39 protein-coding genes and 2 tRNA genes (1 of these 41 cut by a window edge) are annotated in these 43,636 nt (G+C 63.4%); 23 read left to right on the forward strand and 18 right to left on the reverse strand.

The features are described 5' to 3' along the window. The 3 genes in view from B597_RS28190 to B597_RS28200 are tightly spaced (at most 16 nt apart) and all read left to right on the forward strand, a layout consistent with a single transcriptional unit that may run on beyond the window. A protein-coding gene (locus B597_RS28190; RefSeq protein WP_003294615.1) for a sensor histidine kinase crosses the window boundary here: on the forward strand, positions 1-327 show its 3' portion. 1,689 nt of this gene lie to the left of the window's left edge; the window shows 327 of its 2,016 coding nt (coding positions 1,690-2,016); its start codon lies beyond the left edge, outside the window; the stop codon is at positions 325-327. Positions 328-343: 16 nt separating this feature from the next. Next, a complete protein-coding gene (locus B597_RS28195) occupies positions 344-934 on the forward strand; it encodes a cob(I)yrinic acid a,c-diamide adenosyltransferase (RefSeq protein ID WP_003294614.1) in 591 nt (196 codons plus the stop codon). After that, positions 927-1,955: an ion transporter gene (locus B597_RS28200; RefSeq protein WP_003294612.1), complete on the forward strand. Its 1,029-nt coding sequence runs from the start codon at positions 927-929 to the stop codon at positions 1,953-1,955. Before B597_RS28195 ends, B597_RS28200 begins: the two co-directional genes overlap by 8 nt. Positions 1,956-2,086: 131 nt before the next feature. Here B597_RS28200 and B597_RS28205 read toward each other — a convergent pair whose 3' ends face one another. The 7 genes from B597_RS28205 to secA form a co-directional block, all read right to left on the reverse strand. Further along, the gene (locus tag B597_RS28205; protein WP_003294610.1) at positions 2,087-2,866 is read right to left on the reverse strand and encodes an alpha/beta hydrolase family protein; all 780 of its coding nucleotides are present in this window, start codon (positions 2,864-2,866) and stop codon (positions 2,087-2,089) included. Next, complete coding sequence (locus tag B597_RS28210; protein WP_003294608.1) at positions 2,853-3,980, reverse strand: DUF3182 family protein; 1,128 nt, start codon at positions 3,978-3,980, stop codon at positions 2,853-2,855. Before B597_RS28210 ends, B597_RS28205 begins: the two co-directional genes overlap by 14 nt. 218 nt (positions 3,981-4,198) lie before the next feature. Then, the gene (ahpF, locus tag B597_RS28215; protein ID WP_024161723.1) at positions 4,199-5,761 is read right to left on the reverse strand and encodes an alkyl hydroperoxide reductase subunit F; all 1,563 of its coding nucleotides are present in this window, start codon (positions 5,759-5,761) and stop codon (positions 4,199-4,201) included. A gap of 121 nt (positions 5,762-5,882) precedes the next feature. After that, on the reverse strand, positions 5,883-6,446 hold the full coding sequence (gene ahpC, locus B597_RS28220; protein WP_003294604.1) for an alkyl hydroperoxide reductase subunit C: 564 nt from the start codon (positions 6,444-6,446) through the stop codon (positions 5,883-5,885). A 195-nt stretch (positions 6,447-6,641) separates the two neighbouring features. Continuing rightward, positions 6,642-7,583 (reverse strand): Nudix family hydrolase, encoded by a 942-nt coding sequence (locus B597_RS28225; RefSeq protein WP_003294603.1) that lies wholly within the window; start codon positions 7,581-7,583, stop codon positions 6,642-6,644. Positions 7,584-7,921: 338 nt separating this feature from the next. Beyond that, a complete protein-coding gene (gene argJ / locus B597_RS28235) occupies positions 7,922-9,139 on the reverse strand; it encodes a bifunctional glutamate N-acetyltransferase/amino-acid acetyltransferase ArgJ (RefSeq protein ID WP_003294600.1) in 1,218 nt (405 codons plus the stop codon). Between the two features lie 112 nt (positions 9,140-9,251). Next, entirely contained in the window at positions 9,252-11,990 is a 2,739-nt protein-coding gene (gene secA, locus B597_RS28240; protein WP_003294598.1) for a preprotein translocase subunit SecA, read from the reverse strand. A gap of 294 nt (positions 11,991-12,284) precedes the next feature. Between secA and B597_RS28245 the strand changes: the two genes are divergently transcribed. The 4 genes from B597_RS28245 (at position 12,285) to B597_RS28260 (ending at position 14,055) form a co-directional block, all read left to right on the forward strand. Then, complete coding sequence (locus B597_RS28245) at positions 12,285-12,740, forward strand: DciA family protein (RefSeq protein WP_003294596.1); 456 nt, start codon at positions 12,285-12,287, stop codon at positions 12,738-12,740. A gap of 119 nt (positions 12,741-12,859) precedes the next feature. Next, on the forward strand, positions 12,860-13,324 hold the full coding sequence (locus B597_RS28250; RefSeq protein WP_003294594.1) for a hypothetical protein: 465 nt from the start codon (positions 12,860-12,862) through the stop codon (positions 13,322-13,324). Positions 13,325-13,421: 97 nt separating this feature from the next. Next, a complete protein-coding gene (locus B597_RS28255; protein WP_003294592.1) occupies positions 13,422-13,676 on the forward strand; it encodes a YebG family protein in 255 nt (84 codons plus the stop codon). Positions 13,677-13,791: 115 nt separating this feature from the next. Beyond that, positions 13,792-14,055: a DUF3509 domain-containing protein gene (locus B597_RS28260; RefSeq protein ID WP_003294591.1), complete on the forward strand. Its 264-nt coding sequence runs from the start codon at positions 13,792-13,794 to the stop codon at positions 14,053-14,055. Between the two features lie 93 nt (positions 14,056-14,148). Here B597_RS28260 and B597_RS28265 read toward each other — a convergent pair whose 3' ends face one another. The 4 genes from B597_RS28265 to B597_RS28280 all read right to left on the reverse strand — a co-directional run bounded on the left by B597_RS28265 (position 14,149) and on the right by B597_RS28280 (position 21,507). Continuing rightward, on the reverse strand, positions 14,149-16,773 hold the full coding sequence (locus B597_RS28265; protein ID WP_024161725.1) for a LuxR C-terminal-related transcriptional regulator: 2,625 nt from the start codon (positions 16,771-16,773) through the stop codon (positions 14,149-14,151). A 257-nt stretch (positions 16,774-17,030) separates the two neighbouring features. Further along, the gene (locus B597_RS28270; protein ID WP_024161726.1) at positions 17,031-18,392 is read right to left on the reverse strand and encodes a DUF1329 domain-containing protein; all 1,362 of its coding nucleotides are present in this window, start codon (positions 18,390-18,392) and stop codon (positions 17,031-17,033) included. 102 nt (positions 18,393-18,494) lie between these two features. After that, entirely contained in the window at positions 18,495-20,378 is a 1,884-nt protein-coding gene (locus B597_RS28275) for a DUF1302 domain-containing protein (RefSeq protein WP_003294585.1), read from the reverse strand. 571 nt (positions 20,379-20,949) lie between these two features. Then, positions 20,950-21,507: a hypoxanthine-guanine phosphoribosyltransferase gene (locus B597_RS28280; RefSeq protein ID WP_003294583.1), complete on the reverse strand. Its 558-nt coding sequence runs from the start codon at positions 21,505-21,507 to the stop codon at positions 20,950-20,952. 261 nt (positions 21,508-21,768) lie between these two features. On the opposite strand from B597_RS28280, the gene upp reads away from it, so the two are divergent. The 3 genes from upp to B597_RS28295 all read left to right on the forward strand — a co-directional run bounded on the left by upp (position 21,769) and on the right by B597_RS28295 (position 24,213). Then, positions 21,769-22,407 (forward strand): uracil phosphoribosyltransferase, encoded by a 639-nt coding sequence (gene upp, locus B597_RS28285; RefSeq protein ID WP_003294581.1) that lies wholly within the window; start codon positions 21,769-21,771, stop codon positions 22,405-22,407. Positions 22,408-22,409: 2 nt separating this feature from the next. Next, positions 22,410-23,669: a uracil-xanthine permease family protein gene (locus tag B597_RS28290; protein WP_003294579.1), complete on the forward strand. Its 1,260-nt coding sequence runs from the start codon at positions 22,410-22,412 to the stop codon at positions 23,667-23,669. Between the two features lie 238 nt (positions 23,670-23,907). After that, complete coding sequence (locus B597_RS28295; RefSeq protein ID WP_003294578.1) at positions 23,908-24,213, forward strand: YkgJ family cysteine cluster protein; 306 nt, start codon at positions 23,908-23,910, stop codon at positions 24,211-24,213. Between the two features lie 49 nt (positions 24,214-24,262). On the opposite strand, the gene B597_RS28300 is transcribed toward B597_RS28295, so the two are convergent. The 6 genes from B597_RS28300 to hemA form a co-directional block, all read right to left on the reverse strand. Beyond that, a complete protein-coding gene (locus B597_RS28300; protein ID WP_003294577.1) occupies positions 24,263-24,781 on the reverse strand; it encodes an acyloxyacyl hydrolase in 519 nt (172 codons plus the stop codon). Positions 24,782-24,866: 85 nt separating this feature from the next. After that, a complete protein-coding gene (murI, locus tag B597_RS28305; protein WP_024161727.1) occupies positions 24,867-25,661 on the reverse strand; it encodes a glutamate racemase in 795 nt (264 codons plus the stop codon). After that, entirely contained in the window at positions 25,654-26,409 is a 756-nt protein-coding gene (locus tag B597_RS28310) for a molybdopterin-synthase adenylyltransferase MoeB (protein WP_003294573.1), read from the reverse strand. Before B597_RS28310 ends, murI begins: the two co-directional genes overlap by 8 nt. Before the next feature lie 21 nt (positions 26,410-26,430). Further along, complete coding sequence (gene prmC, locus B597_RS28315; RefSeq protein WP_003294572.1) at positions 26,431-27,258, reverse strand: peptide chain release factor N(5)-glutamine methyltransferase; 828 nt, start codon at positions 27,256-27,258, stop codon at positions 26,431-26,433. Positions 27,259-27,294: 36 nt separating this feature from the next. Further along, positions 27,295-28,377 carry a peptide chain release factor 1 gene (gene prfA / locus B597_RS28320; protein WP_003294570.1) on the reverse strand — a complete coding sequence of 361 codons (1,083 nt, stop codon included), beginning with the start codon at positions 28,375-28,377 and terminating at the stop codon, positions 27,295-27,297. After that, a complete protein-coding gene (gene hemA / locus B597_RS28325; RefSeq protein WP_003294568.1) occupies positions 28,374-29,642 on the reverse strand; it encodes a glutamyl-tRNA reductase in 1,269 nt (422 codons plus the stop codon). Before hemA ends, prfA begins: the two co-directional genes overlap by 4 nt. 200 nt (positions 29,643-29,842) lie before the next feature. Between hemA and B597_RS28330 the strand changes: the two genes are divergently transcribed. The 9 genes from B597_RS28330 (at position 29,843) to ychF (ending at position 36,774) form a co-directional block, all read left to right on the forward strand. Then, positions 29,843-31,570, forward strand: a complete 1,728-nt coding sequence (locus tag B597_RS28330; RefSeq protein WP_003294567.1) for a tetratricopeptide repeat protein — start codon at positions 29,843-29,845, stop codon at positions 31,568-31,570. 3 nt (positions 31,571-31,573) lie between these two features. Beyond that, positions 31,574-32,194 (forward strand): lipoprotein insertase outer membrane protein LolB, encoded by a 621-nt coding sequence (lolB, locus tag B597_RS28335; protein WP_003294566.1) that lies wholly within the window; start codon positions 31,574-31,576, stop codon positions 32,192-32,194. Beyond that, the gene (gene ispE / locus B597_RS28340) at positions 32,195-33,055 is read left to right on the forward strand and encodes a 4-(cytidine 5'-diphospho)-2-C-methyl-D-erythritol kinase (protein ID WP_003294565.1); all 861 of its coding nucleotides are present in this window, start codon (positions 32,195-32,197) and stop codon (positions 33,053-33,055) included. A gap of 19 nt (positions 33,056-33,074) precedes the next feature. Then, positions 33,075-33,149 (forward strand) — tRNA-Gln (locus tag B597_RS28345). A gap of 51 nt (positions 33,150-33,200) precedes the next feature. Then, positions 33,201-33,275, forward strand: a tRNA-Gln gene (locus tag B597_RS28350). Positions 33,276-33,353: 78 nt separating this feature from the next. Continuing rightward, positions 33,354-34,295: a ribose-phosphate pyrophosphokinase gene (locus B597_RS28355; RefSeq protein ID WP_003294564.1), complete on the forward strand. Its 942-nt coding sequence runs from the start codon at positions 33,354-33,356 to the stop codon at positions 34,293-34,295. Positions 34,296-34,413: 118 nt separating this feature from the next. Next, on the forward strand, positions 34,414-35,031 hold the full coding sequence (locus tag B597_RS28360; protein ID WP_003294562.1) for a 50S ribosomal protein L25/general stress protein Ctc: 618 nt from the start codon (positions 34,414-34,416) through the stop codon (positions 35,029-35,031). A 33-nt stretch (positions 35,032-35,064) separates the two neighbouring features. Next, positions 35,065-35,649, forward strand: coding sequence for an aminoacyl-tRNA hydrolase (gene pth / locus B597_RS28365; protein WP_003294561.1), 585 nt, complete (start codon positions 35,065-35,067; stop codon positions 35,647-35,649). 24 nt (positions 35,650-35,673) lie between these two features. Then, complete coding sequence (ychF, locus tag B597_RS28370) at positions 35,674-36,774, forward strand: redox-regulated ATPase YchF (protein WP_003294560.1); 1,101 nt, start codon at positions 35,674-35,676, stop codon at positions 36,772-36,774. A gap of 174 nt (positions 36,775-36,948) precedes the next feature. Here ychF and B597_RS28375 read toward each other — a convergent pair whose 3' ends face one another. Then, positions 36,949-37,146, reverse strand: a complete 198-nt coding sequence (locus B597_RS28375; protein WP_003294559.1) for a hypothetical protein — start codon at positions 37,144-37,146, stop codon at positions 36,949-36,951. Between the two features lie 391 nt (positions 37,147-37,537). Between B597_RS28375 and B597_RS28380 the strand changes: the two genes are divergently transcribed. The 4 genes from B597_RS28380 (at position 37,538) to B597_RS28395 (ending at position 43,265) form a co-directional block, all read left to right on the forward strand. Then, positions 37,538-38,701: an isovaleryl-CoA dehydrogenase gene (locus B597_RS28380; RefSeq protein ID WP_003294557.1), complete on the forward strand. Its 1,164-nt coding sequence runs from the start codon at positions 37,538-37,540 to the stop codon at positions 38,699-38,701. A 96-nt stretch (positions 38,702-38,797) separates the two neighbouring features. Next, positions 38,798-40,405, forward strand: coding sequence for a carboxyl transferase domain-containing protein (locus tag B597_RS28385; protein ID WP_003294555.1), 1,608 nt, complete (start codon positions 38,798-38,800; stop codon positions 40,403-40,405). A 101-nt stretch (positions 40,406-40,506) separates the two neighbouring features. Beyond that, positions 40,507-41,304 carry a gamma-carboxygeranoyl-CoA hydratase gene (locus B597_RS28390; protein ID WP_003294553.1) on the forward strand — a complete coding sequence of 266 codons (798 nt, stop codon included), beginning with the start codon at positions 40,507-40,509 and terminating at the stop codon, positions 41,302-41,304. Further along, a complete protein-coding gene (locus tag B597_RS28395) occupies positions 41,304-43,265 on the forward strand; it encodes an acetyl/propionyl/methylcrotonyl-CoA carboxylase subunit alpha (RefSeq protein WP_024161728.1) in 1,962 nt (653 codons plus the stop codon). Before B597_RS28390 ends, B597_RS28395 begins: the two co-directional genes overlap by 1 nt. Positions 43,266-43,636 lie beyond the last annotated feature (371 nt).

A 43,636-nucleotide genomic window follows, 5' to 3' on the forward strand; every position in this document is an offset into this window, starting at 1 on the left:
AAGAATGCCGCCCAGGCCATCCACACCCACCAGGGCGAGGCTCCCGGCCAGATCACCCTGCGTACCCGGCTGAATCCGCCATGGGCCGAGATCCAGGTGGAGGACAATGGCGGCGGCATCCCGGAGAATGTCCGCAAGCGCATCTTCGAGCCGTTCTTCACCACCAAGGAAGTCGGCCAGGGAACCGGGCTGGGTCTTTCAGTCTCGTATTTCATCATTACCAACAACCATCAGGGTCAGATGGAGGTGCAGTGCCAGCCTGGCCATGGCTCCACCTTCACCCTGCGCCTGCCACTGAGCTCGCCCGGCGAGCCGACGGCGGCATGAACCAAGGAGCAGATACATGGGCAATAGGCTGTCGAAGATCTACACACGTACCGGCGATAGTGGCGAAACCGGCCTCGGCGACGGCCGCCGGGTTGCCAAGGATCACCCGCGCGTGGAGGCCATGGGTGAAGTCGACACGCTCAACAGCCAACTCGGTCTGCTGCTCGCCGAACTGGCCGAGGTTCAGTTGCAGTGGCCCGCTCTCGACGAGCTGATCAGCGTGTTCGGCCCCTGCCAGCACCGCCTGTTCGATCTCGGCGGCGAGCTGGCGATGCCCGACTACCAGGCTCTCCAGCAAGTCGAGATCGAGCGACTGGAGCAGGCCATCGACCGCTGGAATCAGGAACTCGGCCCTCTGAAGGAGTTCATCCTGCCGGGCGGGTCCCGGCTGATCGCCCTCGCCCACCTGTGTCGCAGCATGGCGCGTACCGCCGAGCGCCGCTGCCAGCAGCTGAATGCCAGCGAAACACTGCGCCCGGTGCTGCTGGCCTACCTGAACCGGCTTTCCGATGCCCTGTTCGTCGCCGCTCGCCTGATCGCGCGTCGCCAAGGCTGCGGGGAGATTCTCTGGCAGCCCGCCTCCACGGCAACCGCAGCGGATGAATGAGAGGACCGTAGAGCAACTGGCACGGCGCCGCGACGGGCTGCACGCCGCCTGGGAGGCGTTCATCGTCCTGCTGGCGTGCCTGAACCTGGCACTGATCCTGTTCGACAGCCTGTTCGCCCTGCAACCGGTCAATACCGCCCTGTCCAGCCTGCTGCCAAGCCTGCACGACACCTATCAGCAGAAGGTCCACCACAACTTCCAGTACATCGACCTGGCCTTCGTGGCAGTCTTCGTCCTCGATGTACTGCTCGGCTGGACGGTAGCCCTCTTCGAACGCCGCTATGCACGCTGGTATTACTACCCCTTCGCCCACTGGTACGACGTGCTCGGCTGCATCCCGCTGGCCGGGCTGCGCTGGCTGCGGGTACTGCGCGTCGGTGCATTGCTGATCCGCCTGCAGCGGCTGGGCCTGATCGACATGCGCGGCTGGGCCATCTACGGCCTGTTCAGCCGCTACTACTACCTGCTGATCGAAGAGCTTTCCGACCGGGTCATGGTGCGTCTGTTCGGCCGTCTGCAACAGGAGATCGGCGCCAGCGATGACCTGTCCCGCCGGCTGCTGCAGGAGGTGGTCCGGCCTCGCAAACAGCGCTTGCTTAGCGATATCTCGCGGCGCCTGCGGGGCATGCTGGAAACCGGCTACCGCGACAATCGGGGCGCCATCGAGGGCTACGTCAGCCAGTTGATCCACCAGGCGCTGCAGGACAATCCGGAGCTGCACAAACTGCGCCGGCTGCCGCTGGGCAACCACCTGGCCAGGACGCTGGACGACGCCCTCGGCGACATCGCCGCGCGCCTCCTGCAAGGCGCCGTCGAAGGTCTGCGCGGTCCGCAGTTCCAGGCACTGGCAGGCAATCTGGCTGACGAGTTTTTCGACGCCTGGGTGTATCAGGACGAGCACACCGATCTGGCGCTGGAGGAGTTGCTGGTCGACGTCATCGAGGTCCTCAAGCAGCAGGTGCTCGATCGTCGCTGGAGCCGCTTCGTCGGTCCATCGCCTGCGCCGACACCACCGGAGTGAGTGCGCTCACAATGCTTTCGTGTGCGCCGCAGGCCTAAGCACAGCGCTTGCAAGGCCGCGTGTACAGGCTTTCTGCTGCCCGGATGCAGCGCCGACACCTCACCCGTCGGGCCTCGCTGCGCTCACCCAGGCTACTGCTCGTCGACCGCCTTGAAGCCGGCGCCGGACTTTTCCTCCAGACGTGCACCGATGACCATTTCGGTGGCCCAGTCGACCAGGATGGTGGTGTAGGCCTTCTGACAGTGCTCGCCGCTCAGGGCATGGTCGGCGCCATCGATGATGCGATGGGTCAGCGAATGGGTGTTCTGGAAGGCCGCGCGGTAACTCATGATGGTTTCGTGGGGCACGAAGCTGTCGTGCTGCGACTCGACGATCAGCACGTCGCCGCGGAACGCCGCGCAGGCAGCCAGGGCTCGGTTCTCTTCCGGCATCACCCGGCGGCTGCGCAGCTGATTGAGCACCAGGCGGTCCAGTTGCCGCTTGGGCAGATCCCAGTCGTCGTCGCGGTACAACGCGGGCACGCGCAGCGCCAGCCACTTCACCCGCCGCAGCGAGGTCAGAATGGCTGCCAGGTAGCCACCATAGCTGGTTCCCACCACGGCGATCGCGGAGGGATCGATATGCGGATGCCGGGCGAGCAGATCGTAGGCAGCCAGCAAGTCGTCGAGATTCTGCTCGCGCGTCACCGTTTCCTGCTGTGCACGGGTTTGCGCATGCCCGCGCAGGTCGAACGACAGGCAGATGCAACCCAACCCGGCAATGCCTCGCGCGCGCGCCAGATCGCGTTGCTGGCTGCCGCCCCAGCCATGAACGAAGAGCACGCCGGGCATCTTCGCCGGCGGGGAGAGGAAGGTACCGGCGATATGTTCGTCGCCGACCAGGATGTCCACCGTCTCGCTATGGGTCGCCATATGCCTCCACCATTACGCATTTGGTGATGAAGCCAACCTCGATGTCCTCATCCCGGTAAAGCACGCTGGCTCCGGCCGGTACGCGCTGCTGCTGGCCATAGAGTTCGAGCGAAGACGCCCGTACGGCCCGTCCCGCCGCCCCCTGCTTGAAGATTTCCAGCGCGGCGATCTCTGCGCTGCTGGCGCCGCCGATACGCCAGGACTGTTCCAGCACGCCGGACCTTGGCTGGCCGCGGCCGTCGATGCCCTGAGCGATGTCATAGTTGCGCCTCGATGCGAAGAACTGTCGATAGCACGCCGAGGCCGCCTCGTCGTATACCTGAGCCTGGCTGACCGCCAGGCGAGTGGTTTCCGACAGATCGAGCGCCAGCAGCGCTTCGAAATCGCCATCGACCACAATCAGGTCGGAGCCGCCATACACTTCGTTGCCGGCATTGTCCTGGGTAAGGCGCTGCGTACCGTAGTAGCTGGCCAGGCGACCACCTACCCGAACCTGGCCAACGCTGAACGTGGTGACCCGGTCCAGATTCGCCTCCAGAACCAGCCCGTAGTGCGCCAGCTCGCGCTCGTCCAGTGCAGACAGCGCCTGGTCGAGCGAATCAGCATCGTTGATCCGTTGCTGGCCCCTCCCGCCGGTGGCACGTACCGGCTTGATCCGCAACGGCCCCTCATGCAGCAGTCGCCGTCCTGCATCTCGGGCATCGTCCAGGCTGAAGGCACTGTAGCCGGCGAGTACACTGCCCTTGACCCGAGCGCTGAAATCGCGCGACCAGCCGACCGGAGCGACGGCATCCGGGCGCACCAGAGGGTGGGTGATGGCCTTGGTTTCGACGAACGCCTGCGGCACGACACCGCCGAACAGGTCGTCTTCCTCGCCCAGTCCCAGCGCCCGGGCTTCGTGCAGACCGATCACCGTACCAGAGGGTACGAGGTACGGCTGGGCATCATAGCGGCGAGTCGGATCGTAGTCGCCGCCATAGCTCAACCCCAGCAGGGCAGCCAGGCGCTCGGCCAGGGCGGCATGGACGACTCTTTCGTGCTGCGGCTCGCGGGGCCGGTTGGCATAGGTCAGTACGACCCTGCGCGAATTCTGCAGGGTTTGCGCATTCATCATTTCGTGGACAGCTCCATGGACTGCTCGACATGCGCGCCCGGAGCCTCCTGGCCATCGCGAGCGCTCGCTTCCACCTGAGCCGTAGCACGGTGTACCGGAGTAGACCTCAGGCACGGCGCAACGATCCTCGCGTACAGGCAAACGTCCCGGCCGCCCAGGAGAATGCAAAAAGGGGAGCAGCCTGACGGCTGCTCCCCCTTCGTTCAGCTATGCACCGATCAGGCCGGTGCGGAGGTGCGGATCAGGTGATCGAAGGCACTCAGCGAGGCCTTGGCGCCTTCGCCCACGGCGATCACGATCTGCTTGTACGGCACCGTGGTCACATCGCCGGCGGCAAAAACGCCGGGGATGCTGGTCTGGCCCTTGGCGTCGACGATGATCTCGCCGAAGCGCGACAGCTCCAGGGTGCCCTTGAGCCAGTCGCTGTTGGGCAGCAGGCCGATCTGCACGAAGATGCCTTCCAGTTCGACGTGGTGGGTTTCTTCGCTGGCGCGGTCCTTGTAGACCAGGCCGGTGACTTTCTGGCCGTCGCCCTTGACCTCGGTGGTCTGCGCCATCTTCAACACGGTGACGTTGGGCAGGCTGTTGAGCTTGCGCTGCAGCACGGCGTCGGCGCGCAGTTGCTCGCCGAATTCCAGCAGGGTGACGTGGGCGACGATGCCGGCCAGGTCGATGGCCGCTTCCACACCGGAGTTGCCACCACCGATCACCGCCACACGCTTGCCCTTGAACAGCGGGCCGTCGCAGTGCGGACAGTAGGCGACGCCACGGCCACGGTATTCCTGCTCGCCGGGCACGTTCATTTCACGCCAGCGCGCGCCGGTGGCGAGGATCAGGGTCTTGGCCTTGAGCTCGCCGCCGTTCTCGAACTGCACGCGATGCAGGCCGTCGTTGCCGGCCGGGATCAGCTGGCTGGCGCGCTGCAGGTTCATGATGTCGACGTCGTACTCGCGCACATGTTCTTCCAGCGCGCGGGCCAGTTTCGGGCCTTCGGTTTCCTTCACCGAAATGAAGTTCTCGATGGCCATGGTGTCCAGCACCTGGCCACCGAAGCGCTCGGCCGCGACGCCGGTGCGGATGCCCTTGCGCGCCGCGTAGATGGCCGCTGCGGCACCGGCCGGGCCACCGCCGACCACCAGCACGTCGAAGGCGTCCTTGGCCTTGAGCTTCTCGGCATCACGCGCGCTGGAGCCGGTGTCGAGCTTGGCGAGGATCTCTTCCTCGCTCATGCGGCCCTGGGTGAACAGCTCGCCATTGAGGTAGATGCTCGGCACGGACATGATCTGGCGCTTTTCCACTTCGTCCTGGAACAGCGCGCCGTCGATGGCGACGTGCTTGATGTTCGGATTCAGCACCGCCATCAGGTTCAGTGCCTGAACCACGTCCGGGCAGTTCTGGCAGGACAGCGAGAAGTACGTCTCGAAGCTGTAGTCACCGTCGAGCGCCTTGATCTGCTCGATCACCTCGGGTGCGGTCTTCGACGGATGACCGCCGACCTGCAGCAGGGCCAGCACCAGCGAGGTGAATTCGTGGCCCATGGGGATGCCGGCGAAACGCAGGCTGATGCTGCCGCCGATGCGGTTGAGCGAGAACGACGGCCTGCGTGCATCGTCGCCGTCGGTCTTCAGGGTGATCTTGTCGCTGAGGCCGGCGATGTCCTGCAGCAGGCTCAGCATTTCCCGGGATTTTTCGCCGTCATCGAGGGACGCGACGATCTCGAAGGGCTGGGTGACCTTCTCCAGGTAGGCTTTCAACTGGGTCTTGAGATTGGTGTCCAACATGAGCAGCGGTACCCCGTTCGGAATTCAGGAAATAAAACGCCCGGACGGTTCACGTCCAGGCGTTGGGTTGCCAGAGGAGCAGTGACAGCTCCTCCAGCACGCAGGGCAGATAGGCGAAGCCTTAGATCTTGCCGACCAGGTCCAGCGAAGGAGCCAGGGTCTTCTCGCCTTCTTTCCACTTGGCCGGGCAGACTTCGCCCGGGTGAGCGGCGGTGTACTGAGCAGCCTTAAGCTTGCGCAGGGTTTCCGATACGTCGCGAGCGATCTCGTTGGAGTGGATCTCGACGGTCTTGATCACGCCTTCCGGGTTGATCAGGAAGGTGCCACGCAGAGCCAGGCCTTCTTCTTCGATGTGCACGTCGAAAGCACGGGTCAGCTGGTGAGTCGGGTCACCGATCAGCGGGAACTGAGCCTTGCCGACGGCCGGCGAAGTTTCGTGCCAGACCTTGTGCGAGAAGTGGGTATCGGTGGTGACGATGTACACCTCGGTACCGGCCTTCTGGAACTCGGCGTAGCTGTTGGCAGCGTCTTCGATTTCGGTCGGGCAGTTGAAGGTGAAGGCAGCCGGCATGAAGATCAGCACGGACCACTTGCCCTTCAGGGACTCTTCGGTGACTTCGATGAACTTGCCGTTGTGGAAGGCATTGACTTTGAACGGTTGAACTTGGGTGTTGATCAGGGACATCTGCTAACTCCTTTAGGGGTTCAGAAAACTAGGGGTTCAGAAAACTTTGACGGGGCCTACGATAACGCAGCCAGCAGCATACCGTTAATTGATTAATGGAATAGCGCCAATTGCCTTTATCTATCGCAGAAACATTTAATCATGTGTCGCCAGCTCAGTACGACAACCGCAGTGACCGGTGATGGCGCCAGCGGTTCAATCCGGCCAGAGCGAGCGGATCGCCGCAATACCTTGCGCACCGACTTCGACGGCACGCTCGACGTCTGCACTACCCAGACCACCCAGCAGGTAGACCGGCTGGCTGAAGCCTAGCAGCAACTCGGCGACACGGGGCCAACCCAGCGGCGTCGCATCGGGATGGCTGGCCGTCGCCTGCACGGGCGACAACGTGACGAAATCTACCCCCAAGCGGGTGGCCAGTTCCAGCTCCTCGGCATCGTGACAGGACGCCGCGAGCCATTGCCGGCTCGTTACTGGCCGGCCGTGCCCGGCATACTGCCTGAGCTGTTCGGCCGTCAGATGCCAGCCCGCATCAGGAAAGTCGGCCATCCACTCCAGCGGCCCCTTGAGCATGAGTTGTGCCCGACCGGCACACAGGGCAAGCGCCTTCTCGGCCAGCAACCGATAGTCACCGGACGAAAGCGATGGCCCGCGCAGCTGGATCAGACGAATCCCCTGGTCCATGGCTCTGCACAGCCCGTCCAGCAATCGCTGGCCAGCAAGCCCATCCGGGGTCACCAGGTAATGCTGCGGCAGGCGCGCCGCCGCCACGATGGGCCGATTGGCGTCCGGGAACCGGTAAGAAACGAGAGCATCGGCCGCCACCCACATCAGCGGCTGGCCCTCTACGCCGTGCGGCTCGCCAGTGAAGCCGGTTACTTCCCAGACATCCAGCAGCACATGCTTGTCCGGGTAATCGTGGCGCACCTGGATCAGAGGGCGTGCAGCCGTGACCACGATATCCAATTCTTCCAGCAGTTCGCGCGCCAGCGCTGCCTCGACCCGCTCACCAGCCTCGACCTTGCCTCCGGGAAACTCCCATAAGCCGCCCTGATGCTTGTCCAGCGGACGCTTGGCGATCAGGACGCTTCCAGCGACACCGCGAATGACGGCCGCGGCGACATGAATACGCTTCACACTCGCACCTCCTGCAGAGCAGCTTGATGCCAGCACTGCAAGGCTGGCCACTTTGGAATGGTCTCGACAGCGCTCGCAGCCGTCCCTGGCAGGGCCGGCCGATAGTTGCGCAGGCGCGGTGACGCGTAGAAGGCATCGGCACCGGACAGCTCCAGGGCCAAGGCTGCGCGCAACGACCAGGGGGCAGGCTGATTCTTGTCAGCGACCGCCGTTTGCAGAGTCATGTGTGCCAATGCGCCTCGGATGGCGTTCAGGTAAATCAGCGGACGTTAAGAGCCAGGGGCGCGAATGGCAAATCCCCGTCGCCCATGGGCCATGCACGACGGGAGCGATGGTGATCAGGTCCGGTATTCGGCGTTGATCTTCACGTACTCGTGCGACAGGTCGGTGGTCCAGATCGTCTCGCTGCAGTCTCCACGTCCGAGCTCGATACGGATGGTGATTTCCTCACGGGCCATTACTGCCGCGCCCTGCTCTTCGGTATAGCTGGGCGAGCGACCGCCCTGGCTGGCGATGCAGACCTCACCGAGGAACACGTCGATCTTGCTTACATCCAGGTCAGGCACGCCGGCATAGCCGACGGCGGCGAGGATGCGCCCCCAATTCGGATCGGAGGCGAACAGAGCGGTCTTGATCAGCGGTGAATGGGCCACCGCATAGGCCACGTCCAGACACTCCTGGTGATTGCCGCCGCCGTTGACCTGCACTGTGACGAACTTGGTCGCGCCTTCACCGTCGCGGACGATGGCCTGCGCCACCTCCATGAAGACCTCCAACACCGCCTGCTTGAGCTTGCCGAACAGCTCGCCGGCCGCCTCGGTGATCTCGGGCAGAGCGGCCTGGCCAGTGGCGATCAGCATGCAGCAGTCGTTGGTGGAGGTGTCGCCGTCGATGGTGATCCGGTTGAACGACTTGTTCGCCGCATCACGCACCAGATCCTGCAGTACGCCATCGGCAACCTTGGCGTCGGTGGCGATGTAGCCAAGCATGGTCGCCATGTTCGGACGGATCATACCGGCGCCCTTGCTGATGCCGGTGACGGTGACGGTCACGCCGTCGTGCTGGAACTGCCGGCTGGCGCCTTTGGGTAGTGTGTCGGTGGTCATGATGCCGACAGCGGCTTCGGCCCAGTGGTCCGCCGCCAGGTCATCGAGAGCGGCCTGCAATGCCGACTCGATCTTCTGCACGGGCAGCGGCTCGCCGATCACGCCGGTGGAGAAAGGCAGCACGGCCGTCTCCTCGACGCCGGTGATGGCCGCGAGCGCGGCACAGGTGTGCCGGGCATCAGCCAGTCCCTGCAACCCGGTGCCGGCGTTTGCGTTGCCGGTGTTGGTCAGCAGGTAGCGCACCGGGCCATGCATGCGCTCACGGGTGATGAGCACCGGCGCAGCACAGAAGGCGTTGGTGGTGGTCACCCCGGCGATGCGCGAGCCCTCGGCACAGCGCATCACCACCACATCCTTGCGGCCCGGTCGCTTGATGCCGGCCGAAGCGATGCCGAGTTCGAAACCGGGTACCGGGTGCAGCGTGGGTAAAGGACCAAGACCGACAGGCATGGATGCGCTCCTTCAGACAATGGGTGGCCAACAGGCCAAAAAGGGGAATGCGACAAAAACGCCGCGAGCGGCAGAGGCCGGTCGCGGCGCGGAATTACCAGGCGAGCGCGTCTTACTGGACCTGCCCGTGGCAATGCTTGTATTTCTTGCCCGACCCGCACGGGCAAGGCTCATTGCGACCGATCTTGGGTTCGGTCCGCACCGGAACCGCGGCGACATCGGCCTGCCCCTCGACCTCGGCTTGCTCGTCCGGCTGATCCAGGGCGGAAACCTCGGCGTGCTGGAACTGCATGCGCTTGGCCAGTTCCTCGGCCTCGCGGCGCAGACGGGCTTCTTCTTCGGCCGGATCTTCGCGACGAACCTGCACATGCGAGAGCACGCGGATGCTGTCGCGCTTGATCGACTCGAGCAGATCCTGGAACAGCGTGAAGGACTCGCGCTTGTATTCCTGCTTCGGATTCTTCTGTGCATAGCCGCGCAGGTGGATGCCGTGGCGCAGGTGATCCATGGTCGACAGGTGGTCTTTCCAGAGGTCATCCAGTACACGCAGCACGATCTGCTTCTCGAAGGTGCGCAGCGCTTCGATGCCAGCCAGCTCTTCCTTCTCGTGGTAGGCGGCCAGCAGCGCTTCGAGGATCTTCTCGCGCAGCGTCTCTTCGTAGAGCTTCTCGTCTTCGTCGAGCCACTGCTGGACCGGCAAGCGCGTACCGAAGTCGCTGTAGAGTACCGCTTCGAGGCCGGCGATATCCCACTGCTCCGGCAGCGATTGCGGCGGAATATGCGCGCTGATCGCGGCATCCAGCGCTTCCTGACGGAACTCGGCGATGGTCTGGCCGATTTCATCGGCCGCCAGCAGGCTGTTGCGCATGTGATAGATCACCTTGCGCTGCTCGTTGGCCACGTCGTCGTACTCGAGCAGCTGCTTGCGCATGTCGAAGTTGCGACCCTCGACCTTGCGCTGCGCCTTTTCGATGGCATTGGTGACCATGCGGTGCTCGATCGCCTCGCCCGATTCCATGCCCAGCGCCTTCATGAAGTTCTTCACCCGGTCGGAGGCGAAGATGCGCATCAGGCTGTCTTCCAGCGACAGGTAGAAACGGCTGGAGCCCGGGTCGCCCTGGCGGCCGGCACGACCGCGCAACTGGTTGTCGATACGACGCGACTCATGCCGCTCGGATGCAATCACATGCAGGCCACCCGCTTCGAGCACCTGCTGATGACGCTTCTGCCAGTCCGCCTTGATCTGCGCGACCTGTTCTTCGCTGGGGTTTTCAAGCGCTGCGACTTCCACTTCCCAGTTGCCGCCGAGCAGGATGTCGGTGCCACGGCCGGCCATGTTGGTGGCGATGGTCACCGCGCCCGGCCGACCGGCCTGGGCGATGATTTCGGCTTCCTTGTCATGGTGCTTGGCGTTGAGCACCTTGTGCTCGAAGCCTTCGGCCTCCAGCAGGCGCGAGACGTACTCGGATGATTCGATGGTCGCGGTACCGACCAGCACCGGACGGCCCTGACTACGGCATTCCTTGATGTCGGCGATGATCGCGGCGAATTTCTCTTCCTGGGTCAGATACACCAGGTCGTTGAAATCCTTGCGCGCCAGCGGTTTGTTGGTCGGGATGACCACCACCGGCAGGTTGTAGATCTGCTGGAACTCGAACGCCTCGGTGTCGGCCGTTCCGGTCATGCCCGCCAGTTTCTTGTACAGGCGGAAATAGTTCTGGAAGGTGGTGGATGCCAGCGTCTGGCTTTCCGGCTGGATCTGCAGCCCTTCCTTCGCCTCGATGGCCTGATGCAGGCCTTCGGAAAGACGACGGCCCGGCATGGTGCGACCGGTGTGCTCGTCGATCAGCAGCACCTGATTGTTCTGCACGATGTATTCGACGTTGCGATGGAACAGCTTGTGAGCCCGCAGACCGGCGTAGACATGGGTCAGCAACCCCAGGTTGTGCGCCGAATACAGGCTCTCGCCCTCGGCCAGCAAACCAGCCTGGGTCAGCATCTCCTCGATGTGCTGATGGCCCTGCTCGTTCAGCTCGACCTGACGCGTCTTTTCGTCGACCGTGAAGTGCCCTTCCTGCGTGACGACGCCCTCCTCTTCCTCGATATGCTGCTTGAGGCGTGGAATGAGCAGGTTGATCTGCTGGTAGAGCTTGGAGCTGTCTTCGGCCTGGCCGGAGATGATCAGCGGCGTGCGCGCCTCGTCGATGAGGATGGAGTCGACTTCGTCGATGACGGCGAAATTGAGCTCGCGCTGGTTCTTCTCTTCCAGGCTGAACGCCATGTTGTCGCGCAGATAATCGAAGCCGAACTCGTTGTTGGTACCGTAGGTGATATCGGCAGCGTAGGCGGCGCGCTTTTCTTCCGGCGGCTGGAACGGCGTGACGATGCCGACCGTCAGGCCGAGAAATTCATAGAGCGGGCGCATCCAGTTGGCATCACGACGGGCCAGATAGTCGTTGACCGTAACCACGTGCACGCCCTTGCCGGCCAGTGCATTGAGATACACCGCCAGGGTCGCGACCAGGGTCTTGCCTTCACCGGTGCGCATCTCGGCGATGCGACCTTCATGCAAGGTCATGCCGCCGATCAGCTGAACGTCGAAATGGCGCATGCCCATGACCCGTTTGCCGGCTTCGCGGCACACCGCAAAGGCTTCGGGAAGAATCTGGTCGAGGGTTTCGCCTTTCTCGAGACGGGCCTTGAACTCTTCGGTCTTGAGGCGCAGTTGCTCGTCGGAGAGCGACAGCATCTGCTCTTCGAGGGCATTGACGGCCTGCACCGCCTTGAGCATGCGTTTGACTTCACGCTCATTCTTGCTTCCAAAGAGTTTCTTCAATAAAGGCGCAAACATATCGACAAGGACTTCCATGCTGGGGATGGAGGCACGACCGTGGAGCTCACGGCTACGTGCAAAGCGGCCATTCTACTCGGAATCGGCAGTGAGGAAAGCCGCCTGACTGCGCAGCACAGTGACGCGGCAAGCGGCACTGTCACCCGGCAGCCCGGTTACCACCCGGACCAGAAGAGGCACCACGGGGCCGGGCCAACCGCGAGCTGAAACGCCCCCGGCTCGCCTGCATCGGCCAGGCTATGGTTCGTGGGCTTCTGCTACCATGCGAGGCCAGCCACCGAACCACGGACCATCATGGCCTTTCGCCCGTCGCCCGCCCGAGCTCCCGCCGCGTTGTTGCGCGAAGCGAAGCCGCTGCGCGCGCTGTTCGGCGAGGCCCTTCGGCTTGACCACCTGCAACGGTTGTTGGAAAGCCAGCTGCAACCGGCCGCCCGCGAGCACTGTCGCGTGGCGTCGTGGCGCGAAGGCTGCCTGCTGCTGATCGTCACCGATGGCCACTGGGCCACTCGCCTGCGCTATCAGCAGCGTCGACTGCAGCGACAGCTGGAAGCGCTCGAGGCGTTCGCCGGCCTCACGCGTATCCAGTTCAAGGTACAGCCCCCTCCCCCTCCGCGGCACACCCCGGCGCGCACGCAACCACTTTCCAGCAACGCGGCCGACAGCATTCAGGCCGCCGCGCAGGGCATTCGCGACCCCAGGCTGCGCGCGGCCCTTGAACGCCTGGCCAGTCATACCAAAGCAGAGGACTGACATCCGCTGCCAATGCACGGGCCAGCGTTACGCACTTGCTGCCATCACGGGTTAGCATGGGTGCCACCGCGACGGAGGTCCCTCATGCCAGTTAGCCACCTGTGCGCCGGAGTCCAAAGATGCTGATCGGCGCGTTGCTCATCCTCACCTGGCTGGCGCTGCTGATCCGCTACCCTTTCAGGGCCGTGCCCATTTCGCTGGGCGCCGTGCTCGGTCTCGCGCTGGTCGCCGGCTGGGTACTGTGGCAGGAACATCGCCTGGAGCAGTTGCTCTCGCGCATCGAGATCAGCCTGTCCTATGACACGCAGCGCTGCCCCGGCGCCCGACCGCTGCTGGTACGACTGCACAACCACACCGACGAACCCTTGCGGCGCCTGCAATGGGAGGTGGCGGCCTATGCCCCGGGCTCGCGCACCAACCTGGCGCGAAGTGCCTTCGACGCACCAGCCTATCAGGGCCCCGGCGACCTCCAGCCCGGTGCCAAATGGGAGTCCTGCCTGCCACTACCGCTGCTGCGCAGTGGCTATCGTGGCGCCACGCTCGAGTTTCACGCTGAACGCGTGCAGGGACAGTTCGCCCGCTGACGAGGAATTCCTGCATCCATGAGGCTATCAATCCGGGCCGCAGCCGCTTATGCTGTACATATAAACAGTATCAATCTGCCAATGACCGAGGTGGTAAATGGCCGTCGAAGTGGTGTACCGCAGCAGCAGGGACCTGGAGCGTCTGTTCATGGATAAAGCCGAAGCCGATCGTCACGACAAGATGCTTGAACTGGCCGAGGCGCTGGCAGCTGTCATGCAGCAGGCCTCTCCGTCCCTCAGTGAGCAGCAGGCCGAAGACATCGGCATCTACATGGCCAGGCACCGCGAACTGTTCGCCAAGGCCTTCAAGAGCAGCCCTGAAGCATTGTCAGAGCTGCTCGGTGAAGCCTGAAATCGACCGCACCGACATGCGGCCTTCTGCTGCAGCATGACGACCCGGAAGGGGGAAACTTGTGACTGCCAGCCGGGTCCATTGCTGGCATTCCCCCTGAAACAGGTGCCCAGGCATGACGAGTCCATTTCAGAAAATCAGTGATGTGTTTCGTCCGCGCTACAACGTCAACTTCAGCATCGAGAAGCCCGACGGCAGCATCCTGCTGACCCTGACGGGTGCTCAAGGCGTTGCCGTGAAGCGTTACATCAGCACCGAGCAGTGGCAGGATCAGCAGCAGTTGCAGCGGCTGATCACCAGCCTGCAGTTCAGTCTCGCCATCGAGCACGGAGAGCAGCCGCCTCGATCAGCGCAGACGCTGCAGCCCGCCTCGCTGTAGTGGAGCCAACCGGCTGCAGACCTCCACGGATCAGCACGTCGAGTGATAACGACAAGAACGCATCTGCTGGCCCATGTCTCGTGCCTCGTAGCATCAGAGCCAGGACAACGCCTTGGCCTTCGCCACCGCCTGCGTTCGACGCGCCACGCCAAGCTTGGTATTGATCCTGCGCGCATGGGTCTTGACCGTATGCAGCGAGATGAACAGCTGCTCGGCAATTTCCTGATTGGAGCAACCCTGAGCGATAAGCCGCAAGACGGTGAGCTCCCGATTGCTGAGTACCTTTTCATCGGCTGTCGCCAGCGTCACTTCCGGCTCACGTTCGTACTTGAGCAGCCTTTGCCTAAGTGACTCCCCCTTCCCGGCCGTAGGCAGGGCGCGCGCCAACCACTGCGACTGTCGATGGTGCAGCTCGTACAAGGGCTTGACCAGTTGCTGGCGCGCCGCCTGACCCAGCGCAAGGCGCAGCTCCACCTCGGCCTCGGCGGACTGCCCGTCGGCCTGGAGCGCCTCGGCCAGGCTGAACCGGCATTCGCACGCCAGCCCCAGGCGCTGAGCTCGCAGATTCTGCTCGATCTGCTCGCGCAACGCGGTGATCGCCCGGCTCGGATGCCCCTCCAGCATGTCGATGACCGCCAGATAACGCCGCAGCCTTGGCAGCAGTTCGTAGAACCCGGACGGCGCCAGATAGCCCCGGCCATCGTAAAGTTCCAGTACCTGGCATAGCGCACCGCGAGCCTTGCGCAGCTCCCCCTGATGCAACCACGCCACGCCATTTATCAGCGGCAGGATGCCGCGAAAACGTGACTCCGGGACGTGTCGCCACTGCGACAGCCGCTCGGCATCACGCAACCAGTGATAGGCGCCAGCAAACGCCTGATTGCGCGCCGCCAGCTCTGCAAGCCCGACATAACCAAAAAAACAGTATGAATCGCCACAGGTTTCCGTCTCGACCTTGCCGAGCCGGTAGGCATCCTGCGCCTGCTCATCCAGCCCCTGATAAGCCAGCAGATGCCCCTGCAAAAGCTGCAGACGGCCGATCAGCGGACTGTGTCGCACCGCCTCACGCAGGACCTGAAGCGCTTCGCTCAGCACGCCGACCGCGCGTTCGAACTCCCCCGTGAGTTCCAGCAGTTGAATGCGATCGACGCTGAGCATCATTTCGTAGAGCACGCTGCCCTTCAGCCGCGCCAGCTTCATGCCCTCGCTGTTGTACTGCTGGGCCAGCTCCAGCTTGCCTTCGGACATCGCCTGCTGAGTCAGCACCTGGTAGCAAAGCACACGCTGTGCCCAGGCGTGATCGGACAGCACTTCCAAGGCTTGCAGACAATGCTCACGCGCTTCAGGCTCACCCCGAAGGCGCGCGAGAAAGCCGCGCAGCGCTTGCCACTGCGCCAGCAACTGAGCCTGTCGGCGGGCATCGGGCTGCGGAAAGAACTTGGCCAGCTCGGCCAGGCATTCGCCCACCTCGTCGAGGCGTGCCGAGATGATCAGTGCCCAGCCCTGCAACACGATCAGTCGCGTAGTACTGGCGAACAGGTCCTGTGGTAGCTCGCTTCGCCATTTGAGAAAGCGCGACACGTTGTCACCGATCAGCAGCTGTTCCTGGCCGTAACGCTGCAGGAAGTTGGCCGCCACTTCAGGCTGCCCAGCCCAGAGCGCATGCTCCACCGCCTCGCGCATCTCGCCGCGACTGGCAAACCACTGACAGGCACGCAGATGCACCTGAGTCGGCGCCACGGTTTCGACCGAGCGCTGCAACATCAGCGCCAGCGGCTTCCACAGGCGAAACCACTCGCCGCAGTTGTCGATTTGCCGAATGAACAGCTGGCGAGTCTTGAGCACATCGAGAATCTCGCGGCCAACACCGTCGAGCACATGGTCGCAGAGCTCTGCCGAGAAACGAGGCATTCGCGCGAACGCCGCCAGCGCACGACGCACATCATCACTGAGCCCGGTCACCACCTCGCGCTGAACGTAGTCACGCAACAATGGCGTACCGGCTACCAGGCGCTCGCGCAGTGCCTGTTCATCGGCGTTGAGCAGCATCAGACAAACACCGGCAGGCCATCCTTCCATGCCGCGATGCAACTGCTGGAAACAGTCAGGCGAAAGCACCATCCGATGCGCGCCGAGCACCTGCCCGAGCTCATCCTCGGTGAAGGCAAGCGCTTCCGCCTCCAACTCGAACAGATGCCCCTGCAGCAGAAGCCTGGGCAGCTTCCAGGCCGGCTGGCGGCGACTGGATACCCACCAACTGACTAGGGCAGGCCCCATATCCAGCAGCATGTCGAGACAGGCATCGAGCGCCGGATCGCAATCCCGAGGATAGTCATCGAGCATGATCCACAACGGCTGCCGCACACGCCGCACCAGTGCCAGCATGGCCTTTTCCGCATCCCCTTCGCCCGCCTCCGGCTCCCCCAGAGCAGCACTGAGCTGGTCATACAGCATGGCCACCGTGCAAGCCCGTCCGCCAAGGTCCAGCCAGATCAATCGTGTGCCAGCGGGCACAAGCCGGGCACATTCGCTCATCAGTACGGTCTTGCCGAAGCCTGCCGGCGCGCAGATCAGACGTAACCTACAGTCGGTTTCGAGCAACGACCGAACCAGCCGCGGACGCCCGATATGCACAGGGGGAAGCCTAGGAATCGACGCCAGTTGCTCTGCGGCAGCTGCCTCTGCACTGAGCGCATCAGGAATGAAGCGTACGGACATGGCAACGGTTCTCTTATTTGAATCAGTCCATTGAAACACAGCGCGGCGCTTGCCAGCCGCCACGTTCGATTGCCATGAGCGGCAGACGGGCATCTTCCTTCGCCCTCGGACTGGACTACGTCATCTGGGCCGACGCTCCCTTTGAGCGCGATCTCACGTGGAAAGGGAGCAATCACGTGAAATTATCATCCGCTGCTTTGAGGCAAAAAAAAGGCGGCCAACCTGGCCGCCTTATTCATCAGCTAAATGTCAGAGAATCAACGAACCCCGGCGTTGCGCAGCGCGGCAGGAGTGAAGTCCCGGGCAGATGCACGATAGCCATACTCGTGAGGTTTCTCTTCATTGCTCATACCGATTGCAATATAGCGACCGGAAATGATGTCGTAGAGTGCCTCGAAAGCATAAGCCGGCACCTTGTGCTGGTAGTACTGCAGCGAATGGGCTTCGCCTACACGCCACAACTGGCCACGACCGTCATACAGTTCCGACTGAACGATGGTCCAGCTGTCCTCATCGACGAAGAAACGACGCTTGGCATAGATGTTCCGCTCGCCGCTCTTGAGCGTGGCCTCGATCTCCCAGACGCGGTGCAGCTCGTAACGAGCGAGATCCTGATTGACATGGCCAGCCTTGATGATCTGGTCGTACTTCAGGTCGCTGGACGCGATTTCATAGCTGTTATACGGAATGTACAGCTCCTTCTTGCCGATCAGCTTCCAGTCGTACCGATCCGGCGCACCACTGAACATGTCGAAGTTGTCGGTAGTGCGCATGCCGTCCGAAGCGGTGCCCGGACCGTCGTAGGCCACCTGCGGTGCACGGCGAACACGGCGCTGACCGGCGTTGTAGATCCACGCCTGGCGAGGCTCCTTCACCTGGTCCAGCGAGTCGTGTACTAGCAGTACGTTACCTGCCAGGCGAGAGGGTGCCGTCACACGCTGCTTGAAGAACAACAGCGCATTCTTGGCACGCTCCGGATCCAGGTCGGTCATCCCCAGCGGGAATGCCACCTCATCCTCGAAATGAACCATGGTGTAGCTGCCATTGGTCTGCGGCGTGGCCTGGACGATATTGCGACGCACGTTACCGCCGCGATAACGGGTGATGTGGTTCCACACCACTTCAAGCCCATTCTTCGGAATCGGGAACGCGTAGTAGCGGCTGTCGGTGAAGTTGGCAACACCATTGCCACCCTCGACGAGCTCGGTATTCAACGCACTTTTCTTCGCAGCCTCGTAGATTTCATCCGGCACGGCGACGGTGCGATGAGTCGGGAATACACGAATCTTGTAGGTGTCCGGATAGCGCTTGAACATTGCCAGCTGACCGGCAGTCAGCTTGTCCTTGTACTGCTCGACATTCTGCGCAGTGATGACGAACTTGGGCTGTTCATCCTTGAAAGGGTTGGTCAGATGCCCACTCTTGAGGGGCGCCGCATCGGTCTTGAGACCGCCAGTCCATGCGGGGATGCTGCCATCGGCATTTCCTGCCATTTCGGCACCCAGCGGCGTCAGGGATGTCCCGAGCTTGGCCGCCTCTTCAGGGGCTACCGCGGCCATCACGCTGCTCGCGAGCAGAGAGAAGGCCAAGACACTGAATAGCTTTCTTGTTGTTTTCATACGATTCCAGTTCCTCTTGATCTTGTTGTACGGCCGGAGGCCATGCCTACCGCAACCGCCCGACCGGCGCATCTTCGCCAATCGGGCGTCGAGCTAAGCTCCTTAGAAGTTCACACCCATGCTGAACGCAAGGAAGTCGCGGTCAACCAGCGTGTTGTAATCGCCACCGAAGAAGTCGGTGTAGGACAGGCTGGCGGTGTACATGTTCTGGTACACGGCATCCACGCCAACGCTGACGGCCTTGGAGCCCTCGTTGAACAGACCGTTGGGGCCGTAGCCATCGACGTCATGGGAGAAGGAGACGTTCGGCGTCAGGTTGACCCCGGCGAAGACGTTGCTGTAATCAGCCAGAGCGCGCACGCGATAACCCCAGGAGTTGGCGGTTACGAAACCGTCATCGCCGTAGTCGGCTAGTGCCAATGGATCATCAACGGATCCATAAATAGCATCACGACCATAACGGAGTTCGCTTTTGCTCTCCAAGCCGCCAACATGCGCATAGCCGATTTCACCTACCAACGTCACGCGACCAGCGCCCAGTACCTGGTCGAAGAAGTGTGTGAAAGTAGTCTGGATCTGAGTAATCTCTTTGCGGTTATACCCTCGATTGTCCGCCCCTTCCATGCTAGCAACGGGTGAAGCTGCGCTTCCGGTAAGCCCCAGTGAAAGAGGATTGAGCAACGCACGTGTTACGTCCTGAGTATTGATTTGCACAGGAGCGTTCGGGCGATAGCTGATCTCTCCACCCCAGGCGGTCCCAGTCGGCAACGTAGTTGAGAAACTCAGGCCATACAGCTGGATATCTTCCGGATATTCTAAGTAGTAACGACCGTTACCCAGAGCGGCCGACTGCAGGAGGCCACCTGCAACTTCTTGTACGCATGCTGATGTGTTGCCTCCAAAGACGGCAGGGTCACAAGGCCCTCCAGTAACCGCTACCGCCCCACCCACGGCAGTGCCGAACGCAGGGTTGGTCGCCATTCCCAGAATGCCGGTAGCTGTTTGGGTGCTTACGATAGGCGTACGGCTGTGGTAGTTCATGAAATACGCACCGTATTCCGTGGCATCCCCCAACCAACGCAAAGCGAGGCCGAACTGGCCGGAGTCACGCGCATCGCGGTCCCCAGCTCGCGGCAAAACCACGCCTTCTGGAGTGACATCAAAACCCTGACCAAACGCTCCGGAAATCGGTTGCAACGGAGCGACCGCTGGGCTACCCGCGTGGTAGTTGTTATCACACCCATCCTGCGCAACATCTACCGCAAAGAACGTGCCGCAGTTGTCGGCGATGGTCTGATCCCACTCCAACTGATAGAACGCCTCCATGCTTAAGCGATCAGTCAGGCTCTGAGAGATGTAGAACATATTCACCGGAATCAAGCCTTCCTTGATCTCGGCACCGGGACGGCGGAATGCCGCCGCATCCAGCGGGTTGATCGAGTTGATCGAGTTGCCGATGAAGGTGCTTTCACCCCAGCTCACGACCTGGCGACCGAGCCGCACCGTGCCCGGCAGGTCTCCTACGTAATAGTTGTGGTAGAGGAAGGCATCGAGGATCTGCGCACCTGACGATTGCGCGGCTTCCTTGCGGTTGCTGTCGCTGATGTCCTTGAACAGGCGGCTTTCGTCCTTCAGTTCGAAGTCATACCAGTACTTGCCGCGGATAAAGGCGCCGCTGTCCCGATAACGAAGCTCGAGATCATGGACGCCTTTGAAGATTTTCGAAAACGTCTCGCCCTTCTTGAAGTTCAGACGCCCGTCATCGCCAGTCTGCGTGTATCCGGTTCCGCCGTTATTGGCGCCGACCAGATCCATATCGGGATTAGCCATGGACCAGCTGGCACCGATAGACATGGACGAATCGAACTGCCCTTCGATCTCTCCGATGTTGAAGTTCACAGCGTAGGCCGGGGCGGCAGTGCCCAGCGCGACGGCTAGGGCCAGAGACTTCGGCTGGAAGATTCCGTGCCTTGTTGTTTTTGTCATGAGGCGCTCCTGGTTGGTTCGAAGTGCGTCAACCCTACCCAGACGCAGAGGGAGGGTTAAGCGCACTAAGGTTTGATTTAGCTTGTAATCCTTTAGTGTTAATAGCCTTCCCGGCAGTGGCTTTCAGCGTGATTTCGTTGAGCCATGCCTATTAACGACGTTCTGAGCTTAGCCCTGAACGCAAAGGGCGCAAAGCCCATTGCAGAGCCTTTCCCGCCCCTGAGCATGAGAAACTGTCGGCCAGTTATCCTAAAGTGCTATTCATGAAAGCAATAAGGCAGGCCAAGCCACCTGAATCAAGGTGACAAGCGATCGACAGGGCGAATGGCCAACGGGCCGCAGGCGGCCGGATGATCCACAGCCAGGACAGAGGGCGTTACCTTCAGGAGCAGGATGGGGCGAAACGAAACGTAACGGAGGCTGACTTCAAACCGAAAAGGTCCGGCATCTGCCGATGCAGCGGCACTGCGTCGCGGCAGAACGGGCAAACAGCGACAACGTGCCGCAGCAAACAGCATGCGCACCCATTGCGGATGCGCATCAGGATGCCGACCAAGGCTGGCAAAGCTGCCTACATACCTTTTACCGCGTAGATTCCCGGCGCGTTGCGCCAGTAACCCTTGTAGTCCATGCCATAGCCAAAGATGTAGCGATCAATGCAACTCAGGCCAACATAATCGGCCTTTAGATCGGGCCGAGCCTTGCGCTGGTGATCCTTGTCGATCAGCACCGCGGTGTGTACGGCAGCGGCGCCGGCGTGACGACAGAAATCGATGATCGCGCCGAGGGTGTGCCCCTCGTCCAGGATGTCGTCGATGATCAGCACGTCGCGATCGATGAAGGAAATTTCCGGCTTGGCCTTCCAGAACAGCTCGCCGCCACTGGTCTCGTTGCGGTAACGGGTCGCATGCAGATAGGACAGCTCGAGCGGGAAGTTCAGCTTCGGCACCAGCTTGCCCGAGAAGATCAGGCCGCCGTTCATGACGCAGAAGACGACGGGATTGCGCTCAGCCAGCTCGCCATTGATCGTCTCGGCGACCCTGGCGATCGCCGCTTCGACTTGCTCTTCGGTGTAAAGGCAGTCTGCCTCGGCCATGACTTGGCGGATATGTGCGAGATCGACGGACATGAAGCGATTCCCCCAGAAGGATATAGGTTGGAGCACCAGCCGACACTGGCAGCCCATGTGGTTGAATCGCCGAATGCCAGGCACAACCCTGGACAGCGAAAAACCTGACCGAACAGCCCGTTTTCGGCCGCCCGCGAAAGGGCGGGGAAGATACCCACCCTCGCCGCCCACAGCAAGTCCGCCGGCCGAATGACGCGCGAATAGCCGCTGACCCTGCGATGCTTTAATCTAAGCCGGTTTATTTGCCCGCCGGAGCCCATAATGCCCATTCGAGAGATCCGCCATCCGCTGATCCGCCACAAGCTCGGTCTGATGCGCCGCGCCGACATCAGCACCAAGAACTTCCGCGAACTTGCTCAGGAAGTGGGCTCGATCCTCACTTATGAAGCCACCTCGGATCTGCCCCTGGAACACTACAGCATCGACGGCTGGTGCGGGCCGGTGCAGGTAGAGAAAATTTCCGGCAAGAAGATCACCGTCGTACCCATATTGCGGGCCGGCATCGGCATGCTCGATGGCGTACTCAGCCTCATTCCCGGCGCCAAGGTCAGCGCGGTCGGCATCGCGCGCAACGAAGAAACCCTGCAGGCGCAGACCTACCTGGAAAAGCTGGTTCCGGAAATCGAACAACGACTGGCGATCATCATCGACCCCATGCTCGCTACCGGCGGGTCGATGGTTGCCACCATCGACATGCTGAAGAAGGCGGGCTGCAAGGAGATTCGCGCGCTGGTACTGGTCGCCGCTCCGGAAGGCATCGCCACCGTGGAGGCGGCACACCCCGACGTGCTGATCTTTACGGCATCCATCGATGAGCGTCTCGACCAGCACGGCTACATCGTCCCGGGACTGGGCGATGCCGGCGACAAGATCTTTGGCACCAAGCAGAAGGACATCTGAGCATGTCGCACACCGACGAGCCGCTTGGTCGGCAGGTACTGGCCGGCGCGCAAATGCTTTTCGTAGCTTTCGGCGCCCTGGTGCTGATGCCGTTGATCACCGGCATGGACCCCAACGTTGCACTGTTCACCGCAGGTCTGGGCACCCTGTTGTTCCAGCTGGTGACACGGCGCCAGGTTCCGGTATTCCTCGCATCGAGCTTCGCCTTCATCGCACCGATCATCGCTGCAAAGGGTGAGTTCGGCCTGCCTGCGGTAATGGGTGGCGTCGTGGCGGCGGGACTCGTGTATATCCTGCTCGGCTTCGCCGTACGCCTGAAAGGACCGGGATTCATCGACCGCCTGCTGCCACCGGTGGTCATCGCCCCGGTGATCATTTCCATCGGCCTGGCACTGTCGCCCGTGGCGGTGAACATGGCCATGGGCAAGGCCGGCGATGGCAGCGCCCAGCTGATTCCGTACGAGACGGCAATGCTCATCTCGATGCCGGCCCTGGTTACCACGCTGCTGGTGGCCGTGCTGGGCAAGGGCCTGTTCCGCCTGGTGCCGATTCTCGCTGGCGTCGCGGTCGGCTACGGACTGTCGTTCGCCTTCGGCGTAGTCGATACCAGCGGCATCGCGGCAGCTCCCTGGCTGGCGATGCCCAACTTCATTGCCCCGGAGTTCAACATCGGCGCCATCCTGTTCATGGTCCCGGTCGCCCTCGCACCGGCCATCGAGCATATCGGCGGCGTGGTTGCGATCGGCAGCGTGACGGGCAACAACTACGTCAAGAAGCCCGGCTTGCACCGCACCCTGTTCGGCGATGGCGTGGCTACGTCTGCGGCCGGCTTGTTCGGTGGCCCACCGAACACGACCTACGCCGAAGTGACCGGCGCCGTGATGCTGACCAAGAACTACAACCCGAAGATCATGACCTGGGCGGCGGTATTCGCCATCGCCCTGGCGTTCATCGGCAAGTTCGGCGCCGGGCTGCTGAGCATCCCGGTCCCGGTGATGGGCGGCATCCTCTGCCTGCTGTTCGGCTCGATTGCCGTGGTCGGCCTGAGCACGCTGATCCGGCACCAGGTCGATCTGTCCGAAGCACGCAACCTGATCATCGTCTCGGTGACGCTGGTGTTCGGAATCGGTGGCATGGCGATCGGCTATGGCGAGTTCACCCTGTCCGGCATCTCGCTGTGCGCGATCATCGCGCTGCTGCTCAATCTCTTGCTGCCGGGCGGCGATGGCTGGCGCAACAAGCAATTGGACGACCGCGTTTGAGGCCAGCGCGCCGCTGATGCGGACTCCGCAGGTTGGGTTGAGCCGACGAACCCCAACCTGTGGGATATCAGGCCTTTAGCGGGGCTTCGGCGTTACCCGACGCCGGGCTTCGCCGCTGCGCGGCTCAGGCTGCGCATCCCCGCCCCAACCTGCCTCGCCATGGACTTTCACATCGTCGATACAGGGCCGCTCGGCATTCATGCGCCAATCATGCCGGGAAACTCGCTACACTGCCGCGATGAACGAAATCCCCCACCTGCAGGTGAACGAACCCGCCGTGAGCTGCGCCACGTGCGCTGCCTGCTGCTGCCGCCTCGAAGTACTGCTGTTCAGCGACACCGGTGTTCCGGAGCGCTATATCGACACCGACAGCTGGGGCGCGCAAGTCATGCTGCGGCTGGAGGATGGCTGGTGCGCGGCGCTCGATCGCGACAGCATGCGCTGCACGATCTACGAAAACCGCCCGCTGATCTGCCGGGAGTTCGAACTGGGTTCGGATGATTGCCGGGAAGAACGCAAGGGCAGCGCCACCGCCTACTGCTGATCACCGTCGCAGAGCCCGTGCAAAGCCCTGCAACGGTACGCGGCCGTGCCTAGAAGGCCATCCGGTAATGCAGCGCGTAGCTCTCGATCCCATCGTTCGGCTGCTTGATGCCGGCGTTGGAATAGTGGATCGCCCGCACGCCCACTTCATGGCCACCGGCGAAACGCAGGCCGGCACCGATCCGGTCTTCGAACTGGAACGATGAGCCCAATCGGTTGCCCTCGACCTCGGTGTTTTCGAACGCTGCCACGCCGATGCCTGCCTCGACGTACGGCTTGACCGACTCACCGGCGAACTCGTAGACGAACACCGGAGCCAGCGAAATGCTGTGGTTGCTCGACGACTCGTCGCCCTCCCAGTAGGTGTAACCGGCATCCCAGTAGCCGGTCAGCCGGCCCACTCCGGTCTGGAACCAGCTGGTGCCGAAATCGAATTGGGCGCCCAGCCGATAGGTCATGGTCGATTCGCCGCTCTGGCCGACCGCTGCGGTGAAGTCGACAGCGTGAGCAGCCGCCATCTGCCCGACGGAAAACGCTGCCACCGCAGCCAGGGAGAACAGTTTTTTCATGGAAACGTCCTTATAAATGCACTGCTTTGTTTGGTTATCTTTTTTTGCCAGCATACGTTGAGAAACCCTCTCGCGCCGGGAGTTCCTAGTTCGCAAAGAACTCGACGACGCCGTTTCCCCCCCAAAGTATAGGCAGCACCCGGGCCATTCGCCGGGGATCGCCGCTGCAATAGAACCGGTGACTGGCTTCGCCAATGGAGAAAAGCTGGCGCTCTGCCAGGCGCTCGCCCAAGTGTCGCGCGACTGCCGCACCGGTATCGATCAGCCGGATATCGCCCGGGATCAGCGTTGCCAGTAGCGGGCGGATGAAGGGGTAATGCGTGCATCCCAGGATCAGCGTGTCACACCCCTGCTCCAGCAGCGGCTCGACCCAGGCCAAAAGCATGGCGCTGAGCTCGGCACTGTCCAGATCGCCCGCCTCGATGCGCTCCACCAGCCCGGGGCACGGCTGCGTGATGACGCGCACGTCCGCGGCGAAGCGATCGAGCAACGCGGCAAACCTGGCGCTCTTCAGCGTGCCGGTGGTGGCAAGTACGCCGACCACACCGCTGCGCGTGGCCAAGGCCGCCGGCTTGACCGCCGGCTCCATGCCGATGATCGGCAGCTGCGGATAATGTTCACGCAACTCGTTGATCCCAGCGGCCGTCGCGGTGTTGCAGGCCAGCACCAGCGCCTTGGCACCGCGCTCGACGAGAAAAGCGGCAATGACGCGGCAGCGCTCGCGGATGTATTCCGGGCTTTTTTCGCCATAGGGCACATGCGCGCTGTCCGCCAGGTAGAGCAGCGACTCATGGTGCAGGCGCTGACGAATCTCGCGCAGGACCGAAAGCCCCCCGACGCCGGAATCGAAAACGCCAATGGGCGCCGCGCTTTCAGCCATTGGCACAGCCACACACCGCGCATTGTGGATCGCGCCTGACCCGCAATTCGCGGAAGCGACCGGTCATGGCGTCGACCAGCAGCAGCCGGCCGATCAACGGCTCACCGAAGCCGACCAGCAGCTTCAGCGCTTCCAAGGCCTGCAGGCTGCCGACCATGCCCACCAAGGGGCCGAGCACGCCGGCCTCGCTGCAGGTCAGCTCGGCCTCGCTGCCGTGTCCGTAGAGACAGTGATAACAGGGGCTGGTCGCTACGCGCGGATCGAACACCGACAACTGCCCCTCGAGGCGGATGGCGGCACCGCTGACCAGCGGCTTACGGGCTTTCACGCAGGCGGCATTCACGGCTTCGCGAATGCCGAAGTTATCCGTGCAGTCGAGCACCAGGTCGACCTGATCGACGGCCGCAGCCAGGGAATCGGCATCCAGCCCGCTGCGGTAGGGCACCAGCCGCACGTGCGGATTCAGCGCCTCCAGCCGGGCCATCGCAGAATCGACCTTGTGCAGCCCCAGCGAGCTGCCGTCATGGGCGATCTGACGCTGCAGATTGCTCAGGTCCAGGGTGTCGAAATCGGCCAGGTGCAACTCGCCAACACCGGCTGCCGCCAGGTAAAGCGCCACCGGCGAGCCCAGCCCACCGAGTCCGACGATCAGCACGCGACTCTGTTTGAGGCGCAACTGGCCATCGATATCGACCTGCTTGAGCAGGATCTGCCGGCTGTAGCGCAGCAGTTCTTCGTCACTGAGCATCTGCAAACCTCACAAGACAAATCATGGCAGGCGCCCGAGGCTGATGCGCTCGTGTCCGCCGAGGTCACGCCGGCTTTCCGTGGCCTCGAAGCCCCGTGCAGCCAATAGTGCGCGAACGGCTTCGGCCTGATCGTAACCGTGTTCGAGCAGCAGCCAGCCGCCCGGCTGCAAATGCCCGGGCGTCTGGGCAATGATCGCGCGAATGTCGTCCAGCCCATCCTGCCCGGCGACCAGCGCACTCTGCGGCTCGAAACGTACGTCGCCCTGCAGCAGATGCGGGTCGCTGGCCGGAATATAGGGCGGGTTACTGACGATCAGCTGGAAGCGCTCGCCATCCAGCGCGGAAAACCAGTCGCTCACGGCGAACGTCGCATTATTCAGACCCAGGCGCAGTCGGTTACGCTCGGCCAGAGCCACGGCCGCCCCGATGCGGTCGACTCCGCAGACCTGCCATGCCGGCCGCTCGGCCGCCAGCGCCAGTGCGATGGCACCGGTGCCGGTACCCAGATCGAGCACCCGGCTTGGCGTCGCCGCCAGCATCCGCAACGCGGTTTCCACCAGCAGCTCGGTATCCGGGCGCGGAATCAGCGTATCCGGCGCAACCTCCAGCTCCAGGCTCCAGAAGCCCTGGCGACCGAGGATATAGGCGACCGGCTCGCCGCGCCGACGACGCGCCAGGTCGGCAGCGAAGCGCTCGGCGCAGGCCGGCGTAACCTCACGCTCGGGCCAGGTGCGCAGGTAGCTGGTCGACTTGCCCAGCGCGGCGGCAAGCAGCCATTCGGCATCTACCCTGGCGCTCGGCGAATCCGGCAGATCGGCACTGTGCAGCAGGGATTCGATGGTTGGCATGACATGCTCTCGGATGCGCCGCGAGGCGGACAAGGATCAGTCGCCCAGCGCGGCCAGCTGGTCGGCCTGGTATTCCTGCAGCAGCGGCTCGATGACCTGCTCCACGGCGCCACCGATCACCTCGTTGAGCGAATACAGCGTCAGGTTGACCCGATGGTCGGTGACACGGCCCTGGGGGAAGTTGTAGGTGCGGATACGCTCGGAACGATCACCGGAGCCGACCAGCAGCTTGCGCGTTTCGGAGATCTCCTTGTGCGCCGCCGCATCCTGGCGATCCTGTAGTTTGGCCGCGAGCCAGGCCATGGCCTTGGCGCGGTTCTTGTGTTGCGAACGCTCTTCCTGGCACTCGACCACGATACCGGTGGGCAGGTGCGTGATACGAATCGCCGAATCGGTCTTGTTGACGTGCTGACCGCCGGCACCGGAGGAGCGATAGGTGTCGATGCGCAGTTCGGCCGGGTTGATCTCGACTGCCGCCTGCTCGTCCGGCTCGGGCAATACCGCCACGGTGCAGGCCGAAGTATGAATGCGCCCCTGCGACTCGGTTTCCGGGACACGCTGCACGCGGTGCGCGCCGGACTCGAACTTGAGCTTGGCGTAGACGTTGTCGCCCTCGACGCGCGAAATCACCTCCTTGTAGCCGCCGTGCTCGCCCTCGCTCTCGGAGAGAATCTCGACGCGCCATCCCTGCTTCTCGGCATAGCGCGAATACATGCGGAAAAGATCGCCAGCGAAGATCGCCGCCTCGTCACCGCCAGTGCCGGCACGGATCTCGAGGAACACGTTGCGCCCGTCGTTGGGGTCCTTGGGCAGCAGCATGCGCTGCAGGTTGGCTTCCAGCGTCTCGAGCTGGGCCTTGCCTTCGGCAACCTCCTCCTCGGCCATCTCGCGCATGTCGGGGTCGCTGTCCTTGAGCAGCGCCTGGGCGCCCTCGAGATCCTGCTGGACCTTGCACAGCTGGCGATAGGCGACGATCACCGGTTCGACTTCGGCGTATTCACGCGAATAGGCACGGAAACGATTCTGGTCGCTGATGACTTCGGCATCACCGAGCAGCGCGGTGAGTTCTTCGAAACGATCCTGCAGGATGTCCAGCTTGTTCAACAGCGAAGCTTTCATGGTTTTTCCGTGCCCGGGTGCAGGGCGAAGAGTTCCTGGGCCATGCTCAGCGCCTCGACGCGGCCCTCGGCAGATAATTTCTTCAGCTGCACGCTGGGTGCATGCAGCAGCTTGTTGGTCAGGCCGCGAGCGAGTTGCGCCAGCACATCCTCCGCGCTGGCGCCGTTGGCCAGCAGACGCTGGGCCTTGTTCAACTCGTCATCGCGAATCCGTTCGGCATGCTGTCGATAGGCTTTCAGCACATCCACCGCCGCCAGCTCACGCAGGCGCTGCATGAAGTCTTCGGTACCGGCAGCGACCAGCTCCTCGGCCGCCTGGGCCGCGCCCTGACGGCTCTTGAGGTTCTCGGCGACCACCTCGTGCAGATCGTCGACGGTATACAGGTAGACGTCGTCCAGCTCGCCGACCTGCGGCTCGATGTCCCGCGGCACGGCGATATCGACCATGAACATTGGCTTGTGCTTGCGCCGCTTGAGCGCCTGCTCGACCGCGCCCTTGCCGAGAATAGGTAACTGGCTGGCGGTGGAACTGATGACGATGTCGCTGTTGTACAGCTCATCGGGAATGTCGGCGAGCAGGATGGCCTGCGCGCCCAGTTCGGCGGCCAGCGCGCTGGCCCGCTCGAGAGTACGGTTGGCGACCACGATCTTCTTCACGCCCTGCTCGTGCAGGTGCCGCGCAACCAGGGTGATGGTCTCACCGGCGCCGATCAGCAGCGCCTGGCTGCGCTGCAGATTGCTGAAGATCTGCCGCGCCAGGCTGACCGCGGCGAACGCGACGGAAACCGGGTTCTCGCCGATGGCGGTATCGGTGCGCACGGTCTTGGCCGTGCTGAACGTCGCCTGGAACAGCCGCCCCAGCAACGGACCGACGCTGCCGGCCTCACGCGCGACCGCATAGGCCGACTTCATCTGACCGAGAATCTGCGGTTCGCCCAGCACCAGCGAATCGAGACCGGAAGCGACCCGCATCATGTGGCGCACGGCCTGATCGTCGACATGCACGTAGGCGCAGGCCTTGAGTTCATCGAGGCTCAGGCGGTGGTAGCTGGCGAGCCAGGCGAGTACCGCATCGGCCTCGGCCTCATCCTGCTGCAGATACAGCTCGCTGCGATTACAGGTGGAAAGGATCGCCGCCTCGCGCGTCGGCGTGACGCGACACAGCTGGCGCAAGGCCTCGACCATCTGATCCGGCGTGAAGGCCACGCGCTCGCGGACGTCCACCGAAGCGGTCTTGTGATTGATGCCAAGCGCGAGGAAAGCCATGCAGAATCGCTGATTGGAAAACGGAGCGCGCAATTCTCCTACTTCGTCTGATGGAGAACAACCATTGCCCTCGATTGTCCGATTCGATTGGTATGCCCCGTTGGCTACCGAACCGGCCTAGCGCCGCCGTGGCGGCCATGGGCTTGCCCGGCGGCTTGTGTCATCATGCCGCGACCGCATTCCAGCCGTACATCTTCCCTATGAATAGACTTGCCGCACTTGCCGCCCTGCTGTTACTCGGCGGCTGCCAGACCTTCCTGCAGCAGGCGCCGGAAAGCAGCCCGCCGGTTCAGGACACAGCGCCGCAGAGCCCGCCCACTGCCGCGACAGAGCACGGCTCGTTCAGCCGCGAATCGCTCTATGCACTGCTGGTCGCGGAACTGGCGGGACAGCGCAATCGCTTCGACATCGCCTTGGGCAACTACGTCCAGCAGGCGCATGCCACGCAGGATGCCGGGGTCGCCGAACGGGGATTCCGCATCGCCGAGTACCTCGGTGCCGACCAGGCCGCGCTGGATACGGCATTGATATGGGCGCGCAACGCACCGGACAGTCTCGACGCGCAACGCGCCGCTGCCGTGCAACTGGCACGCGCCGGTCGCTACGAAGAATCGCTGGAGTTCATGGAAAAGGTGCTGCAGGGTCAAGGCGATACGCACTTCGACTTCCTGGCGCTGTCAGCCTCGGAAACCGACCCGGATACCCGTGCCGGGCTGCTGCAGAGCTTCGACAGACTATTGCTCAAGCATCCGGACAACCCGCAGCTGTCCTTTGGCAAGGCCGTCCTCCTGCAACAGGACGACCGTAGCGAAGAGGCGCTTGCCCTGCTGCAGCAGCAGCCAACCAGGCAACGCCAGGTCCCGTCCATACTGCTCGAGGCACGCCTGCTGCACAGCCTGCAGCGAGGCGACGAGGCCTTGCCGCTGCTGGAAAAGGGCCTGCGCCAATACCCGGAAGACAAGCGCCTGCGCCTGACCTATGCGCGTTTGCTGGTCGAACACGAGCGCCTGGAAGATGCCATGGGCGAGTTCGCCACGCTGGTCCAGCAGCATCCGGCCGACGACGACCTGCGTTTTTCCATGGCGCTGGTCTGCATGGAAGCGCAGGCCTGGCGCGAGGCCAGCGTTTATCTGGAGGAGCTGGTCGAGCGCGGCAGCCACGTCGACGCCGCGCAGTTCAACCTCGGCCGCGCCTACCAGGCAATGGACGAGAATGAAAAGGCCCTGGCTGCCCTGGCCCAGGTCGGCCCCGGCAACGAATACCTTCCTGCGAAACTGCTGCAGAGCCAGTTGCTGTACGCCGGCAACCGCGACAAGGAGGCCTCGGCGGTGCTCGCCGATGCCCGCCAGCAGCAACCCGACTATGCCATCCAGCTGTACCTGATCGAGATCGAGGCGCTCTCCGGGCACGAACGTACGGAGCAGGCCTGGCAACTGGTGGAGCAGGCGCTCGCCGAATTCCCCGACGACCTCAACCTGCTCTATACCCGCGCCATGCTCGCGGAAAAGCGCGGCGATCTCACGCAACTGGAGAGCGACCTGCGCTTCATCATCGAGCGCGAGCCGGACAATGCCATGGCGCTCAACGCCCTGGGCTACACACTGGCCGACCGCACCAGCCGCCACGATGAAGCCCTGCAGCTGATCGAACAGGCATACCAGCTCAACCCTCACGATCCAGCCATTCTCGACAGCCTCGGCTGGGTCAACTTCCGCCTGGGCAACCTGAGCGAGGCCGAGGCCCTGCTACGCAAGGCTCTGCAGCGCTTCCCCGACCACGAAGTGGCGGCCCATCTGGGCGAGGTGCTATGGACGCTCGGTGAACGCAGCGAGGCCCGCGCGGTCTGGTCGAAGGCATTCACCCAACAACCCGACAGCCCGATATTGCGCGATACGCTCAAGCGGCTGACCGGATCGGAGAAGCCCTGACCCATGAGCCTGCTGAGAAACCTCCTAGCCCCCTGCCTGGCCCTTCTACTGGCCGGCTGTGCCGGGCTGGGCCCACGCGAATCGGTCGAAGGGCCTGGCAATGCGGCAGCCTGGAAGGAACACCGCGGCCAGGTTGCGACCCTCGACGGCTGGCAGATCAGCGGCAAGATCGGCATCCGCGCGCCGCAGGATTCGGGCAGCGGGACGCTGTTCTGGCTGCAGCGCCAGGAATATTTCGACATTCGCCTGTCCGGACCGCTCGGCCGCGGCGCGACCCGCCTCACTGGACGCCCGGATGCCGTAGCGCTGGAAGTGGCCGGCCAGGGCCGTTTCGAAGCCGACTCCCCGGAAGCACTGGTCGAAGCACAGCTGGGCTGGCAGCTTCCGGTTTCGCATCTGCTCTGGTGGGTGCGCGGGCTACCGGCACCGGACAGTCGCAGCCGCTTGAGCCTGGACGGCGACAGCCGCCTGGCGCGCCTGGAACAGGACGGCTGGCAGGTCGATTACCTGGCCTATGCCCAGCACGACGGCTTCGCCCTGCCCGAGCGCATCCGCCTGCAGGGCCACGACCTGCAGATCACGCTGGTCATCAAGGACTGGCAACCGCGCCAGCTGGGCCGCTGAATGCCGACGCTGACCCTGCCGGCACCGGCCAAGCTCAACCTGATGCTGCACATCGTCGGACGCCGCGCCGACGGCTATCACGAACTGCAGACGCTGTTCCAGTTTCTCGACTACGGCGACGAGCTGAGCTTCAGCCCGCGCGATGACGGCCAGATCCGCCTGCACACCGAGCTGCCGGGCGTCGAGCACGACGACAACCTGATCGTCCGCGCCGCTCGCCTGCTGCAACGCGAGAGCGGCTGCGTACAGGGCGCTGACATCCGCCTGCTCAAGCGCCTGCCCATGGGCGGCGGTATCGGCGGCGGCAGCTCCGATGCGGCCACCGCCCTGCTCGGCCTCGACCTGCTTTGGCAGCTCCACCTCGGTGAAGATCGACTGGCCGAACTGGGGCTTGCGCTGGGCGCGGACGTACCGGTGTTCGTCCGGGGCCGCGCCGCCTTCGCCGAAGGCGTCGGCGAGCGCTTGCAGCCCGTCGATTTACCCGAGCCGTGGTTCCTCGTGATAGCGCCGCAAGTCGCTGTTAGTACAGCGGAAATATTTGCCGACCCGGAGTTGACACGTAATACCCCGGCCATTACAGTTCGCAGCCTTCTTGCAGGGGGCGGTCATAACGACTGTCAGCCGGTAGTCGAGAGGCGTTTTCCGGAAGTTCGTAACGCCTTGAGCTTGTTGAACAAATACGTTCCGGCAAGTATGACCGGCACTGGAGCTTGTGTGTTTGGGAGCTTCCCAAACGAAGGCGAGGCTGATAAAGTCCGCCGCCAACTTCCAGACTCTTTGCCGAGTTTCGTGGCCCGTGGTCGTAACGTTTCGATGTTGCACCGAAGCCTTGAACGAATGGCACAGGAAGTGAGTGCGTAGCACACAGGTTGTACGATACAGGGGCGTCGCCAAGCGGTAAGGCACCAGGTTTTGATCCTGGCATGCGTTGGTTCGAATCCAGCCGCCCCTGCCATAACCTCGCAAGGTTCGTACAAGCGGTTGCGCACAGAGAAGTTGACCCTACAGGGGCGTCGCCAAGCGGTAAGGCACCAGGTTTTGATCCTGGCATGCGTTGGTTCGAATCCAGCCGCCCCTGCCATACACTTGAAGCTGTTCAAGAGCTTGCCTTTTGAACAGCTTTTTATTCATCGGACCCACCCTCAGGCAGGTACTGCGCGTGTCCAAGATGATGGTCTTCACGGGGAACGCCAACCCCGACCTGGCCCGGCGTGTCGTACGTCAGCTGCATATTCCCCTCGGTGATGCCTATGTCGGAAAGTTCTCCGACGGCGAGATCAGTGTCGAGATCAACGAGAACGTTCGCGGCAAGGACGTCTTCCTGATTCAGCCGACCTGCGCTCCGACCAACGACAACCTGATGGAACTGGTGGTCCTGGCCGATGCCTTCCGCCGCTCCTCGGCGTCGCGCATCACCGCCGTGATCCCCTACTTCGGTTATGCCCGCCAGGACCGCCGCCCGCGTTCTGCCCGTGTGCCGATCAGTGCCAAGGTCGTGGCTGACATGCTCGACGTCGTCGGCGTCAACCGCGTGCTGACCGTCGACCTGCACGCCGACCAGATCCAGGGTTTCTTCGACATGCCGGTGGACAACATCTACGGCTCGCCGGTCTTGGTCGACGACATCCAGGCCCAGCGCTTCGAGAACCTGATGATCGTCTCCCCCGACATCGGCGGCGTGGTCCGCGCCCGTGCCGTGGCCAAGTCCCTCGGTGTGGACCTGGCGATCATCGACAAGCGTCGGCCCAAGGCCAACCAGTCCGAGGTGATGCACATCATCGGTGACATCGAAGGCCGTACCTGCATCCTGGTCGACGACATGGTCGACACAGCCGGTACCCTGTGCCATGCCGCCAAGGCGCTGAAGGACCATGGCGCTGCCAAGGTCTACGCCTACTGCACGCACCCGATCCTGTCCGGCCGCGCCATCGAGAACATCGAAGGCTCCGTGCTCGACGAGCTGGTGGTGACCAACACCATTCCGCTGTCGGCCGCCGCACAGTCCTGCACCCGAATTCGCCAACTGGACATCGCGCCAGTGGTGGCTGAAGCGGTGCGCCGCATCAGCAATGCCGAATCGATCAGCGCGATGTTCCGCTAAGCGAAAGCTTCGAAACCGCACTGAACGTAATGTGCCCCGCCTCGTGCGGGGCTTTTTGCCCAACAGCCCGAGCGCTGGTCGCAAGCGCGACAGGTAATGTTGCTACTGGAGAATCACCATGAACGATTTCACTCTGAATGCCCAAGTGCGTTCCGACCTGGGGAAAGGTGCGAGCCGCCGCCTGCGTCGTAACGCCTCCCTGGTCCCGGCCGTCATCTACGGTGGCGACAAGGCCCCGCAGTCCATCAGCATCCTGGCCAAGGATCTCGCCAAGCTGCTGGAAAACGAAGCGTCCTTCAGCCACGTCCTGAACCTGAACGTCGATGGCCAGAACGAATCCGTTCTGATCAAGGCGCTGCAGCGTCATCCGGCCAAGAGCTTCGTCCTGCACGCCGACTTCGTTCGCGTCGTTGCCGGCCACAAGCTGACCGCCACCGTTCCCCTGCACTTCATCAACCAGGAATCTTCCGTGGGCGTGAAGCAGCAAGGCGGCGAAATTCTGCACAACCTCAACGAAGTCGAAGTTTCCTGCCTGCCGCAAGACCTGCCGGAATTCATCGAAGTCGACATGGCCAACGTCGAAGTCGGCCAGGTTCTGCACATGACCGACCTCAAGCTGCCGAAAGGCGTTGAGCTGGTCGCCCTGGCCCACGGCAGCGACCTGCCGGTTGCCAACGTTCACGCACCGCGCGTGAGCAAGGAAGACGCTCCGAAAGAAGAAGGCGCTGCCGAGTAATCCACTCGCATAGCCGAAGAAGAGGCCCCCGTCGTGACTGCCGTAAAACTGATCGTCGGCCTGGGAAATCCAGGCCCTGAATACGACCAGACCCGGCATAACGCGGGGGCTCTTTTCGTTGAGCGACTGGCTGCCCGCGAGGGCGTCTCGCTCAGCAACGATCGCAAGTACTTCGGCCTGGTCGGCAAATTCAGCCATCAGGGCGAGGACATCCGCCTGCTCATCCCCACCACCTACATGAACCGCAGCGGTCAGGCGGTGGCGGCACTGGCCGGCTTTTTCCGAATTCTCCCCGAGTCCATCCTGGTCGCCCACGATGAGCTCGACATGCCCCCAGGCGTCGCCAAGCTCAAGCAGGGTGGCGGTCATGGCGGGCACAACGGGCTGCGCGACATCATCGCCAAGCTCGGCAATCAGAACGGCTTTCATCGCCTGCGCCTGGGTATCGGCCATCCTGGCCACGCCAGCCTGGTCAGCGGCTACGTGCTGGGCCGTGCACCGCAGGCCGAGCGCGAAAAGCTCGACGCCAGCATCGACTTCGCGCTCGACGTCGTGCCGGAAATCCTGGCCGGCGACTGGACTCGCGCCATGCAGCGCCTGCACAGCCAGAAGGCCTGAACCTAACTCCGAGGCAAGATCACCATGGGATTCAACTGCGGCATCGTCGGTCTGCCCAACGTCGGCAAGTCCACTCTGTTCAACGCCCTGACCAAATCCGGCATCGCGGCGGAGAACTTCCCGTTCTGCACGATCGAGCCGAACAGCGGCATCGTGCCGATGCCCGATCCGCGTCTCGACGCGCTGGCGGCCATCGTCAAACCGGAACGGGTGATCCCCACCACCATGGAGTTCGTCGACATCGCCGGCCTGGTCGCCGGCGCGTCGAAAGGTGAAGGCCTGGGCAACAAGTTTCTCGCCAACATTCGCGAGACCGACGCCATCGCCCACGTGGTGCGCTGCTTCGAAGATGAGAACGTCATTCACGTCGCCAACAGCGTCGACCCCAAGCGTGACATCGAGATCATCGACCTCGAACTGATCATGGCCGACCTCGACAGCTGCGAGAAGCAGCTGCAGCGCGTCGCCCGCACTGCCAAGGGCGGTGACAAGGAAGCCGTGGCGCAGAAGGCGTTGCTTGAGAAGCTGATCCCGCATCTTACCGAAGGCAAGCCGGCGCGCAGCCTGCTGAAGAACTTCAGTGACGAGGAAAAGCGTCTCGCCAAGATCTTCCACCTGCTGACCACCAAGCCGGTGATGTACATCGCCAACGTCGCCGAGGACGGTTTCGAGAACAACCCGCACCTGGACGTGGTCAACGCCATCGCCAAGGAAGAAGGCGCGCTCGTGGTACCGGTGTGCAACAAGATCGAAGCCGAGATCGCCGAACTGGATGATCTGGAAGAGATGCAGATGTTCCTCGAGACCATGGGCATGGAAGAACCGGGCCTGAACCGCGTGATCCGCGCCGGTTACTCGCTGCTCAACCTGCAGACCTACTTCACCGCTGGCGTGAAGGAAGTGCGTGCCTGGACCGTCAAGGTCGGCGCCACCGCACCGCAATCCGCGGCCGCGATCCACACCGACTTCGAGAAGGGCTTCATCCGCGCCGAAGTCATCGCCTATGACGACTTCATCCAGTACAAGGGCGAAGCCGGCGCCAAGGAAGCCGGCAAATGGCGCCTGGAAGGCAAGGAGTACATCGTCAAGGATGGTGACGTGATGCACTTCCGCTTCAACGTCTAACCAAGCGCTACGCAGACACGGAGCCCCTTGAGGAGCAGCGCCTCAAGGGGCTTTTTTGTCATCGAACAAACATCTGCCCACCGCCTCCAGCCTCGCCGCATCAATAGCCGAACAGACCATCCAGTCCTTGCGCAGGCAGCGCAGCTCTATCCTCGGCCAACTCGCACAGCGTCGTCACAGGGGGCCGGGATCGGGCATCGGGTCGGGCGGCGGAGCGATCTTTTCCAGCTGCTCCAGAGCCTCTTCCGGAAGCTCCCCGCCGCCATCGAGGTCGGTATCGCTCTCGGCCTCGTCGAGGTCGTTCAGAGGCGACTCATCGGCTCGCCAGGGTTGGGGCCATCGTTCAAGCGGTCGGGTTTCGGTAGCGGGCATGTCTGTTCCTCCGGTAGGTACAAGCGGTTAGGCAGGTGCCGCCATACTTGGTTCGCTGCCCAGGCCAGGTGGCGCTCGATGCCATGCGGAGCCGGCCCGGCCGCGCCGTTCCTGCATATGTGTATGTTCGCGGCCCGCCGTCTGGCGGGGCTCACTCAAGGCACGTTTCCCGGCGAGACGCTCGTCGAGGGGCTTTACTTGCAGCGACTGCAGGGATATTGACAGCGCCTCAAGGGCAGCATTACGTTAACGTAAAGGCAACCAGCCGAGCGCCCACTCCGAAATCGAAACCCTGGCCTTCGGCGTGCCGGTCGGTATGGCGGAAACGATGCCTTCGCCGCCTGTCGAACCTTCTGGACATAGAACAATTACAAGACAAGCAGGTGGCCCCATGAACTATTCCAGCCTCAACTTCGCCCTCGGTGAAACCATCGACATGCTGCGCGAGCAGGTCCAGGCCTTCGTCGCCGCCGAGCTGGCGCCGCGCGCCGAGGCCATCGACCAGGACAACCTGTTCCCGGCCGACATGTGGAGAAAATTCGGCGAGATGGGTCTGCTCGGCGTGACCGTCTCCGAGGAATACGGCGGCGCCGGGCTCGGCTACCTGGCCCATGTGGTGGCGATGGAAGAGATCAGCCGCGGCTCGGCCTCGGTCGCGCTCTCCTACGGCGCGCATTCGAACCTGTGCGTCAACCAGATCAATCGCAACGGCAACCCCGCGCAGAAGGCCCGCTACCTGCCCAGGCTGATCAGCGGCGAGCACGTCGGCGCGCTGGCCATGAGCGAGCCGAATGCCGGCTCCGACGTGGTCTCCATGAAGCTGCGCGCCGAGAAGCGCGGCGACCGCTACCTGCTCAACGGCAGCAAGACCTGGATCACCAACGGTCCGGACGCCAATACCTACGTGATCTACGCCAAGACCGACCCGGACAAGGGTCCGCACGGCATCACCGCGTTCATCGTCGAGCGCGACTGGAAGGGATTCTCCCGCGGCAACAAGTTCGACAAGCTCGGCATGCGCGGCTCCAATACCTGCGAGCTGTTCTTCGATGACGTCGAGGTGCCGGAAGAGAACGTGCTGGGCGTCGAGAACGGCGGCGTCAAGGTGCTGATGAGCGGCCTGGATTACGAGCGCGTGGTGCTCGCCGGCGGCCCGACCGGGATCATGCAGGCCGGCCTCGACGTGGTGGTGCCCTATATCCACGACCGCCAGCAGTTCGGTCAGAGCATCGGCGAGTTCCAGTTCATCCAGGGCAAGGTGGCGGACATGTACACCCAGCTCAACGCCAGCCGCGCCTACCTCTACGCCGTCGCCCAGGCCTGCGACCGCGGCGAGACCACCCGCAAGGACGCCGCCGGGGTGATTCTCTATACCGCCGAAAACGCCACGCAGATGGCCCTGCAGGCGATCCAGATCCTCGGCGGCAACGGCTACATCAACGAATTCCCCACCGGCCGCCTGCTGCGCGACGCCAAGCTCTACGAGATCGGCGCCGGCACCAGCGAGATCCGCCGGATGCTGATCGGCCGCGAGCTGTTCAACGAAAGCAAATGAGCCGTAGGGTGGAAAACGGCCAAAGGCCTTTTCCATCGCATCTAAGAAACAGGGTGGAAATCGCTTCGCGGATTTGCACCCTACGGGAGCCCGTCCATGGCCATCCTGCATACCCAGATCAATACCCGTTCACCGGAGTTCGTCGCCAACAGCGCGGCGATGCTTGAGCAGGTGAACGACCTGCGCGCCCTCCTCGGCCGCGTCAGCGAAGGCGGCGGCGCCACCGCCCAGCAGCGCCATGTCTCGCGCGGCAAGCTGCTGGTGCGCGAACGCATCGACTGCCTGCTCGACGCCGGCTCGGCCTTTCTCGAACTCGCCCCGCTGGCTGCCCATGAGGTCTACGGCGAAGACGTCGCCGCTGCCGGCGTCGTCGCAGGTATCGGCCGCGTCGAAGGGGTCGAGTGCATGATCATCGCCAACGACGCCACGGTGAAGGGCGGCAGCTACTACCCGCTGACGGTTAAGAAGCACCTGCGTGCGCAGACCGTCGCCCAGGAGAATCGCCTGCCGTGCATCTACCTGGTGGACTCCGGCGGCGCCAACCTGCCGCGACAGGACGAGGTGTTCCCGGACCGCGACCACTTCGGCCGCATCTTCTTCAACCAGGCCAACATGAGCGCCATGGGCATCCCGCAAATCGCCGTGGTGATGGGCTCCTGCACCGCAGGTGGCGCCTATGTGCCGGCGATGGCCGACGAAACCATCATGGTGCGCAACCAGGCGACCATCTTTCTCGCCGGCCCGCCGCTGGTCAAAGCCGCCACCGGTGAGGTGGTAACCGCCGAGGAGCTGGGCGGCGCCGACGTGCACTGCAAGACCTCGGGCGTCGCCGACCACTACGCCGAGAGCGACGAGCACGCCCTTTCCATCGCCCGTCGCTGCGTGGCCAACCTCAACTGGCGCAAGCTCGGCCAGCTGCAGACCCGCGAACCGCGCGCGCCACTGTATGCCGCCGACGAGCTGTACGGCGTGATTCCTGCGCAGGCCAAGCAGCCCTATGACGTGCGCGAGGTGATCGCGCGGCTGGTCGACGGCAGTGAGTTCGATGAATTCAAGGCGCTGTTCGGCACCACCCTGGTCTGCGGCTTCGCCCATCTGCACGGCTACCCGATCGCCATCCTCGCCAACAACGGCATCCTCTTCGCCGAGGCGGCACAGAAAGGCGCGCACTTCATCGAACTGGCCTGCCAGCGCGGCATCCCGCTGTTGTTCCTGCAGAACATCACCGGGTTCATGGTCGGACAGAAATACGAGGCGGGCGGCATCGCCAAACACGGCGCCAAGCTGGTCACCGCGGTGGCCTGCGCCCGGGTGCCGAAGTTCACCGTGATCATCGGCGGCAGCTTCGGCGCCGGCAACTACGGTATGTGCGGCCGAGCCTACGACCCGCGCTTGCTGTGGATGTGGCCCAACGCGCGCATTGGCGTGATGGGCGGCGAACAGGCCGCTGGCGTGCTGGCGCAGGTCAAGCAGGAGCAGAGCGAACGCGCCGGCAAGGCGCTCGGCGACGAGGAAATCGCCGCCATCAGGCAGCCGATCCTCGAGCAGTACGAGCGCCAGGGCCATCCCTACTATTCCAGCGCGCGGCTGTGGGACGACGGCGTGATCGACCCGGCGCAAACCCGCGAAGTGCTGGCCCTGGCGCTGTCGGCCAGCCTCAATGCGCCGATCGAGCCGACCACCTTTGGCGTGTTCCGCATGTGACGCGTGCCTGCGGGAGGCGCGCCCCGCGGCGATGGCAGGCGACACCTGCCCAACGCCCCGAGGCGGAGTCTGCCGCAACAGCAGCATCGAGGATGCTTGAGATGACCGATTTCCAGACCATCGAACTGAACAAAGACGCGCACGGCGTCGCCACCCTCTGGCTCAACCGTGCCGACAAGAACAACGCCTTCGACGCCCGGGTGATCGGCGAACTGAACGCAGCCCTGGCGCTGGTGCGGGACGATGCGAGCGCCCGCTTCCTGATCCTGCGCGGGCGCGGCAAGCACTTTTCCGCTGGCGCGGATCTCGGCTGGATGCGCGAATCGGCCAAACTCGACTACCAGGCGAACCTGGCTGACGCCCACGAACTCGGCGAGCTGATGCAGCGCCTTTACCAGCTGCCGCAGCCGACCCTGGCCGTGGTACAGGGCGCGGCCTTTGGCGGCGCGCTGGGGCTGATCGCCTGCTGCGACATGGCCATCGGCGCCCGCGACGCACTGTTCTGTCTGTCGGAAGTACGCATCGGCCTGGCGCCGGCGGTGATCAGCCCGTACGTGGTCAAGGCCATCGGCGAGCGCGCCACCCGCCGCTACACCCTCACCGCCGAGCGCTTCGATGGCCAGCGCGCCCGCGAGCTTGGGCTGCTTGCTGAAACCTATGCAGCCGATGAACTGGACGCCGCGCTCGAGCAATGGGTCGACCACCTGCTGCTCAACGGTCCCCAGGCGCTCAAGGCCTGCAAGAAGTTGCTGCTGGAGGTGGGCGATGGCGATTTCAGCGCCGACCTGCGCCAGACCACCGAACAGGCTATCGCCCGCCTGCGCACCAGCCCGGAAGGCCAGGAAGGCCTGAGCGCCTTTCTGGAAAAACGCACGCCGGTCTGGCAGGAGAAGAAGTGATGAATCGCCATATCGACACCCTGCTGATAGCCAACCGCGGCGAGATCGCCTGCCGCGTGATGCGCACCGCCAAGGCCATGGGCCTGACCACCGTCGCCGTGCACAGCGCCATCGACGCCAGCGCGCGCCACACCCGCGAAGCCGATATTCGCATCGACCTGGGCGGCGCCAAGCCGGCCGACAGTTACCTGCGCATCGACAAGCTGATCGATGCGGCCAAGGCCAGCGGCGCCCAGGCGATCCACCCGGGCTACGGCTTCCTCTCGGAGAACGCCGGGTTCGCCCGCGCCATCGAACAGGCCGGGCTGATCTTCCTCGGCCCACCCGCCTCGGCCATCGACGCCATGGGCAGCAAATCCGCCGCCAAGGTGCTGATGGAAGAAGCCGGCGTGCCGCTGGTGCCGGGCTACCACGGCGAAGCGCAGGACGTGGAAACCTTCCGGGCTGCCGCGGAAAAGATCGGCTACCCGGTGCTGCTCAAGGCCACCGCCGGTGGTGGCGGCAAGGGCATGAAGGTGGTCGAGCGAGAGGCGGACCTGGCCGAGGCGCTGGCTTCCGCCCAGCGCGAGGCGCAGTCGTCGTTCGGCGATTCGCGCATGCTGGTCGAGAAATACCTGCTCAAGCCGCGCCACGTGGAGATCCAAGTGTTCGCCGACCAGCACGGCAACTGCCTGTACCTGAACGAGCGCGACTGCTCGATCCAGCGCCGCCATCAGAAAGTGGTCGAAGAGGCGCCAGCGCCAGGCCTTTCCCCCGAACTGCGCCGTGCCATGGGCGAAGCCGCGGTCAAGGCGGCCAAGGCGATCGGCTATGTCGGCGCCGGCACCGTGGAATTCCTGCTGGATGCCCGTGGCGAGTTCTTCTTCATGGAGATGAATACCCGCCTGCAGGTGGAACATCCGGTCACCGAGGCGATCACCGGCTTCGATCTGGTCGCCTGGCAGATCCGCGTCGCCCGTGGCGAGCCGCTGCCGATCAGCCAGGAGCAGGTTCCAGTCAACGGCCATGCCATCGAGGTGCGGCTGTATGCCGAGGATCCGGACAATGATTTCCTGCCGGCGACCGGCACCCTCGACCTGTACCGCGAAGCCGCGGCAGGACCGGGTCGCCGCGTGGACAGCGGTGTCGCCGAGGGCGATACCGTGTCGCCGTTCTACGACCCCATGCTCGGCAAGCTGATCGCCTGGGGCGAGAATCGCGAGGAAGCGCGCCTGCGCCTGCTGGCCATGCTCGACGAGACTGCGGTCGGCGGCGTGCGCAGCAACCTCGCCTTTCTGCGCCGTGTCGTCGGCCACCGCGCCTTCGCCGCGGCAGAGCTGGATACCGGCTTTATCCCACGCCACGAGAGCGAGTTGCTGCGCCCGGCTGGCGAACTGTCCGATGAGTTCTGGCAACAGGCCGCTGAGCACTTCCTGCAAAGCGAGCCCGCCAACGTACGCACCGATGATGTCCACTCGCCGTGGTCGAGCCGTAGCGGGCTTCGCTTCGGCATGCCAGCGCAGACCCGTCTGCACCTGCAGTGCAATGGCCTCTCGCGCGTCGTACGCAGGTCCTGCGGAAGCCCGCTTGCTGGCGATCAACCACTCGAAGGGAGCATCGCGAGCAAGCTCGCTCCTACAGGGGGTGTACGTCGACCGAAAGCGATTCGCCAAGGTCGTACCCTGTACTTGCAATGGCAGGGCGAATGGCTCGCGGTCAGCGCCTTCGACCCGATATCCGCAGCCGAGGCCAGCCACCTGCAACACGGCGGCCTGACCGCGCCGATGAATGGCAGCATCGTTCGCGTGCTGGTCGAGGCCGGGCAGCATGTCGAGGCCGGCACCGCGCTGATCGTGCTGGAAGCGATGAAGATGGAACACAGCATCCGCAGCGCCCGGGCCGGTGTGGTCAAGAGCCTGTTCTGCAGCGAAGGCGAGATGGTCAGCGAGGGGGCGGTGCTGCTGGAGTTGGAAGAGCCGTGAGCTGCAGCGCGTTGCCGTTGACGCGCATTCGTAGGGCGGGCTTTAGCCCACCAGCGGTGGCCGAACATATCGGCTGGCCTGCAGCGACATCGGTGGGCTGAAGCCCACCCTACAACGGATGACCTGGGTTTCGTAGGGTGGGCTTTAGCCCACCAGCGGTGCCGGAGCAAATCGGCTGGCGTGCAGTGGCATCGGTGGGCTGAAGCCCACCCTACAGCGGATGACCTGAAGTTTCGTAGGGTGGGCTTTAGCCCACCAGCGGTGGCCGAACATATCGGCTGGCATGCAGTGGCATCGGTGGGCTGAAGCCCACCCTACAGCGGATGACCTGGTTTCGTAGGGTGGGCTTTAGCCCACCAGCGGTACCGGAG

The sequence above is a fragment of the Stutzerimonas stutzeri KOS6 genome (assembly GCF_000307775.2).
In the GTDB taxonomy this organism is placed as follows: domain Bacteria; phylum Pseudomonadota; class Gammaproteobacteria; order Pseudomonadales; family Pseudomonadaceae; genus Stutzerimonas; species Stutzerimonas stutzeri_B.

Bases quoted from the DNA above. Each gene is read 5' to 3' on its own strand.
- B597_RS28195 (WP_003294614.1), top strand. From the start codon at position 344: ATGGGCAATAGGCTGTCGAAGATCTACACACGTACCGGCGATAGTGGC.
- B597_RS28200 (WP_003294612.1), top strand. From the start codon at position 927: ATGAATGAGAGGACCGTAGAGCAACTGGCACGGCGCCGCGACGGGCTG.
- B597_RS28205 (WP_003294610.1), bottom strand. From the start codon at position 2,866: ATGGCGACCCATAGCGAGACGGTGGACATCCTGGTCGGCGACGAACAT.
- B597_RS28210 (WP_003294608.1), bottom strand. From the start codon at position 3,980: ATGATGAATGCGCAAACCCTGCAGAATTCGCGCAGGGTCGTACTGACC.
- ahpF (WP_024161723.1), bottom strand. From the start codon at position 5,761: ATGTTGGACACCAATCTCAAGACCCAGTTGAAAGCCTACCTGGAGAAG.
- ahpC (WP_003294604.1), bottom strand. From the start codon at position 6,446: ATGTCCCTGATCAACACCCAAGTTCAACCGTTCAAAGTCAATGCCTTC.
- argJ (WP_003294600.1), bottom strand. From the start codon at position 9,139: ATGCCTGTCGGTCTTGGTCCTTTACCCACGCTGCACCCGGTACCCGGT.
- secA (WP_003294598.1), bottom strand. From the start codon at position 11,990: ATGTTTGCGCCTTTATTGAAGAAACTCTTTGGAAGCAAGAATGAGCGT.
- B597_RS28245 (WP_003294596.1), top strand. From the start codon at position 12,285: ATGGCCTTTCGCCCGTCGCCCGCCCGAGCTCCCGCCGCGTTGTTGCGC.
- B597_RS28250 (WP_003294594.1), top strand. From the start codon at position 12,860: ATGCTGATCGGCGCGTTGCTCATCCTCACCTGGCTGGCGCTGCTGATC.
- B597_RS28255 (WP_003294592.1), top strand. From the start codon at position 13,422: ATGGCCGTCGAAGTGGTGTACCGCAGCAGCAGGGACCTGGAGCGTCTG.
- B597_RS28260 (WP_003294591.1), top strand. From the start codon at position 13,792: ATGACGAGTCCATTTCAGAAAATCAGTGATGTGTTTCGTCCGCGCTAC.
- B597_RS28265 (WP_024161725.1), bottom strand. From the start codon at position 16,773: ATGTCCGTACGCTTCATTCCTGATGCGCTCAGTGCAGAGGCAGCTGCC.
- B597_RS28270 (WP_024161726.1), bottom strand. From the start codon at position 18,392: ATGAAAACAACAAGAAAGCTATTCAGTGTCTTGGCCTTCTCTCTGCTC.
- B597_RS28275 (WP_003294585.1), bottom strand. From the start codon at position 20,378: ATGACAAAAACAACAAGGCACGGAATCTTCCAGCCGAAGTCTCTGGCC.
- B597_RS28280 (WP_003294583.1), bottom strand. From the start codon at position 21,507: ATGTCCGTCGATCTCGCACATATCCGCCAAGTCATGGCCGAGGCAGAC.
- upp (WP_003294581.1), top strand. From the start codon at position 21,769: ATGCCCATTCGAGAGATCCGCCATCCGCTGATCCGCCACAAGCTCGGT.
- B597_RS28290 (WP_003294579.1), top strand. From the start codon at position 22,410: ATGTCGCACACCGACGAGCCGCTTGGTCGGCAGGTACTGGCCGGCGCG.
- B597_RS28295 (WP_003294578.1), top strand. From the start codon at position 23,908: ATGAACGAAATCCCCCACCTGCAGGTGAACGAACCCGCCGTGAGCTGC.
- B597_RS28300 (WP_003294577.1), bottom strand. From the start codon at position 24,781: ATGAAAAAACTGTTCTCCCTGGCTGCGGTGGCAGCGTTTTCCGTCGGG.
- murI (WP_024161727.1), bottom strand. From the start codon at position 25,661: ATGGCTGAAAGCGCGGCGCCCATTGGCGTTTTCGATTCCGGCGTCGGG.
- B597_RS28310 (WP_003294573.1), bottom strand. From the start codon at position 26,409: ATGCTCAGTGACGAAGAACTGCTGCGCTACAGCCGGCAGATCCTGCTC.
- prmC (WP_003294572.1), bottom strand. From the start codon at position 27,258: ATGCCAACCATCGAATCCCTGCTGCACAGTGCCGATCTGCCGGATTCG.
- prfA (WP_003294570.1), bottom strand. From the start codon at position 28,377: ATGAAAGCTTCGCTGTTGAACAAGCTGGACATCCTGCAGGATCGTTTC.
- hemA (WP_003294568.1), bottom strand. From the start codon at position 29,642: ATGGCTTTCCTCGCGCTTGGCATCAATCACAAGACCGCTTCGGTGGAC.
- B597_RS28330 (WP_003294567.1), top strand. From the start codon at position 29,843: ATGAATAGACTTGCCGCACTTGCCGCCCTGCTGTTACTCGGCGGCTGC.
- lolB (WP_003294566.1), top strand. From the start codon at position 31,574: ATGAGCCTGCTGAGAAACCTCCTAGCCCCCTGCCTGGCCCTTCTACTG.
- ispE (WP_003294565.1), top strand. From the start codon at position 32,195: ATGCCGACGCTGACCCTGCCGGCACCGGCCAAGCTCAACCTGATGCTG.
- B597_RS28360 (WP_003294562.1), top strand. From the start codon at position 34,414: ATGAACGATTTCACTCTGAATGCCCAAGTGCGTTCCGACCTGGGGAAA.
- ychF (WP_003294560.1), top strand. From the start codon at position 35,674: ATGGGATTCAACTGCGGCATCGTCGGTCTGCCCAACGTCGGCAAGTCC.
- B597_RS28375 (WP_003294559.1), bottom strand. From the start codon at position 37,146: ATGCCCGCTACCGAAACCCGACCGCTTGAACGATGGCCCCAACCCTGG.
- B597_RS28380 (WP_003294557.1), top strand. From the start codon at position 37,538: ATGAACTATTCCAGCCTCAACTTCGCCCTCGGTGAAACCATCGACATG.
- B597_RS28385 (WP_003294555.1), top strand. From the start codon at position 38,798: ATGGCCATCCTGCATACCCAGATCAATACCCGTTCACCGGAGTTCGTC.
- B597_RS28390 (WP_003294553.1), top strand. From the start codon at position 40,507: ATGACCGATTTCCAGACCATCGAACTGAACAAAGACGCGCACGGCGTC.
- B597_RS28395 (WP_024161728.1), top strand. From the start codon at position 41,304: ATGAATCGCCATATCGACACCCTGCTGATAGCCAACCGCGGCGAGATC.